This is a genomic window from Citrobacter braakii (genome assembly GCF_002075345.1).
GTDB classification, from domain to species: Bacteria; Pseudomonadota; Gammaproteobacteria; order Enterobacterales; family Enterobacteriaceae; genus Citrobacter; species Citrobacter braakii.
Genome location: NZ_NAEW01000018.1, coordinates 1 through 57671, shown reverse-complemented (window position 1 = coordinate 57671; position 57671 = coordinate 1). Strand labels below are relative to the sequence as shown.

Here is a 57671-nt window from a genome sequence, read left to right as displayed (position 1 = left end):
AGTAAAATCGTTTTTTTCGCCGTCGCTGACACAACCTAACGGCAGTAGCGTATTGTGGCATAAAAATAGACAATCCGGGAGTTTCTCATGACCTTTGAATGGTGGTTCGCCTACCTGTTGACCTCTATTATTTTGAGCTTGTCTCCAGGCTCTGGCGCAATCAACACCATGACCACCGCCATCAGTCACGGTTATCGCGGCGCCAGCGCGTCGATTGCTGGTTTGCAGACCGGACTTGGCATTCATATCGTTCTGGTTGGCGTAGGACTGGGAACGCTATTTTCACGTTCGGTTATCGCATTTGAGGTGCTGAAGTGGGCGGGGGCGGCCTATCTGATTTGGCTGGGTATTCAGCAATGGCGGGCAGCGGGCGCTATCGATCTGAACACCATGGCGAATACGCAATCGCGCAGCCGCCTGTTTAAACGCGCAGTCTTTGTTAATCTGACCAACCCCAAGAGCATTGTTTTCCTTGCCGCCCTGTTCCCGCAGTTTATCCTGCCGCAGGAACCGCAGTTAATGCAGTATGTGGTGCTTGGCGTCACGACCATCGTGGTCGATATCATTGTGATGATCGGTTACGCGACGCTGGCCACGCGCATTGCTGGCTGGATTAAAGGGCCAAAGCAAATGAAAGCGTTAAACAAAGTGTTTGGCTCGCTGTTTATGCTGATAGGCGCCTTGTTAGCCTCGGCACGGCATGCCTGATGAAGGTGCCGGAGGCGCTGCGCTTATCCGGCCCGGAAGAAACTTAACGCGAAATAATCAGGTGGATACCGAAGCCCGCAAACAGCGCACCGGCAAAACCATCAATCCACTTCGCCAGACGCTGATAGCCACGACGCATTTTCGGCAGTGCAAACAGGCTGGCGACTACGGTAAACCACGCCAACGTTTCCACGATGATCAGGGCAAAGATCCCCCAGCGTGCGCCCGTTCCCACGTTATCGCCAACGAACAATGAGAACACGGAGCCAAAATAGATAATGGCTTTAGGGTTCGCCAGGTTGGTCAGCAGCCCCTTCAAAAAGCTGCGTCCGCTCTGTGCCAGCTCAACTTGCGGAGTGGGAGTCGCAACATCCTGTTTTTTAAATGCACCACGTAGCATCTGATAACCCATCCAGCACAGATACAGCCCCCCGCCCACCATAATAATGGTGTGCAGCCAGGCCATTTTTTCGATAATCAGATGTAGGCCGAGCAGCGCTACGCCAGCCCAGACCATGACGCCACAGGTAATACCCAGCACGCCCATCATGGCTTCTTTGCGCGAACGGCTAACCGCTGTTTGAGAAACAAAGAAAAAGTCGGGACCAGGGCTCATCAGCGCAACGATATGCACCAACGCAACGGTGAAAAATAGCGTTAACATAAAAATGACTCGCGGGGGAAATAGTTCAGTGAGTCACCATCCTGGCACTTTTTTGCCTGGCTGACTACTCTTCGTCGTCACCATCAACGTGCGCGCGAATAAGCGCCATAAACTCTTTGCCAAAACGCTCAAGTTTACGCATACCCACGCCATTAACGCTCAGCATTTCGCTCGGTGAAACCGGCATCTGCTCAGCCATTTCAATCAGCGTGGCGTCGTTGAACACCACATACGGCGGGATATTCTCTTCATCAGCAATGGCTTTACGCAGCTTCCGCAATTTGGCGAACAGTTTGCGATCGTAATTGCCACCGAAGGATTTCTGCATCGCTCGCGGTTTCAGCGCCACAATTCGCGGTACCGCAAGCTGTAGCGCAACATCACCACGCAGTACCGGACGCGCGGCTTCGGTTAGCTGTAACGCGGAGTGATGAGCAATATTCTGCGTCACCAGCCCAAGATGAATAAGCTGGCGGATAACGCTTACCCAATGTTCGTGGCTTTGCTCACGACCAATGCCATAGACAGGCAGCTTGTCATGGGCCAGCTCGCGAATTCGCTGGTTATTCGCTCCGCGCAGAACCTCCACGACATAACCCATACCAAAGCGTTGATTAACACGGTAGATAGTCGACAGCGCTTTGCGCGCATCCATGAGTCCGTCGTACTGTTTTGGCGGGTCGAGACAGATGTCGCAGTTACCACACGGCTCCTGACGCCCCTCGCCAAAATAGTTCAACAGCACCAGACGACGACAGGTTTGCGCCTCGGCAAACGCCCCCATCGCATTGAGCTTATGCCGTTCGATATTCAGCAGTTGTCCGGCGGGTTTCTCTTCGAGGCAACGGCGCAGCCATGCCATATCAGCCGGATCGTAAAACAGCATTGCTTCCGCAGGCAGGCCGTCACGCCCGGCGCGGCCGGTTTCCTGGTAATAGGACTCGATGTTGCGCGGAATATCGAAATGCACCACGAAGCGTACGTTGGGTTTGTTGATTCCCATGCCAAACGCCACGGTCGCTACGACGATTTGCAGGTCATCACGCTGGAATTTCTCCTGCACTTCTGCACGTACAGCGTTTTCCAGCCCGGCATGATAAGCCCCGGCGCTAATGCCTCGGCTTTGCAGACGCGCGGCGGTGTCTTCTACTTTAGCGCGACTGTTACAGTAGATAATACCGGACTTACCGCGCTGCTCTTGCACGTAGCGCATCAGTTGATCGAGCGGCTTAAACTTCTCCATCAACATGTAGCGAATATTCGGGCGATCAAAGCTGCTGATCTGAATTAACGGGTCGTTGAGCCCCAGCAGACGCACAATATCCAGCCGGGTTGTCTCGTCCGCGGTCGCGGTCAGCGCGACAAACGGCAGAGTTGGGAAACGCTGACGCAACTGCCCCAGCGCGGCGTATTCCGGGCGGAAATCATGCCCCCACTGCGAAATACAGTGCGCTTCATCAACCGCCAGCAGCACCGGGTTCCAGTGCGCCAGATTTTCAAGGAAGTTATCCAGCATCAGGCGTTCGGGCGCAATGTACAGTAAGCGAATCTGCCCGCTACGACAGCCTGCCATCACCTCAAGCTGCTGCTCACGACTTTGGGTGGAGTTCAGACACGCGGCCGCCACGCCGTTGGCAAGCAGTTGATCGACCTGATCTTTCATCAGAGAAATCAGCGGAGAAACAACAACGGTGAGGCCGTTAAGCAATAATGCGGGAATTTGATAGCACAGGGATTTTCCGCCACCGGTCGGCATAACGACCAGGCAGTCGCGACCAGCGATCACGGTATCAATGATTTCTTCCTGACCAGGGCGAAACTGTTGGTAGCCAAAGGTTTCCTGCAAAACCTGTTTAGCGCCCATTTCCAGATTCAACACTTCCGCCTGCGCCACATTAACCCCATTAGCCTGAAATAAAAACAGGCGCTATTTTCAGCGCCTGAGAGAGAAACTGCAATGATTAAAATACTCTCAATACCTGTCAGAAGATATCGTTAAGCATTACACCCACGCCAACACGGGTCTGATTGAAGTTGTAGTCAATCAGTGATTCGCCGTAGCCGCTGTAGACCTGGGTATAAAGACGCACATGCTTGGTAATGGGATAACTGGCCCCCAGCTCTGCGCCGCCGTAGCCGGTATTCCAGTTGTACTGGCCTTTCACACTGATCACCGCGTCACCCAGGTGATAACCCATTTTCAACTGATAGTAGCCCATATATTTGGTGATATCAGGGTTATCGTCAGTGCTGCCGATAACGTACCACGGCTTAACTTCCACCAGCCAGTTACCGTTTTCAGCCATCAGCCGGGTGTAAAGGCGGTTCCAGCTACGTGAGGTGGGGTCGGATCGACCATTGGAGTCATGGTTATAGCCCATTTCGACATCGCGGAGCGTCCAACCGGCAAAGCGATAGTCGGTGGCGAAACCGAGGAACAATTGCGGTTCATAGTTGGTTTCGCGAAATGGCGCAGACTCTTCACTGTTCGAAAGCTGCCACCAGGACTTCTGGGTATAGGAACCGCCGAGTACCGAGTTCGGGCCTAATATTCCGCGCCAGAGCGGAAACGCCAGGCTTAGCTGAAACTTAACCTCATCTTTGCGCGCATTTTCGGACCAGCTATAGCTGCTGATCGCCTCTTTGTTCATGTCGCTGGTATTGGTGTAGATGAGATAGTTGGTCTCATAAGGATAAAGCGTGAAAGGGTTGTCATGCTCCTGCAGCATGTTGGCGATGATACTGCCGCGAACCGCCGGTGCATCATGAATCTCTTTCACTGTCGCTTCCTGCGCATACGCGGTCAACGGCAGCATGACTGCTGGTAGTAACCATCCCAGAATCGCCCGCATCGGTAATGTTCTCCTGAACCAAAATATTGATGAATTGTATAATTATCTGGCAAGTATTCTACATACTTAGCGAGTTCCTCGTTAGTTATCCCGTCCTAAAGTAGAAAACAACAAATAATAAGCATAATATCAACATTTCATTAACCATTGAGATGTAGGGATCGTATGTCTGCCGTACTTACTGCTGAGGAAGCGCTGAAGTTAGTGGGTGAAATGTTTGTCTATCATATGCCGTTTAACCGGGCGCTGGGTCTGGAGCTTGAACGCTATGAGAAAGAATTTGCTCAATTAGCCTTTAATAATCAACCGATGATGGTCGGCAACTGGGCGCAAAGCATTCTGCATGGCGGCGTGATCGCGTCGGCGCTGGACGTTGCCGCCGGGCTGGTGTGCGTTGGCAGTACGCTGACCCGCCATGAGACGATCAGCGAGGACGAACTGCGTCAGCGAATGTCGCGCATGGGAACAATCGATTTGCGCGTTGATTACCTGCGCCCGGGGAGAGGAAATCGCTTTACCGCTACCAGCAGCCTGCTGCGGGCGGGGAATAAAGTCGCCGTTGCGCGCGTGGAACTGCATAACGAAGAACAGCTTTATATTGCCAGCGCAACCGCTACTTATATGGTGGGGTAAGTGCCCAAAAAAAGGTAAACTGCTGTTACATTTCTGAAATGAGTTTTCCCGATGGATGCTAAACAAACGCGGCAGGGCGTGTTACTCGCTCTTGCTGCTTATTTTATTTGGGGTATCGCTCCTGCCTACTTCAAGCTGATTTACTATGTCCCGGCGGATGAGATCCTGACGCACCGCGTCATCTGGTCATTTTTCTTTATGGTGGTACTGATGAGCATCAGCCGCCAGTGGTCGGGCATCAAAACGCTGCTACAAACGCCAAAGAAGATCTTCCTGCTGGCGCTCTCTGCAGTGCTCATCGGTGGAAACTGGCTGCTGTTCATTTGGGCGGTCAATAATCATCATATGCTGGAAGCCAGCCTGGGCTATTTTATTAACCCGCTGGTGAATATTGTGCTGGGAATGCTTTTCCTCGGCGAGCGCTTTCGTCGCATGCAGTGGCTGGCGGTACTGTTAGCCGCCTGCGGCGTACTGGTACAGCTGTGGACCTTCGGATCGCTGCCAATCATCGCGTTGGGCCTGGCGTTCAGCTTTGCTTTCTATGGTCTGGTACGCAAGAAGATTGCCGTCGAAGCACAAATCGGCATGCTGATCGAAACCCTGTGGCTTTTACCTGTTGCGGCTATCTATCTGTTTGGCATCGCGGACAGCCCAACCAGCCATATGGGGCAAAACCCCATGTCGCTCAATCTGCTGCTGATTGCTGCGGGTGTCGTGACCACCATTCCGCTGCTGTGCTTTACCGGCGCGGCGACCCGCCTGCGTCTGTCCACGCTGGGTTTCTTCCAGTATATCGGACCCACGCTAATGTTCCTGCTGGCCGTCACTTTCTACGGTGAAGTTCCGGGAGCGGATAAAATGGTCACGTTTGCGTTTATCTGGGTGGCGCTGGCAGTTTTCGTGATGGATGCGATTTATACGCAACGACGGGTACGTCGGAGCTGAAGAAGTGCCGGATAAGGCGTAACCGCCATCCGGCACAGCCATTACAGCCAGTTCTTGCGCTTAAAGTACAGATACGGTGCCAGACCCGCGAGCATCATAAAGACAATCGCCCCTGGGTAACCGAAGCTCCAGTGCAGTTCCGGCATGAACTCAAAGTTCATCCCGTAGCTGGAAGCCACCAGCGTCGGCGGCAGGAACACCACAGAGACCACCGAGAAGATCTTGATGATGCGGTTCTGCTCGATATTGATAAAGCCCATCGCCGCCTGCATCAGGAAGTTAACCTTCTGGAACAGTGATTCGTTGTGCGGCAGCAGGGATTCGATATCGCGCAGAATCTCACGCGCCTGTTCCAGCTGACTCCCCGGCAAACGCGCTTTACGCACCAGGAAGTTCAGTGCGCGCTGGGTATCCATCAGACACAGGCGGACCTTCCAGCCAATATCTTCCAGTTCCGCCAGCGTCGAAAGCGCTTCGTCATATTCATCGCCCTGACGCCCTTCCATGATCACACGGCTGAGTTTTTCCAGGTCGCTGTAGATGTTTTCGATCTCATCCGCCAACTGTTCAATTTTAGTTTCAAACAGGTCGAGCAGCAGCTCGTAGGCATTGCCATCCACCATCGCCTGATTACGCGCACGCATGCGGTACAGGCGAAATGCCGGCAGCTCGCGCTCGCGCAGAGTAAACAGGCGACCTTCGCGAATGGTAAATGCGACGGTTGAGTTACCCGCGTGATCGTCGGCATCTTCATAGAAGAAGAAGGAGTGAATGTGCAGACCGTCTTCGTCTTCAAAAAAACGCGCAGATGCTTCGATGTCTTCCAGTTCAGGGCGCGTAGCCAGATTCTGGCCCAAGTCCTTTTGCACACGGTTTCGTTCTTCGTCATCCGGCTCGACTAAATCGACCCAAACCGAACTGGCCAGGTGCTCGATTTCGTCTGCCTCAAGGCGAGTTAAACGATTGTTTTCCAGTTGAAATGCGCTCAGCATGACCGGGACTCCCAATGCAAAAAATTATCGGACAGTTCGGAGGGCACACAGAAACAAATTGGGTTTCAGACCATTAAACAGCCTGACTCAGCGCGACAGGAAAAAACAGAAGGTCGCTGACAACCGCGAAGGCTATCAGCAAAAAGGGATAGCCTTAGGAGTTGATCCTGGATGACAGGATAATGAGCCAGTATCTACTGGGTGTGTCCAAGGCGAATGTCCTCTTAGCGTAATCGTGCGCGCATGTTACGCCAGCAAAATTTTGACGTCAACACGCAACAGATGGCGAAAAAGTAATAATTTCCCCTTATACAAAAAGGTTAGCAGAGGGGAATTATTTATCTATGATTTCAGAATATTAACCGACAGATAGCGGGATGGCGGCTTCGCCTTGTCCGGCCTGGAAATCAAAATGTTACCCGGTCTGTAGGCCGGATAAGACGCGCCAGCGTCGCCATCCGGCAAAACCAAACCGATCAAACCGTTTCCAGTCTGGCGTAGGCCGCCACCAGCCATTTGATCCCTTGCCCCTGGAACGCGACCTGCAAACGACTGTGCTCACCGCTTCCTTCCAGATTGACGATGGTGCCCTCACCAAACTTAGCGTGGCGCACGCGCTGGCCGAGCTTGTAGCCGGTATCATTTTCCGCCATTGGCGTGCCCATCCGCTGATGGCTCACCGGGCGGCTAACCGTGGCGCGCAGGCGAACCTCTTCAACGCACGCTTCCGGCAGTTCGCCGATAAAGCGCGACGGACGGTGGTAAACCTCTTTGCCGTACAGACGACGCGTTTCGGCGTAGGTCAGCGTCAGCTTTTGCATCGCGCGGGTCACGCCTACGTAAGCCAGGCGGCGCTCTTCTTCGAGGCGCCCACCTTCGTCCAGCGACATCTGGCTGGGGAACATGCCTTCTTCCATACCCACGATAAATACCTGGGGGAACTCCAGACCTTTCGCCGAGTGCAGCGTCATCAGTTGTACCGCATCCTGCCAGGTATCCGCCTGCCCTTCGCCTGCTTCCAGCGCGGCGTGAGACAGGAACGCCTGTAGCGGCATTAAGTCTTCGTCTTCTTCGTTGTAGCTGAACTGGCGCGTTGCCGTCACCAGTTCGTCTAAGTTTTCGATACGCGTCTGACCCTTCTCGCCTTTTTCCTGTTCGTACATCATGCGCAGGCCGGAGTCTTTAATCACCCGGTCAGTCTGCACGTGCAGCGGCATATCGGCGGTCTCCTGCGCCAGCGCATCGATCAGCTCCATAAAACGCTGTAAGGCGCTGGCGGCACGACCCGCGAGGGCTTTTTCCTGCAACAGCTCACGACAGGCCTGCCACAACGTAAGCTGGCGGTCACGGGAGGTCTGACGCACGACATCTAATGTACGATCGCCAATCCCGCGGGTTGGCGTATTCACCACACGTTCGAATGCAGCGTCGTCATTGCGGTTAGCGATCAGGCGCAGGTAGGAGAGCGCATCTTTGATTTCCTGGCGTTCGAAGAAGCGCATCCCACCATAGATACGGTACGGCATGCTGGCTTGTAACAACGCCTCTTCCAGCACGCGCGACTGGGCGTTGCTGCGATACAGAATGGCACACTGTTCCAGCGCACCGCCGTTGTCCTGCCAGGTTTTGATACGATTGACCACAAAACGCGCTTCATCGAGTTCGTTGAACGCGCAGTACAGTGAGATTGGTTCGCCGTCGACGCCATCGGTCCACAACTTTTTACCCAAACGCCCGTTGTTGTTTTCAATCAGGGCGTTGGCCGCACTGAGGATGTTGTTGGTCGAGCGGTAGTTCTGCTCCAGGCGAATAGTTTCTGCGCCCGGGAAATCCGTGAGGAAGCGCTGGATGTTTTCCACCTGCGCCCCGCGCCAGCCGTAGATCGACTGGTCATCATCGCCAACGATCATCACTTTGCCGGTATCGCCCGCCAACAGGCGGATCCAGGCGTACTGAATGTTGTTGGTATCCTGGAATTCGTCTACCAGGATATTGGTAAAGCGTTCGCGGTAGTGCTGCAGGATATGCGGCTTGTTGAGCCACAGTTCATGGGCGCGCAGCAACAGCTCGGCGAAATCCACCAGCCCCGCGCGATCACACGCTTCCTGATAGGCCTGATACACTTTCTGCCAGGTTTGCTCAACCGGGTTGCCATAGCTCTGCAGATGGTGCGGTCGCAGCCCTTCGTCTTTCTGGCTATTGATAAACCACATCGCCTGACGCGGCGGCCACTGCTTCTCATCAAGATTCATCGCCTTGATCAAACGCTTGAGCAAACGCAATTGGTCTTCGCTGTCGAGGATCTGGAAATCCTGCGGCAGGTTCGCATCCATATGGTGCGCGCGCAGCAGACGGTGCGCCAGACCGTGGAATGTACCCACCCACATACCGCCCTGGCTGGTTCCCATGATCTGGCCAATACGGTGGCGCATTTCCGCCGCCGCTTTGTTGGTAAAGGTCACCGCCATAATGGAGTATGGCGAGTTGTTCTCTACTGTCAGTAACCAGGCGATACGGTGCACCAGCACGCGAGTTTTACCACTCCCCGCGCCGGCCAAAACCAGCATGTTGCTGCGTGGCGCGGCCACCGCTTCACGCTGTTTATCATTAAGGCTGTCGAGCAGGTAAGAAACGTCCATTGGCACCGCCGCGTAAAAGTAGGTAAGGCGGATAAGCGTAGCGCCATCCGCCAAAAAGCTGGGTATATATACAGAGTTCTGCTGGTGATTATATCAGCGAGGTCAGAGATGCCAACTGTGAAATTTCGATATGCGGCAGCAAACGGCTGTCTGCGGTTTGCATCAGGTCGGCATTTTCCGGTTTGATCCAGCAGGCCTGCATACCGCAACGGATGGCCCCCGCCACGTCTGTCGTCAGGTCATCGCCCACATGCAGAATCTCAGCCACAGGCATTTTCAGTTTATCCGCCGCCAGCGCGTACATGTCGCTGAACGGTTTTGATCGCCCGTCGGGACCGGCGCGCAGCACAAACTCAAAGTAATCGCCCAGGCCGAACAGTTCTGGCTGTGCGTTACCGTTGGTGATCGCCACCAGCGGCCATTTGCGGGCCAGCGCCTTCAGCGTGTCATGCGTCGCCTGCGGGACGTCAATGCGGCTACGCCATTTGGCGAAATTCATCATCGCCGCATTTGCCCCCATTCTGGCTTCTGCTTCTGACAATCCCGCCTCCAGCATAGCGCGCTCTACGGCGCGGTGACGCCATTGGGTAACGTCGTGGTAGATTTCCGGCTCAGCGTCGCGAACGGCCTGACGTAAGCGCTGTAGGTCGCTATTTTGCAGCGAATTCAACGCCGGATGGTAATTCTGTACAAACGCGAGCGCTTCCTGCTCGGTGCGTGTGATAACGGGACGGTTATCGTAAAGGGTGTCATCAAGGTCAAAGGTGAGCGCAGAAATGCGCCCCAAAGGCCGGTAAAAACGCATTATTTCCCCCGTTTGGCGCGTGGATGCGCCGCATCGTACACTGAAGCCAGGTGTTGAAAATCAAGATGGGTATAGATTTGGGTAGTGGAGAGATTAGCATGCCCCAATAACTCCTGTACCCCGCGCAGATCGCCGCTCGACTCCAGCATATGCGTCGCAAAAGAGTGGCGCAATTTGTGGGGATGTACGTGGCTGTTCAGCCCCTGTTTGATCCCCCATTCCGCAAAGCGTTTTTGTACATTACGCGCAGAAATGCGTTTGCCCAGTTTTGACAGGAATAACGCATCGTCATCGCAGCCAAATAGCCCCCGCAGGTCCAGCCAGTGCTCAATCCACGCCACTGCATTGCGGCCAATTGGCAGGCGACGTTCTTTACTGCCCTTCCCCATCACCCATACTTCGCCGGTGTCGAGATCGAGATGTTTAATATCCAGCCCAACCAGTTCAGACAAACGCAGCCCTGCGCCGTACATCACTTCTAACATTGCCCGGTCGCGCACGGCGAGGGGATCGTTGAGGTCGATATCCAGCAGACGATTAACGTCGTCGACATCGATATTTTTAGGTAGATGACGCGGTGCTTTCGGCGCGGAAACACTTTTTGCGGGATTGGCTTTCAGCTCGCCCTGATTAACCAGCCAGTCAAAGAAACTGCGCAATGCGGAGAGACGCAGCGCCAGGCTCGCCGGCCCCAGCCCTTTACGACGGCTGCGCACGGCAAAACTGCGTACCATCGAAGCGTCACATTGTTGCCAGCTTTGCAGACCGGTCTCTCCGGCTAACGCAATGATGGCATCAAGCTGACGCTGATAATTCAGCAATGTGATCGGGCTAAGCTGGCGCTCAACGCCCAGATAGCGTAAAAAGCGCGCCACATCCTGAGAAAGGGGTGAGTCGGTCATACGCGTTCAATCCAGCGCTCCAGCAGCTCCGGCAACATCAGCGAGATTTCCTGCAGTAATTGCGTACCTTGCCCCTGCTGGTAATGATTAACGTCGCGACTGCTGAACAGCATCACGCCCAGGGATCCATCTTGCCCCAACATCGACATCGCCACCGAGCCTACCGCTTTCGCCTCGGGCATCATGACCAGAAGTTCCGGGCCATTGAGCGGTCCAAGATAGTGCAGTGACTGGCCCAGACGCTGAATACGCAGCGGTTCAAAAGCCTGACGGCTTAATGCCAGATGAGTGAATTTTGATGGCGCACCAAGTCGCCAGCGCTCCGGGAACAGACGAACCGTCGCCCCAGCCAGCCCTAACTCACGCGCCCAGCGATGAAATCGCATCAGCATGTCGTCAAGACTGCTGGCCGATACCAGCCGTGCTTGCAGATTTAACAGACGATAGAACAGGCTTTCATTGGCGTTGGCTTGTTCCATCAACAACGCCATATTCTCTTCCAGCACGTTAATATGATTACGTGCCCGCGCCATATGCCATTCCACTAAAGAGACCGTGCCCCGCACCGGGTGCGGAACACGCATCGCTTCAACTGCCTGGGCATTACGGATAAAAAACTCAGGATTACGTTGCAGGTAATCGACGACCGCCCGGTCGTCCAGCTCCATGAGCGTTTCCTGTAGTTCTTCCCCTGGTTGCTTCATAAGTGAATAAATCCGTCGTAGACATGTGCCGCCGGGCCAGTCATATACAGCGGATGACCCGGACCTTTCCAGGCGATATCAAGTCGACCGCCCGGTAATTCCACCCTCACTTCTTCTGCCAGCAGGCCCTGCTGGATACCAACCGCAACAGCGGCGCACGCACCGCTGCCGCAGGCCTGCGTTTCACCCGCGCCGCGTTCATAGACGCGCAGCCGGATGTGCTCGCGCTTTACCACCTGCATAAATCCGATATTGGCGCGTTCAGGAAAGCGTTCGTGACTTTCCAGAACCGGCCCCAACGTTTCTACCGTGGCCGTATCAACATCATCAACCTGAATTACGCAGTGCGGGTTCCCCATTGAAACCACGCCGCACAATACTGTCTGTTCAGACACGCGCATAATATAGGTCTTCTCTGCTTTGTTGGCGCGAAACGGAACCTGCGCGGGTTCAAAATTGGGTTCACCCATATTCACCCGTACCAGCTCGTCGTCGGTTACGGTTAATACCATACGACCATTAGCGGTACTGACGCGAATATCACGCTTATTGGTCAGCCCTTTCAGGCGAACAAAGCGGGCAAAACAGCGGGCGCCATTGCCACACTGTGACACTTCACTACCGTCGGCATTAAAAATACGGTAGTGGAAATCCAGCTCCGGATCATACGGAGGTTCAACCACCAGCAGTTGATCAAATCCAACGCCGAGATGCCTGTCGGACAAGCGGCGGATCAGCTCTGGTGAGAAAAAGACATTCTGCGTTACCGCGTCGACGACCATAAAATCGTTGCCAAGGCCATGCATTTTAGAGAATTGCATCATTCACTCCGTTCACGCGGGTACAGAAATATACATCTATTCCTGCCGTCAGTAATTCACCTGAGAAGGCCCGTCACTAATCCCACGATCGTTTTTCTCTGGCGTGGTGGATTGTGATTGCGGCTGAACGCTCTTGGTCGGAGGCGGCGCGGTTTTATCTGCTGGCGGGAAATAGAGCGGGCCTTTTAGCCCACAGCCCGTCAGGCTGAACAGAGTAAAAATGACAGCGAGTGGCTTTAACACGTTTTTCATTATCGATTGCCTGTAAAGTTCATGCTTTCTGTTTTCTATCATCGCAGGAGAAGGCGTAAAAGCAAGAGTTAGCCTGTAATCTGCAACGCGTTTTGTTTCAGGTTATACTGCCGTCATCACGAAAAACAGGATAAGAAAATGAACGACAGTGAATTTCATCGCCTTGCTGACACCCTGTGGATGACCATTGAAGAGCGTCTGGACGACTGGGACGGCGACAGCGATATCGATTGTGAGATCAACGGCGGCGTGCTGACCATCAGCTTCGAAAACGGCAGCAAAATTATTATTAACCGTCAGGAGCCGCTGCATCAGGTGTGGCTGGCGACCAAACAGGGCGGCTACCACTTTGACCTGAAAGACGACGAGTGGATCTGCGATCGTAGCGGCGAAACGTTCTGGGATCTGCTAGAACAGGCGGCGACACAGCAGGCGGGTGAAGAGGTGAGCTTCCGTTAAGTTTTATTGCCGGATACGCTTCGCTTATCCGGCATCATGCTCACGAGAAATACTGCTGCAACAGCGGAGTGTCGTTTTCCTGACTGACGGGCGGCACGGCGCTAATCGGCTGGGTACGGAACGGGATCACCTGCGCGCGCCCATCGGTTTTCACAATCTGATAGAACTGCGGCAGGTTAAAGTTGATGAAGCTGGAGCCGTAGGTAAAGCGATCGTGCGACGACGAGTAGAAACGGCTGACATCGCGTACCAGCTCCTCTTTGCTACCTTCGCAGTGGTGATACACCTCAGCCCGATTACTCTCATCCAGAATGTAGATATTAAAGCCCTGCTCATCACCCGTTTCTTCGAAAAAGAACTGAATGATCCCTTCGCTGGCAAAACCGTCAACCACTGACGGGAGTTTCACATGATTGGTCTCAACCTGAACGGAAAGCCCGTGCAGTTTGTTATGTGAAATCGCGCCATAAAATTCAATCGCGTTTTCCAGCTTCTGTACCGAGACGTTCAGGCGCTCGAAGAACAGACCCCACGTCTGACCGGAAACGCGCAGCGCTTTGAAGCGTCCGGTTTCCTGACGGGTGCTGGAGAGGCGCAACTCGATGCACTCAGACACCAGTTGCTGCACGCGGGTGCGAATTAAACCGCGCAGATGCTGGCTATAGCAGAAGACCTCGACGCTATCCGGCGGCGCGGCATCCTGGTGCATTTTGCCGAGAATCGTTTTTAACGCTTCAATCATCGCCTGCTCACCATTGAAGTGCAGCGTACGCACTTCATTCCACGAGTTGCGGTACAACAGGTCGACGCTACCCACCAGGCAATTTTGTTCTTCACCAAAGCTGAAGACGTCCAGCTTACGGAAATCAAAATGTACCACCTGATTGCGAAATGCTGCCGTCGGGTCATATTCAAGGTTAACGATAATCGCCAGGTGGCGAATCTCGCACGGGCTATAGAGCGCTTTCGGCGTTGGCGCTGGCAGTCGCAGCGGGAAGTGATGCGACACGTCGGCGACCATTTCTTGCAGCTTCGGCAAATCAACAATGCCGTTGCCCTTAATAAATAAATGCGTACGCGAGGTCAGCAGGCCGTTGAACCAGGCCCACGCCACCAGTTTATTGAGGTAGCGGTTATATTCCAGCGGCTGATGGCTGATGATCGAGTCCATGTTAGGCGCGCGGTTATAGAGATACCAACCCGAACGGTTGGCACGGCCCGGCGGCACATGGATAAAGGTCAGATTCGGTTCCGAGAGATCCGGAGATATCTGCGGGTTCACCAGCGTTACTTTACCTGGTAATGCTTCAAACGCGGCATACAGCTTACGGGTCAGCACGCCGATATCCTGCGGGCTGGCGCTCACGCTGAGGTTATTTCGGCGGGCAAAACGGATCAGGTTACGATAGCTCTGCATCATCGCATCGAGCAGTTCGTTATGCGCTTCGCGTACCTGGTCAATCTTCCAGTTAGCGCGGTTATCCAGCATGGTCAGACGGGCGTCATCCCAGCCCCACTCTTTCACTAACTGACTTAATACTTCACGACGCCAGCCCACGCAGGCGCGCTCGCGGCTCAGTTTCTCACACACTTTTAAGTAGAAACATCGACGCACTAAATCCAGACGAGTCGGGTCTTCGATCGCCGTGAGGTACTCGGTAACGCGCTCCAGCATCATGCAGTAAGGGTCGAGACCAAAAGAGACGATCTCACCATCGTGCAGGCGCTGTTTAATATCTTTCGCCAACAGGCGTGGATTGGGGTATTCCCAGGAATAAGCTTCCAGCAGCAGCGTTTTCAATACCGCTTTGTACGGGGAGTCGATACTCTTGTACAGCTGCCAGAGGCTGGCGCCAAAGTACTCTTCGGCGGAGAGCGAACTGAGTCCGCCGAGATCCAGCCATTCGTTTGGCGTTAACACCCCCTGTGCGTAAAGCGTCATGACGTAATCGTCGTAATGCTCTTCTTCGTCGCCCGGCACCATATTCCACAGAATACGTTTACCCGCGAGACGCACAGCGGTGCGATAGAATTCATCAAGCAACAGGATATGCTGCGTCGAGCCACAGTCTTCACCACCCAAACTGCCGCTTTCATTGTGGCGGAAACGGTTTTCATCAATCAGGAAGAAGCTGACTTCCACGCCCAGCGAGGCGGCCCAGCTTTCCAGCAGGCTACATTTACGCTGCAGCAGCTGGCGCTCTTCGCTATCCAGCCAGGATTGATGGCAGACCCAAATATCAAGGTCAGAGGAACAGCTTTGCCCTACCGAAGAGGTGCTGCCCATTGAGTAAACGCCGGTGATAGGCAGTTCGCCCTTGGGAGGATCCTGCGGTGACATACCGCGGTACAGTTCCAGTTCGTTCAGGTAGTGGCGTTGGGTTTCATCAGGCGTGTAAAGGCATATGCCTTTGGGAACGTTACCATCAAGGTAACCCGGCATCAGCGGATGGTGGTAGTGCAATAATGTCGGCAGCAGACTGTATACCTGCTGGAAGGCAGGTCCCATGGCAGCAAGCGCGCGATCCACACGCAGTTGATTTATGGCATCCAGTCTCTGTTTCAGAGTCTCAATATAGAGGTACAAGACGTATCGCCTGATGTTGCTATCCGTCATGTTGTCGATTGCTGCGGCACAAGCGCTCACAATAATCGTCATCAATTCGGATAAACCGTATGTCAAAAATAACCGTTACCTGTTTTTTCGCCCATATTTTTTTATGCTGTACAGCCGAAAAAATGGTCTAAAACGTGATCAATTTAACACCTTGCTCATTGACCGTAAAGAAAGATGCGCTACATACAAGTGTAGCACCGTTCGTTACGTGTAAATTCCTTCATACGGTCGGGAGGTTTCTCGTCATTATTCACTGCCAGTGATGATGCAGCGCCTTTTCCTCTCACTCACGTTTGAGCGTAACGCTGACATCCCTTTGATAAGGATGTTAGGATGGTCAATGATTGATAATGACGGTAACAAGCATGTTAGACAATGTTTTGAGAATTGCCACACGCCAAAGCCCCCTTGCGCTCTGGCAGGCACATTATGTCAAAGACGCCTTAATGGCAAACCACCCCGGTCTGATCGTGGAACTGGTTCCGATGGTAACCCGTGGCGATGTGATCCTTGATACCCCGCTGGCGAAAGTCGGGGGGAAAGGGTTGTTTGTTAAAGAGCTGGAAGTCGCGCTGCTGGAAAAACGCGCCGATATCGCCGTGCATTCCATGAAGGATGTGCCGGTTGAGTTCCCTGACGGTCTTGGACTGGTCACCATTTGCGAGCGAGAGGATCCGCGTGATGCTTTCGTCTCAAATAAGTACAACACGCTGGATGAACTCCCGGCAGGCAGTATCGTCGGGACATCCAGTTTGCGTCGCCAGTGCCAGTTGGCAAAGCGTCGCCCGGATCTCGTCATCCGTTCGCTGCGCGGCAACGTAGGTACGCGTCTGAGCAAACTGGATAACGGCGATTATGACGCCATTATTCTGGCGGTCGCCGGATTAAAACGTTTAGGTCTTGAGTCGCGAGTCCGCACCGCTCTGCCGCCGGAAGTCTCCCTACCCGCTGTCGGGCAAGGCGCGGTTGGCATAGAATGTCGACTGGATGATATGCGCACTCAGGCGCTGTTAGCGCCGCTCAACCATGAAGAGACTGCGCTGCGCGTCAAAGCCGAACGCGCCATGAATACCCGCCTGGAAGGGGGATGTCAGGTCCCTATCGGCAGTTATGCAGAACTCATTAACGGTGAGATTTGGCTGCGGGCGCTGGTCGGCGCGCCTGACGGTTCGCAGATGGTATGCGGAGAACGTCGCGGCGCCGCGCAGGAAGCTGAACAGATGGGCATCTCTCTGGCTGAAGAGCTGCTGGAGAACGGTGCGCGCACCATTCTGGCTGAAGTTTACAACGGAGAAGCCCCCGCATGAGTATTCTGGTCACCCGCCCGTCTCCCGCAGGGGAAGAGTTAGTGAGCCGTCTGCGCACACTGGGGCAGGTGGCCTGGAGCTTTCCGCTCATCGAGTTTTCGCCCGGTCGGGAACTGGCAACGCTTGCTTTCCGACTATCGGCGCTGACGGAAAACGATCTGGTCTTCGCCCTCTCGCAGCACGCCGTCACCTTTGCAGATGCCGAGCTTCAGCAACAAGGGAAAAGCTGGCCCTCCCTTCCGCGTTATTTTGCCATTGGTCGCACAACGGCGCTGGCGCTGCATACCGTTAGCGGTTTCAATATTCACTACCCTCTGGATCGGGAAATTAGCGAAGTCTTGCTACAATTACCTGAATTACAAAATATTGCGGGAAAACGCGCGCTGATATTACGCGGCAATGGTGGCCGTGAGCTGATAGGTGAAACCCTGACAGCACGCGGAGCTGATGTCGATTTTTGTGAATGTTATCAACGCAGTGCAAAATATTACGATGGTGCAGAAGAAGCGATGCGCTGGCAATCTCGTGGTGTGACCACGGTGGTTGTCACCAGCGGAGAGATGCTACAACAGCTCTGGTCGCTCATTCCGCAGTGGTATCGTGAGCACTGGTTACTACGCTGTCGGCTGCTGGTCGTCAGTGAGCGTCTGGCGCACCTCGCCCGGGAACTGGGCTGGCAAGATATTAAGGTCGCTGATAACGCCGACAACGATGCGCTACTACGCGCATTACAATAACTCTCATAATGGGATGCCATAATGACGGAACAAGAAAAATCCTCCGCCGTGGTTGAAGAGACCAGGGAGGCCGTGGAAACCACGTCACAGCCAGTCAATACTGAAAAAAAGAGTAAGAACAGCACGGCACTGATTCTGAGCGCTGTGGCGATTGCTATTGCGCTGGCTGCAGGCGTTGGGCTGTACGGTTGGGGGAAACAGCAGGCAACAACGCAGACAGCAACCAGCGATGCGCTGGCGAACCAGCTTACAGCGTTGCAAAAAGCGCAAGAAAGCCAAAAAGCTGAGCTGGAAGGCATTATTAAGCAGCAGGCAACGCAGTTGGATGAAGCCGCTCGCCAGCAGGCCGCGCTGGTCAAACAGCTTGACGAAGTCCAGCAAAAAGTCGCCACTATCTCCGGCAGCGATGCCGGGACATGGCTGCTGGCGCAGGCTGATTTTCTGGTGAAACTGGCCGGTCGCAAATTATGGAGCGATCAGGACGTTACTACCGCCGCGGCGCTGCTGAAAAGCGCTGACGCCAGTCTGGCGGATATGAATGACCCAAGCCTGATTACCGCCCGTCGCGCGATTACCGACGATATCGCGAGCCTCTCTGCGGTGACTCAGGTCGACTATGACGGCATTATCCTGAAAGTGAATCAGCTCTCTAACCAGATTGATAACCTGCGTCTGGCCGACAACGATACCGACGATTCGCCGATGGATTCCGACAGCAGCGAGCTTTCCAGCTCGATCAGCGAATGGCGCGTCAATCTTCAAAAAAGCTGGCAGAACTTTATGGACAGCTTTATCACCGTTCGCCGTCGTGATGAAACCGCCGTCCCGCTGCTGGCACCGAACCAGGACGTTTACTTACGTGAAAATATCCGTTCTCGCCTGTTAGTGGCCGCACAGGCCGTGCCGCGTCATCAGGAGGAAACATATCGCCAGGCGCTGGAAAACGTCTCCACCTGGGTGCGCGCCTACTACGACACCGACGATGCAGCCACCAAAGCTTTCCTTGAAGAGGTAGACCAACTGAGCCAACAAAGCATCAGCATGGACGTACCGGAAACGCTGCAGAGCCAGGCGCTTCTCGACAAGCTCATGCAGACCCGCGTACGTAATTTACTGGCACAGCCTGCCACAGCGCCGGTTGCAGCAACTCCTGCGCCTTCAGCTGAAACTCCGGCAACTGCGCCGCAAGGAGAATAATGATGCTAAAAGTATTATTGCTCTTTGTGCTGTTGATCGCCGGGATCGTTGTCGGTCCAATGATTGCCGGTCATCAGGGCTACGTACTGATCCAGACGGATAATTACAATATCGAAACCAGCGTGACGGGTCTGGTGATCATTCTGATCGTCGCAATGGTCGTCCTGTTTGCGATTGAATGGCTGCTGCGCCGAATTTTCCGCACTGGCGCGCATACCCGCGGATGGTTTGTCGGTCGGAAGCGTCGTCGCGCCCGTAAGCAGACCGAGCAGGCGCTGCTCAAGCTGGCAGAAGGCGATTATCAGCAGGTTGAAAAGCTGATGTCGAAAAACGCCGATCATGCAGAACAGCCGGTAGTGAATTACCTGCTGGCGGCAGAAGCTGCTCAACAGCGCGGTGACGAAGCTCGTGCCAACCAACACCTTGAGCGTGCTGCCGAACTGGCCGGAAATGATACGATCCCGGTAGAAATCACTCGCGTTCGCCTGCAGCTGGCACGTAATGAAAATCACGCCGCACGCCACAGCGTAGATAAACTGCTGGAAGTGACGCCACGTCATCCGGAAGTGCTGCGTCTGGCTGAACAGGCCTACATTCGTACCGGTGCATGGAGTTCGTTACTGGATATCATTCCATCCATGGCAAAAGCGCACGTGGGTGATGACGAGCACCGCGCGATGCTGGAACAGCAGGCATGGGTTGGTCTGATGGATCAGGTTCGCGCCGATCAGGGCAGCGAGGGTCTACGTGCATGGTGGAAAAACCAGAACCGTAAAACCCGTCACCAGGTTGCCCTGCAGGTGGCAATGGCTGAACATCTGATTGAGTGTGACGATCACGATACGGCACAGCAGGTCATCATTGATGGTCTTAAACGCCAGTATGACGACCGCCTGGTGCTGCCGATCCCGCGTCTGAAAACCAACAACCCGGAACAGATAGAGAAAGTGTTGCGCCAGCAGATTAAAGCCGTCGGCGATCGCCCATTACTGTGGAGCACGCTGGGCCAGTCGCTAATGAAGCACGGCGAATGGCAGGAAGCCACGTTCGCCTTCCGTGCCGCTCTCAAACAGCGTCCAGATGCCTATGACTACGCCTGGCTTGCTGACGCGCTGGACAGACTGCATCAGCCGGAAGAAGCCGCCACCATGCGTCGTGATGGCCTGATGTTGACGCTGCAGAACAACAATCCCCCGCAGTAATTCCCTCTTGCCCGGTGACGCTTCGCTTACCGGGCCTACCGTTATTTCATATACACCAAATCATTCGAGATGCTTCGAGGCGACTTGAAGGATGAGGTGTATATGCATAAAAAAACGCCCGCTCTTTTGGAGCAGGCGTTAAACAGGTCTGTATGACAACATAAATGGGTGCTTCACTCAACGTTATGTCCATGGTGTTTGATGAGGCCAGAGCGACATCTGTCTGTGGACGATAAGCACCGTAAACGGCTCTGCATCATTCCTGAGTTTATGAGGCCAGATGGCGAACATAAGAGATGGAATGAGCATCTACCCGTATATTATTGCACAAGGCATGCCACGATTGCACTGCAAAAACAATGGAACCGGACTTTTTAAGAAATCAGGAAATTCGGGGAAATAAAGGCTGAGAAGGGAAAATCAGAAAACAAAAAACCCCGCCGAAGCGGGGTTCAAAATTGGTCGGCGAGAGAGGATTCGAACCTCCGACCCACTGGTCCCAAACCAGTTGCGCTACCAAGCTGCGCTACTCGCCGTTTTACTGCTTTTTGAATTTTTAGTTCAATTCTTTAAGTCGTGGTGCGAGGGGGGGGACTCGAACCCCCACATCCTAAGGACACTAACACCTGAAGCTAGCGCGTCTACCAATTCCGCCACCTTCGCATTTCACAACTTTAAATTAATGGGGTGGCTAATGGGATTCGAACCCACGACAACTGGAATCACAATCCAGGGCTCTACCAACTGAGCTATAGCCACCACTGCAAATCTTTTACGCGGTATTAAAACCACCGCAGCTCCGGCACCTTACTAAATGGTGCGCCCGACAGGATTCGAACCTGAGACCTCTGCCTCCGGAGGGCAGCGCTCTATCCAGCTGAGCTACGGGCGCTTAGCGCCGTTGCGGGGCTGGATATTACGGAGGTCTCGGTCTGCTGTCTAGTGCTTTTTTAAAATAAATTATCGTTTGGTCATGGTTTGTGCGTTTTGTCGCTTATTCCTGCAATTTTTGGGCTGTGCCATGACGATTCAGGCCAAAAACCTTATAAATGAGCGTCACGGCCAGTAAGAAGATAATGCCAACAAACAGCGACATTCGGGTATCTTCATTAAAGTACATGCCGATTAATACGCAAATCAGGAACGCCATCGTCAAATAGTTCGCCCACGGGAAAAGAATCGAGCGGAAAGGATGACTGGCGATCGCCGCTTTATGCGCCTGACGGAAACGTATCTGGCTTATCAGGATCACAAACCACGGCACCATCCCCGGCAGCACGCTGGCGCTATAGACATAAACGAACACACGCTGCGGGTTGGGAATGATGTAGTTCAGGCACGAACCAACCAGCAGGATCGCGATAGAAATAGCCACGCCGGCAACCGGCACGCCCTGGCGAGAAACTTTTCCAACAGCGGCAGGTAGCTGGCGATTCTTTGCCAGCGCGTAAAGCATACGCCCACAGCTGTACATCCCACTGTTACAGCCCGACAGCGCCGCCGTCAGGACCACAAAGTTAATAATCCCTGCCGCGGCGGTAATACCAATCTTGGCAAAGGTGAGAACAAACGGGCTACCGTTACTGCCAATCTCATTCCACGGGAAAATAGTGACGATAACAAAAATCGCACCGACGTAGAAAATCAGAATACGCCACAGCACTTTCCCTACTGCACTACGCAGCGTGACCTGCGGATTCTTCGCTTCACCCGCAGTAATGCCGATCAGCTCCACGCCCTGGTAAGAAGCCACGACAATACACAATGCCGTCAGGAAGCCCTTCCAACCACCAGCAAAGAAGCCGCCGTGCTCGGTCAGGTTGCCAAAGCCGATCGCCTGACCGCCATTACCAAAACCGAAGAAAATCACCCCTAATCCAATGACGATCATCACAATGATGGTGGTCACTTTAATCATGGCAAACCAGAACTCAATTTCACCATACAGGCGAACCGCGGCGAGATTTGCCAACGCAACCAGTCCGACAGCTATCAGTGCGGGTATCCATTGTGCCATTTCCGGGAACCAGAACTGGACGTACACCCCGATGGCGGTAATCTCCGATATCCCCACCGCCATCCACATAAACCAGTATGACCAGGCAGTGAGATAACCAAAGAAGGGGCTCATATAACGATGGGCGTAAACAGCAAATGAACCGGCAACCGGCTCGAGGAATAACATCTCCCCCATAGAACGCATAATGAAAAAGACGAACAGCCCGGCGACGATGTATGCCAGCAGAACCGAAGGTCCCGCCCATTTCAGGGTACTGGCGGCCCCCATAAATAGCCCGACGCCAATAGTCCCCCCAAGGGCAATTAATTCGATGTGACGAGCCTCCAGCCCACGCTGTAGCTCAGGTTTGTTCTCGGCCATAAATCCTCTTGTTGTGTTTGCATACTGTCCGGTATTACCGGTTCTCGTTATGGGTACATCTTGTTATGCCATAACAGGCCATACGGCACCGACCGCTTAACGGTTGGCGTCAAAAACACCACGGCACTGCAATGATTGTTGCGAATGGTTTCCTAAAATCGCTTAAATGGCAATTAAAGCATTCAAAAAATAAATAGATTGTGCGAGAAAGCAGCGATTATGTTGTGAATAAGTAGCGTAATTAGCAGATCACGCTACTTATCAAAGGAGGGAGGGCGTCAGAGGTTGCCGGTATAGTGCCAGCGGAGATAGCGTAATAAGCGAAGTTGACGAGTGATACGGCTTGGCTGCGACAATAAGCGATACAGCCACTCCAGCCCCAGACTCTGCCAGATTCGCGGCGCACGCTTAACGTGACCGGTAAAGACGTCGTAGGTACCACCGACGCCCATATACAGCGCTTCAGGGTGAATCTTCCGGCAGTCACGCATAAAGATCTCTTGTTTCGGCGAGCCCATCGCCACCGTCACAATCTGCGCACCGCTGGCGTGGATACGTTCAAACAATGCCTGACGCTGGTCCGGGGTAAAATAACCGTCCTGACTGCCTACAATGTTCACGCGCCACTGGGCACGCAGTTTGGTTTCCGTTTGCGCCAGAACTTCAGGCTTGCCACCAATCAGGAAAACAGGCGTTCCTTCCTGCCCGGCTCGCGCCATAAGCGCTTCCCAAAGATCAGCCCCAGCCACGCGTGAAACCTGCGCCTGCGGGAATTTTTTGCGCACTGAGCGCACCACGCTAATCCCATCCGCATATTTGAACTCAGCGGCGTTGATCAGATCCCGCACTTCAGGGTTATCTTCTGCCGTCAGCATCTTCTCGGCGTTGATTGCCACCAGCGTTCCAGGCCTGAGATGCCCCTCGGCAAACAGGTAATTTAGCGCATGCTGCATATCGCGCCAGCCAATCAATTGTAGCCCGCGCAGCGAGTAGAGTGGCGCAGTTGTGTTATCTGTCATTACGATCCTTCAATCTGTGTCCGGGGCAGCGATTTAATTCGTTTATGGATGAGTCCCGCACTATCGAATAGCCAAAACAGCAGTTTTGCCACCAGCAGACACACGCCGAAAATCACGAGGAAAAAGACCACTCGCGAGACAAACGAATCCAGCCCTTCACGTGCCAACACGATCATATTGAAAATAGCGCCAAAACAGAAACTGTGCAGAATCGCCGCCTTGTAGCGATTGGTTTCGCGGTTGCCTAACTCATACAGCCAGTCAAACCATTTGATGATGAGTCCAACGACAATCGCGCCTAACGGGATAAACAGCGCCCCGCCCATCACCACCAGTGAACCAATTAACGTCGGCGAAATCGCCAGACCTGAGTGGTTGTTCAACACTTCCCAGGTAAAGTAGTTCGCTGAGTTGAGGACAATACTCGGCCGCCCAGGCCACAGCCAGGAGGGGATAAAGACGTAGAAGTCACGGACAATCGGCGCCAGCCCCTGAAACTCAATATTGTGGTAATTTTGCAGCAACAGCGCCAGATTCTCCCAAGGCGAGAAGGTATCCCGCGTGAGGTACAGGAAGGTATAGAACGCCTCGTCGCCGCTAACGTTCATCCCATAGCGCTTCAGCGCCAGCCAGAACATCCCGACGATACCCAGCACGCCCGCGGCGGCCAGCATCCACAGCGAAATCCAGCCGCGAATGATGCCGATAAACAAGAAGATGGCAAACGCAATGATGATATTGGCGCGCGTCCCGCCAACAATCATATAGGTCAGCAAACCAAACGCGACGGTACTCACCAGGAAGAATAACCACGCTTTGCTATCCTGACGCAGGAAATAGACCACCAGCATTGCCGGAATGAAGAAGTAGAAGAAACGCTTCAGAGCGACGCCAGAGACTTCACTGGAAAAAATTTGGCTGTAGGATTGCAGCCTGAACAGCAGGAATCCGTTGTGCATAAAGAAGACGCCCACGCTCACCAATGCAATCGCCATCAGGATAACCCAGGTCAAATGCGCTTCAACGCGATTGATGGTAAATAGCGGCCTGCGTGGCTTATCCTCGACTCGCTTGCGAAGGCGTGTTTTATACGTCACGTAGTAGACGGCATAGAAACAGGCGGCTGACAGCAAGGCCTGCAGCAGGATCTCCGGCGGAGCAACTGCCACATCAAAACGGAACACCAGTATGCTGGTCAACGGGAACCCGAAGAAGAACGTCAGCAAAAACAGCAGTGAGAAGAAAACATTGAAGTTAAAACGCACGCGGCGGAATTCAAACCAGGTCAGCGTGGCGATAAACAAGGTGGAGAGCAGCCATACCACCAGCAGACCGCTAAATTGCATCAGGCTCATACGGTTTCTCCTGAAGCAATACGCAACGCGTTGTGCCACGGCTGCAGATAATTCGGGCTAAAGAAGGTGATTGAATTTTTATCTACCGATGCCAGCTGGCGCTGCGCTTCGCGTACGACGCCTTCATTGAGCTCATCAGTGGTAAATAACACCGGGAGATTCTGTTCCACCATATCCTGCCAGAAGGGATTTTCACGGTTGAGCACGCACGGGATACCGGCCTGAATCAGTAAACACAGGGTACCGATCCCCTGCTGACGGGCAAAAATAAAGTAACCCAAATCACACTGACGTAATAATGTCAGATAGGCATCAAATTCCAGCTGTTCACTTAAAATTTGCAGATTCTCAGCGCTAAACAATGCCAGGCCGGCCTGACGAACCTCGTCGATATAAGCCGCATTATTGGCGGGGTACCCCATCGGCACAATCACATTCACCGTGTCGCCGAACTGCTGATGGACGGCGCGTAGCGCGGCAATATGCTCATTGCTGCGATCGCCAGAGTTGCCAACCAGCACCGTCATCTTGCCGCTGCGCTGACACGCATTGCTCATATTATTGAGCGAGGGATCCATCCGCGTTGGGAAATAGAGCAACTCGCCACGCACGCGCGGATGCTGTTCGGCGAAATAGCTCAAATCACCCCGCGTGGCAAATACGCAGCCCACACGATTCTGCGCCATACGGCGAATGGGGTAAAACAGGCGAAATTTCAGTCCACTGGAGACTTCATATAAATCCGCGCCCCAGATATGCCAGTAAAACTGCTCCGGTTTAATTCCCCCGCTCAGCAGCGCTAACCACAGGCTGGTGTTGAACTGACCGTGGAAGAAAAAACGCTGTTGGCGATCCGCTTTTGCTTTCGCGATAACCGCTTCAGCCAGCGCCTTTTTCCCACCATAGAAGCTTAGCGATAACGCCGGGCAGTTCTCACTGAATCCGGCATCCTGACCTGCAACCATAAACGTGCGCGCGTGCTCGCTCGTCGCGGCCAGCGAGTCGTTGAAAAACCGCAGCACGGTTTGGTTATGGTGAGGGATATCCGATCCCAGAACGTGAATCAGTACAGTCATACCCGCCTACGCCAGAGTAAAAACACGCCACAACAAAGAGAGAAATAGACAATGTACGTTGCCATGTAAGCCTGTGCCGCGCCCAGCGCACCATGTGCAGGGATCAGCCAATGTGCAAACGCCGTCAATAACATGAACTGGCTAATTTCTGCCAAGATATAAAACCGCAGCGACGCTTTCGCGATCACCAGATAACCGAAAACATAGGCGCCGACTTTCAGCACATCACCGACCAGTTGCCAGGCGAACAGGTCGCGCATGGCGGTGAATTTAGCGGAGAAAAGCAGCCAGATAGCAAAATCGCGCAGTAGCCAGACGGTAAAGCTTGCGGCAGCAACCGCCGGCAGCACGAATTTCAACGACTTGATCACTTCGCGTGTAATGTCGCGCTTTTCAGTCAAACGCGACAACGTCGGCAGCAAGTAAACGCTGAATGAGGCGGTGATAAATTGCAGATAAGCATCGGAGATACTGCTCACCCCCTGCCAGATCCCCACATCATCCCAGCTGTACTGCGCCGCCAACAGGTTTCGCATCATCACGTATGCCACTGGCAGCGTTACGGAGGTAATCAGCGCCATCAGCGTAAACTTGCTTAACTGCCCTGCCAGACCGTTATCCCACGAGGGTTTCAGGTAATGCAGGGGGATAGTCCCACGCTTAATCAGCATTATAGCGGCAGGGATAGCGACCAGCGCAGGTACCAGCGCCAGGCCCAGCAAGGCGCCCTCATACCCTCCCAGGCGATAACAGCCATAATAAGCCGCTACGCCCACCAGGCTCCCCACAATCAACGACAGCGCGTTACCCGCCGCATCGCGGAAGCCCTTCATCAGCGCCAGCAGCAGGTTCGCCCAGGCTATGCCCATCTGCACCAGCGCAACCAGTCGAACCAGCCCCTGATAATGAGTATGACCAAATAATCCCTGACTGATAGGTGCGGCCGCCAGCAAAAAAATCACCGCCATCAGCGTAGAGAATCCCAGCACCATCGCGGAAGAGGTACCGACCACCTTACGGAGCCGGGCCGGATCGTCATGATGCTGCGCAACGTATTTCGTGACGCCATTGAAAATGCCGGCCCCCGCCAACACGCCAAGCACGGTGACCATCTGGCGGAAGTTACCCGCCTGCCCCACGCCTGCCGGGCCAAACGACACCGCCAGCAACTTCACAACCAGCAAACCTGCGCCAATTTTTACCAGCGTACTGGCCGCCGTCCATAAGGACGCTTTTGCAAGCGACATATCAGGCGAAGTAGTTGAGTAAGGTCGTAATGACTGTTCGCTGGTTCACCGGCGACAGATTGTAGAACAGCGGTAAACGCAGCAGGCGTTCGCTCTCTTTGGTGGTGTAACGATCAACACCGGCAAACATGCCGAATTTATCGCCAGCCGGGCAATCATGCAGCGGGATATAGTGGAACACCGCCATAATTTCAGCTTCTTTCAGGAAGTTAATCAACGCCGTGCGATCGTCGATATCGCGCAGTTTGATGTAAAACATATGGGCATTCTGTACGCAACCCTCCGGTATCGAAGGCAGCTCAATACGCCCGGCACGCGCCAGCGGTTCCAGGGCATCGTAATACTTTTGCCACAGCGCCAGACGCTGCTGGTTAATACGATCAGCCGCTTCCAATTGCGCCCACAGATAAGCCGCCTGCAGATCGGACATCAAATAGCTGGAACCGATATCACGCCAGGTATACTTATCTACCTGGCCGCGGAAAAACTGACTACGGTTAGTCCCTTTTTCACGGATGATCTCTGCGCGCTCGACTAATTTTTTATCATTAATCAGCGTCGCTCCACCTTCCCCGCCTGCGGTATAGTTTTTGGTCTCATGGAAGCTAAAGCAGCCGATGTGACCAATCGTACCCAGCGCACGCCCCTTGTAGGTCGACATGACGCCCTGGGCGGCATCTTCCACCACATACAGGTTATGTTTAGTGGCCAGCCCCATGATGGTATCCATTTCGCAGGCCACGCCCGCGTAATGTACCGGCACAATAGCGCGGGTTTTATCGGTGATCGCCGCTTCAATCAGCGTTTCGTCAATGTTCATGGTATCCGGGCGAATATCAACAAAGACGATTTTCGCGCCGCGCAACACGAAGGCATTGGCCGTCGAGACAAACGTGTAGCTCGGCATAATGACTTCATCGCCAGGCTGGATGTCCAGCAGCAATGCCGCCATCTCAAGCGATGCGGTGCAGGAAGGCGTCAGCAGCACTTTCTCACTGCCAAAATGCTGCTCCAGCCACTGCTGACAGCGACGGGTAAAGCCACCGTCACCACACAGTTTGCCGCTATTCATCGCAGACTGCATGTAATCGAGTTCAGTTCCCACCACCGGCGGTGCATTAAATGGAATCATCGTGTCACCTGTATAACCAATACGCGGTGCTTTCCACATTCGCACCACTGTGTATATAACGTTTAAGCGCGGCGGTGTTGCCCATTTGGGTCGCCACGCGCAATGTTGTTTTCCCGCGGGCCTGTGCCCAACAAAGCGCGGCCTGCATCAGTTCTGCACCCGCACCACGCCCGGCCAGCAGGCCAATTCTCGCCTCGGTCGCATTCAGTTCACGCAGCGAGACATAGCCACGAATCTCACCAGTCGGTTTACGAAAAACGAGGCACTGATGATCAAACGTCCCCAGCACCGCGTTTTCAATCCACTGTGCGTAGAAACGCGCGCTGGCATCTTCGGCATACCACGGGGCGCGAAAACGACTTTGCGCAAATGCCTGTCCTGCCAGATGGCGTAATACAGGGATATCCGTAGGTTGCGCGACCTGCGCACCGGGGTCGCCGCTGGCACACGTCACCGGTAGTACAAAATCGACTTCACCTTCTACCAGTGAGAACCCCAAATGCTGCAGAGCATCTAATTCATGGCTATTTGCGGCAAGTATTTTTGCTTGTACACGCGACCAGGGCAGCAACGCATCCGCAGTTAGAACCGGCGCGCGTTGGTCAAAACGGACAATGGCGCTATTCACGCCAAAGAACGTATTTTCCCAGCTAAGCGGCTCAATACTGGCGCGGACGAGCACGGAGCAGCTCCAGCAGGTATTGACCATAACCCGTTTTGGCCAGTGAACTGGCGGCACGCTTCACGCCTTCGTCATCCAGCCAGCCGTTACGCCAGGCGATTTCTTCCAGACAGGCTATTTTAAAGCCCTGGCGTTTCTCCACCGTCTGCACAAAAGTGCTCGCTTCAATCAAACTGTCATGCGTACCGGTATCCAGCCAGGCAAAGCCACGCCCAAGCAATTCAACCGTCAGATGTCCGTCATCAAGATACATCTGGTTGATAGACGTAATCTCCAGCTCCCCACGCTCAGAAGGTTTCACGCGTTTCGCGTATTCCACCACTTTGCTGTCATAAAAATAGAGCCCTGTCACCGCCCAATTAGATTTCGGCGCTTTCGGCTTCTCTTCCAGAGAGACTGCGCGAAAATTGTCATCAAACTCAACAACACCAAAACGTTCAGGGTCCATGACCTGATAGCCAAACACCGTCGCGCCTTGCGTTCTGGCGGCCACATGACGCAGTTTTGGACTGAATCCTTGACCAAAGAAGATGTTGTCCCCTAACACCAGGCACGATGGTTCACCGTTAAGAAACGTTTCACCGATAATAAAAGCCTGCGCTAATCCATCCGGGCTCGGTTGCTCAGCATAGTGCAGTTCAATGCCAAACTCAGATCCATCGCCCAGCAAACGCTGGAAATAGCCTTTATCTTCCGGAGTGGTGATAATCAGGATTTCGCGAATTCCCGCCAGCATCAGTACCGATAGCGGGTAGTAAATCATCGGCTTATCGTAAATGGGCAATAGTTGCTTCGATACGCCCCGCGTAATGGGGTACAGGCGAGTACCTGAGCCACCCGCCAGAATGATACCTTTCATGCGTTGCCTCCTCCGCAAAACCAGGCTGTTAGCCCTTCAGACCTAAACGTTCGCCCTGGTAACTGCCGTCCTGCACGGGTTTCCACCATGCCTGATTATCCAGATACCACTGCACGGTTTTGCGCATTCCACTTTCAAACGTTTCCTGCGGCATCCACCCGAGTTCACGCGCAATTTTTGAAGCGTCAATGGCGTAACGTAAATCATGGCCTGGGCGATCGTCCACAAAAGCGATCAAGTCGCGGTACTGCGCGATGCCCTGCGGTTTATGCGGAGCCAGCTCTTCCAACAGGCTGCAAACCGTTTCGACAACATCCAGGTTTTTACGCTCGTTATGGCCACCAATATTATAGGTTTCCCCAACCGCGCCCGTCGTCGCCACGCAATAGAGCGCCCTGGCGTGATCTTCTACATACAACCAGTCACGGATCTGTTGACCATTGCCATATACCGGCAACGGTTTGCCCGCCAGTGCGTTGAGGATCATCAGCGGAATCAGTTTTTCCGGGAAATGGTACGGACCATAGTTATTGGAACAGTTGGTAATCAGCGTTGGCAGACCGTAGGTACGCAGCCAGGCGCGAACCAGATGATCGCTGCTGGCTTTCGACGCGGAATAAGGGCTGCTCGGCGCATACGGCGTGGTTTCGGTGAAGAAATCATCTGTGGAATGGAGATCGCCATACACCTCGTCAGTCGAGATATGGTGGAAACGAAACGCCAATTTTTCCTCACTGGCTAATGTACTCCAGTAAGCGCGCGCTGCTTCCAACAGCGTGTAGGTTCCCACAATGTTGGTTTCGATAAAGGCGGCCGGACCATCAATTGAACGATCGACATGGCTTTCTGCAGCCAGATGCATCACGCAGTCCGGCTGATATTGTTGAAACACCCTGTCGAGCGATGCCCGATCGCAAATATCCACTTTCTCAAAGGCAAAACGGGAATTCTGCGCAACCGGCTCCAGCGACATCAGGTTTCCGGCGTAGGTCAGCTTATCGACCACAACCACCGCATCCTCGGTATCATGAATGATATGTCGCACAACCGCCGAGCCGATAAATCCCGCTCCACCGGTAACCAGAATTCGTTTCATTAGCGCCAGACCCCTTTGGTATCAACGATGTACTGCTGTTGAACCGCATCACCTTTGATGCCTTTAAATTCATTATGGTCAACCAACATGACCAACACATCAGCACGTGCCAGAGCATCGTCCAGCGTCGCCAGTTGGCAAATACCATCCAGTTTTTTCGGCAGTTGATGGATGTTCGGTTCCACCACCAGCATTTCGCCTTTGTGCCATTGCGCAATATTCTGCGCAATTCCCATCGCCGGGCTTTCACGCAAATCGTCAATATTGGGTTTGAATGCCAGACCAAAACAGGCAATTTTCACTTCGCTAGCCCGTTTGTTGGTATCCGCCAGACAGTCGGCTACGGCAGCCTTTACCCGATCGACCACCCAATGCGGTTTACCATCGTTTACCTCACGCGCGGTGCGGATCAATTTCGCCTGCTGCGGGTTCTGCGCCACGATAAACCACGGATCGACCGCGATACAGTGTCCACCTACGCCAGGGCCGGGCTGCAAAATATTCACGCGTGGATGGCGGTTTGCCAGGCGAATCAGTTCCCAGACGTTGATCCCCTGATCGGCGCAAATCAGCGACAGTTCATTGGCGAAGGCGATATTGACATCGCGAAAGCTATTTTCCGTCAGCTTACACATTTCTGCGGTGCGGGCGTTGGTCACCACACATTCGCCTTCGAGAAAGATGTTGTACAGCTCGCTGGCGCGCGCGGAACAGACGGAGGTCATTCCTCCAATCACCCGATCGTTTTTAATCAGTTCGACCATTACCTGACCCGGCAGTACGCGCTCTGGGCAATAAGCAATGTTAACGTCCGCCTGTTCACCGACCTGCTGCGGGAAAGTCAGGTCAGCCCGCATTTCTGCAAGCCATGCGGCCATCTGTTCAGTTGCCCCGACAGGTGAAGTGGATTCCAGAATCACCAATGCGCCTTTTTTCAAAACTGGCGCAATAGATTTCGCCGCGGCTTCTACGTAGACCATATCGGGTTCATGATCTCCCTTAAAGGGGGTAGGCACCGCAATCAGATACGCATCAGCATCTACGGGTGTCGCGCTCGCACGTAAAAAACCATTTTCGACCGCCGTTTTCACCACCGCACCCAGATCGGGCTCAACGATGTGAATTTCGCCGCGATTAATGGTATCCACCGCATGTTGATTTATATCTACGCCAATTACGTGTTTTTGACGGGAAGCAAAGGCAGCCGCCGTTGGCAGTCCGATATAACCCAACCCAATGACAGAAATGGTCGTAAAACTCATAGCGATATCCGATTATTTTTTAATGCATCTAAAATGCGGTCACATGCCAGCCCGTCTCCATACGGATTATGGGCGCGGCTCATGATCTGATATTCATTGTCGTCATGCAGCAAACGCGTGACTTCTTCAACAATCCGCTGTGGGTCTGTACCTACCAGACGTACAGTCCCTGCGGTAATAGCTTCCGGGCGCTCCGTTGTTTCACGCATCACCAGCACAGGTTTCCCCAGAGACGGCGCTTCTTCCTGAATCCCGCCGGAATCAGTAAGGATCAGCCAGGCGTGATTCATCAGCCATACGAATGGCAGGTAGTCCTGCGGTTCAATCAACACCACATTTTCAACGTGACCCAGGATGCGATTGACCGGCTCACTGACGTTAGGGTTCAGGTGTACCGGATAGACAATCCGCACATTTTGGTTAGACGCGGCTATTTCCGCCAGGGCATGACAGATTTGCTCAAAACCGAGACCGAAGCTTTCCCGACGATGACCGGTCACCAGGATCATCTTTTTATCAGCATCCAGGAAAGGATAACGTTCGGCCAGATCCGCACGCAGCGTCTCATTTCCCAGTACGCGATCCCGAACCCAGATCAACGCGTCAATAACCGTATTACCCGTGACGAAAATACGATCATCAGGGATAGCTTCTCGTAACAGATTTTGGCGCGAGTTTTCTGTTGGGGCAAAATGATACATTGCCAGACGCCCGGTCAGCGTACGATTAGCCTCTTCCGGCCATGGTGAATAGAGATCGCCTGTACGTAAACCAGCCTCTACATGCCCCACCGGGATGCGCTGATAGAACGCGGCCAGACTGGTAGCAATCGTGGTTGTGGTATCACCATGAACCAACACCACATCGGGTTTGAATTCAGCCAAAATAGGCTTTAACCCTTCCAGGATGCGGCAGGTTATTTCTGTTAGTCCCTGACCTGGCTGCATAATATTGAGATCGTAGTCAGGTACAATGGAAAAAAGATTCAACACCTGATCGAGCATCTCCCGATGCTGCGCCGTAACGCAAACTTTCGCCTCAAAATCAGGATCTTTTTCCAGCGCATGAACCAGAGGAGCCATCTTAATGGCCTCCGGTCGCGTACCAAATACAGTCAGTACTTTCACATCGATTCTCTTCGGATTGGCAGTGAGAGCCCAGCCCCTCACTGCAACGGCATTGCTAAATCGTACGGCGACGGGTTAACGCGACACCAGCACCGATCAGAGCCCCAACGATACCCCACATAATCATCAGGAAGGCGCGACGAGGGCTGTCACGTTTTACCGGCTCTTCCGGCGTTCTCAAATAACGATAGGTCTGAAAACGCGGATCTAAAGTTGGTCCAACGTTCAGGGTGTTCAGCATGGCCCTGTTCTGGAAATAGTCCAGCTCGAAATCCGGACCAATTGACTGCAGATTCTCAAGTCGCGCCTGCAACATTGGACGTCCGAGTAAGAACAATTCTGAATCCGGCAATTCATCAGCTGGAACATCTGTGGAAGTACGCGAAATATTATGCTGCTCAGCAATTTTAAGCGCTTGTTCAATGCTGTGGACGCGGCGAGAGAAAATGGATTTTGCCACTTCTTCCTGACGTTTGACCTGCGCTTTCATCTGCACAGTGCGTGCGGCCCATGCACCTTTTAACTCATCATTCAGATGACGTGCCGCGCGTTGGCTGGCAAACGCGACGTACTGGCGCAGCAAATTGTTGGCATCAGGAGCCGTCTCGGCAATCAGCTTCACGCTGTCATTGGTATTACGCAGCGTATCGCCAGGCAAAAACTGAATGTTATTGATCAGTTCATCCAGCATCGCCGCATCGGCTTTGCTATTACCGACCATACGCTGCTTATAGTAATCAGTCTGCTGCCAGAATTCTCGGCGTGTATCCCAGGAGGCAAGCTGCATAATGAATTCTTTATAGGCCTCATCCATTACTGACGGTTGGTCCGTGGACGCGAGACTGGCCTTAATATCCAGGTTGCGTAAAAACTGTTGTTGAGAGTAAAAGCCACCCAACATATTGACCGTTGGCCTGTCAGTAATCGCCGTGGCACTCCACTCCTGACGCGCAAAAAACGTATATGCGAGGGCCGCTATCGCGAAGGCGAGAGCCATACCGACGATCCACACCTTCCCTGACCACAAGGTACGAAACAACCCACGGATATCCAGTTCATTTTCAGCGCTCACGGCATCTTCCCCCGGTAATGGTTGTCTCATCGTACCCTCAATTTATTTGGTTAAGTCTGGTTTACTTTCACGGTTTCTACGCAACTTGCGCTTCAAACGTTTGATAAATCTCGCTACCTTCCAGGCCCGTTTAATACAGATGTCGTACAAGACAAACGCCAGTAAAAAAAACACCAACATCACCCACTCCGGGACAATGCGAGAATATTCAGCCAGCACGCCAATAGATGCCAGAATAGCTGCAGCCAGGGTAATCAGGACAAAAGCCTGTCGGGAGGTAAATCCGGCGCGCATGATTAAATGGTGAATATGTTGGCGATCCGGGGAGAAAGGGCTCATGCCCTTGCGTAAGCGACGATACATAATTGCCACCATATCCATTAACGGAATGGCAATAATCCACAAAGCGGTGACCGGGCTGATAGGATGCGTTGGCCCCTGGGTAGTCTCCAGCAGGATCCAAATCACCGTGAAGCCAATCAGCGTACTGCCCGCATCCCCCATAAAAACTTTATAGCGGCGTCCGAGAATACCCAGATTCAGCAGGATGTAAGGCAGAATGGCGGCGATCATGGCAAAACACCAGATGGCCAGGCTTGTTTGCCCATCGAACCACAGGATAAGCCCCATAGCGGCGAATGACACGCTAGATAATCCACCCAACAGACCATCAATCCCATCCACCATATTGAAGGCGTTTATTGCCGCCCAGACGGCAAACAGGGTAAGGAAATATCCAAAAGGACCGAGTACCATCTCCCAAGGGCCGAAAATATAGCCAAGGCTTAGCAGATAGAGTTTACCCACCGTCATCATAATGATGCCGATAAGGGCTTGGATGGTTGCGCGGATTTTTACACTGATATCAAAACGATCGTCCAGGGCACCGATAAACACCAGTACACCAGCACAACCCAGGTAGAGAGCAGCATGCGGGATATAGTAATCGGCGATAAGAAACGTAAAGCAAATGCCTGCGTAAACCGAAATCCCTCCAACCAGCGGAATCAGTCCCTGATGACGTTTGCGGAAGTTGGGTTTATCCACCAATCCAATCTTTTTCGCGACCTTGCGGGCAAAGAAAAGAAACAGCGTTGTGAATAAAAAAATACTGATGAGATCAGTACTTGCTGTCAATAAATTCACTATACATGCTCTCAGAGAATATCAATACACGAAGTATAACCATCCAGCCAATTATTCAGAAGAGAAACCCGACTCAATATCAGCTCCATATCAGGTGGTTCTATATGATTAGCAACCACAAAATACGAATTTCAACCCTTCTTCGCCATGCGGTATGTCATACCGTATTATCGTTATTGTGTCGTTAAGATTACAGCCACAAAAGCAAAACGCCACGTAAAAACGTGGCGTTTTCGGATGAGACCTGAATTACGAACGCTTCATCATATCGAAGAAGTCGTCGTTAGTCTTGGTCATCGCCAGCTTGTTAATGAGGAATTCCATGGCATCAATTTCACCCATCGGATGGATGATTTTGCGCAGGATCCACATTTTCTGCAGCTCTTCCTGAGTGGTGAGCAGCTCTTCTTTACGGGTACCGGAACGGTTGTAGTCGATAGCCGGGAAGACGCGTTTTTCAGCAATCTTACGAGAGAGATGCAGTTCCATGTTGCCGGTACCTTTAAACTCTTCGTAGATAACTTCATCCATTTTAGAGCCGGTATCGATCAGCGCAGTCGCGATGATGGTCAGGCTACCGCCCTCTTCCACGTTACGCGCCGCACCGAAGAAACGCTTCGGACGATGCAAGGCATTGGCATCAACACCACCGGTCAGAACTTTACCGGAAGCCGGAACCACGGTGTTGTAAGCACGCGCCAGACGGGTAATGGAATCGAGCAGAATGATAACGTCTTTCTTGTGTTCAACCAGACGTTTCGCCTTCTCGATAACCATTTCCGCAACCTGAACGTGGCGGGAGGCTGGTTCGTCAAAGGTAGACGCAACCACTTCACCTTTCACCAGACGCTGCATCTCGGTAACTTCTTCCGGACGTTCGTCAATCAGCAGCACCATCAGCACGCAGTCCGGATGGTTGTAAGCAATGCTCTGCGCGATGTTCTGCAGCAGCATGGTTTTACCTGCTTTCGGCGGAGCAACAATCAGACCACGTTGGCCACGACCGATCGGTGATGCCAAATCCAGTACACGCGCCGTTAAGTCTTCAGTAGAACCGTTACCACGTTCCATACGCAGACGAGAGTTTGCGTGCAGCGGAGTTAAGTTCTCAAAGAGGATTTTGTTACGGGCATTTTCTGGTTTGTCGTAGTTAACTTCGTTAACTTTCAACAGCGCAAAGTAGCGTTCACCTTCTTTCGGCGGGCGAATCTTACCAGAGATGGTATCACCAGTGCGGAGGTTGAAACGGCGGATTTGGCTGGGAGAAACGTAGATGTCATCAGGACCGGCGAGGTAGGAGCTGTCTGCAGAGCGGAGGAAACCAAATCCATCCTGCAATATCTCCAGCACACCGTCACCAAAGATATCTTCGCCACTCTTTGCGTGCTGCTTCAGGATGGCAAAAATAATGTCCTGCTTGCGCATACGAGCCAGGTTTTCAAGGCCCATATTTTCGCCGAGAGTGATCAGCTCAGAAACCGGCGTATTCTTTAATTCGGTAAGATTCATAATGGTGTGAGTTCTTAAACTTGGGGTAAATCTCGAACTTAATGTTGTGAATGGTATGGCAGGGTCATCCATGCCTGTTTACGGCCATCAACTCATGTCTGTTCGCTGTCTGGTCACAGGAAAGTACGCAGAACTGAAACGACAAGACGGATTGAGTGACAAGCCAGGAATCTGTCCACTTCTCGCGCGAGAAACAACGGGAAGTATTGGATATAACTAGATTCAAACTTAATAAGGTATGTTTAATACGAAGTCAACACTAACTTAGCACGACTCAAGTCGGGCGTCCAGTCATCCGAATCATTTCGAAGTATGGTCGCCCGATCATGAGACTTCCTTACGCTAAATTAGCGTCGAGGAATTCTTTCAACTGACCTTTGGATAGTGCGCCGACTTTAGTCGCCGCAACTTCGCCGTTTTTAAACAGCAGCAGGGTCGGGATGCCACGGATACCATACTTCGGCGCGGTGCCTGGGTTTTGGTCAATGTTCAGTTTAGCAACCGTCAATTTGCCCTGATATTCGTCAGCGATTTCATCCAGAATTGGAGCGATCATTTTGCACGGACCGCACCACTCTGCCCAGAAATCAACGAGGATAGCTCCGTCCGCTTTGAGTACATCCGTGTCAAAACTGTCGTCAGTCAGGTGAATAATTTTATCGCTCATATTAACTCCACAGGAATAAGCCTGGTGCGTTGGTGTACTCTTAATCAACGACGTGTTGATGTAGCATTAACCAACTAAAGGTTGACTTTATTTCACCGGATACGCTTTCGTAAAGCAATAGTAAGCTGATATTCTACCACACTATGAGCAAAACACATTTAACAGAACAGAAGTTTTCCGACTTCGCCCTGCACCCAAAGGTGATAGAAGCCCTTGAAAATAAAGGCTTTCATAACTGCACGCCCATTCAGGCCCTCGCGCTGCCGCTAACGCTGGCAGGTCGTGATGTTGCAGGGCAGGCGCAAACCGGTACCGGAAAAACGATGGCGTTCCTGACGTCAACGTTTCATTATCTTCTCTCTCATCCCGCGATTGCCGATCGCAAGGTGAACCAACCGCGTGCGTTAATTATGGCGCCAACGCGTGAGTTAGCCGTGCAGATCCATGCTGACGCCGAGCCGCTGGCACAGACCACCGGTTTGAAATTAGGCCTGGCTTATGGCGGCGACGGTTACGACAAACAGCTGAAAGTGCTGGAAAGCGGCGTCGATATTCTTATCGGCACGACCGGTCGTCTCATCGACTATGCAAAACAGAACCACATTAACCTGGGCGCGATTCAGGTCGTGGTGCTGGATGAAGCCGATCGTATGTACGATCTGGGCTTTATCAAAGATATCCGTTGGCTGTTCCGTCGTATGCCGCCAACCACCCAACGTCTGAACATGCTGTTTTCTGCAACCCTCTCTTACCGCGTTCGCGAACTGGCGTTCGAACAGATGAATAACGCCGAGTACGTTGAAGTCGAACCGGAACAGAAGACAGGTCACCGTATTAAAGAAGAGCTCTTCTATCCTTCCAACGAAGAGAAAATGCGTTTACTGCAAACGCTGATTGAAGAAGAGTGGCCAGATCGCGCCATCGTCTTTGCTAACACCAAGCATCGTTGTGAAGATATCTGGGGTAGCCTTGCCGCTGACGGTCATCGCGTCGGTCTGTTGACCGGTGACGTGGCGCAGAAAAAACGTCTGCGTATCCTTGATGAGTTCACCCGTGGCGATCTCGACATTCTCGTTGCGACGGATGTCGCCGCGCGTGGTCTGCATATCCCAGCCGTAACGCACGTATTTAACTATGACCTGCCGGATGACTGTGAAGATTACGTTCACCGTATCGGTCGTACCGGTCGCGCCGGAGCAAGCGGTCACTCTATCAGCCTGGCCTGTGAAGAATACGCGCTGAATTTACCAGCAATCGAGACCTATATCGGTCACTCGATCCCGGTCAGCAAGTACAACCCGGATGCGCTGATGACCGATCTGCCGAAGCCGTTACGCTTAACGCGTCCGCGCACAGGCAATGGCCCACGCCGTACCGGTGGTGCTCCGCGTAATCGTCGTCGTTCAGGTTAACGTTAGATATGCTCACAACCACTTCGCTGTACGCCGCAATTGATTTAGGCTCGAATAGTTTTCATATGCTGGTTGTACGCGAGGTGGCGGGAAGCATTCAGACGCTCACGCGTATTAAACGCAAGGTGCGTCTGGCCGCTGGCCTCAACAGCGACAACGTTCTTTCCGCTGAAGCTATGGAGCGCGGCTGGCAATGCCTGCGCCTGTTTGCTGAACGTCTGCAGGATATCCCTCAGCCGCAAATCCGCGTGGTCGCCACGGCAACATTACGCATCGCGGTAAACGCCGATGAGTTTATCGCCAAAGCGCAAGAGATCCTCGGCTGTCCTGTCCAGGTCATCAGCGGCGAAGAAGAAGCGCGGCTGATTTATCAAGGTGTTGCCCACACCACCGGCGGTGCCGATCAGCGTCTTGTCGTTGATATTGGCGGTGCCAGCACTGAACTGGTTACCGGCTCCGGCGCGCAAACCACCTCTCTGTTCAGCCTGTCAATGGGCTGCGTCACCTGGCTCGAAAGGTATTTCACCAATCGTAATCTGGCACAGGAAAACTTTGACGAAGCAGAGAAAGCGGCTCGCGAAGTTCTGCGCCCGGTCGCCGACAAACTGCGTTTTCATGGCTGGAAAGTTTGCGTTGGTGCCTCTGGCACCGTCCAGGCGTTACAGGAAATCATGATGGCGCAAGGCATGGATGAGCGCATTACGTTGGCCAAGCTTCAGCAGCTTAAACAACGCGCCATTCATTGTGGTCGTCTGGAAGAGCTGGAAATAGAAGGGTTAACGCTGGAACGCGCACTGGTTTTTCCCAGCGGACTGGCCATTCTGATCGCCATTTTCACCGAACTGAATATTCAATGCATGACTCTGGCCGGCGGCGCACTACGCGAAGGTCTGGTCTACGGCATGCTGCACTTGCCGGTTGATCAGGACATTCGCAGCCGTACGCTGCGTAATATTCAGCGTCGATTTATGGTCGACACCGATCAGGCGAATCGCGTCACGCAATTGGCTGTACATTTACTCGAACAGGTGAAAGATGAGTGGCATCTTGAAGCCATTAGTCGTGAACTGCTGCAAAGTGCCTGTCAGTTGCATGAAATAGGACTGAGCGTAGAGTATAAGCAGGCGCCACTGCATGCCGCCTGGCTGGTACGTAATCTCGATCTCCCGGGCTTTACTCCCGCGCAGAAGAAACTGTTAGCCACGCTGTTGCTCAACCAAACTAATCCGGTCGATCTCTCTTCACTCCACCAGCAAAACGCTGTGCCACCACGCATCGCGGAGCACCTTTGCCGTTTGCTACGCCTGGCGATCATCTTCGCCGCTCGCCGTCGCGACGATTTAGTGCCACATATCACCCTGCAAGCTCAGGATGAGAATCTGACGTTAACGCTACCGGAAGGCTGGCTGGAACATCATCCATTAGGTACAGAGTTAATCGATCAGGAAATACAGTGGCAAAGCTATGTCCACTGGCCGCTGGAAGTGCATTAGATGCTGGCTGCCGGATAGCGCTTACGCTTATCCGGCCTACAAAATACCTATTTCTCTTTGGCTTTCGCCATCATTGCCCGAATGTTAGCAATGCTGGCCTGCCCTTTTTGCATCCGCTCCTCGGCACTCACCACTTTACGCTCCTGTTCCCAGATAACGTCATCTTGTGGTAGTTCCAACAGGAAACGGCTCGGTTCAGGTCGTACCAGTTCACCGTACTGACGGCGCTCTTTACACAGCGTGAAGATAAGTTCTTTCTGCGCACGGGTAATCCCGACGTAAGCCAGACGACGCTCTTCGTCGATGTTATCTTCATCGATGCTGCTCTGGTGCGGCAAAAATCCTTCTTCCATTCCCACCATAAATACGTACGGGAACTCCAGTCCTTTTGAAGCATGCAGCGTCATCAACTGCACCTGATCCAACTCCTCTTCGCTCTCTCCGCGCTCCATCATGTCGCGCAGGGTAAAGCGGGTAACGACCTGAGTCAGGGTCATTGGCTCTTCCAGCTCACTACCTTCCAGCATCTCCGTCATCCAGCTGAACAGCGTGTTGACGTTTTTCATGCGCATTTCGGCCGCTTTCGGGCTCGGCGAGGTTTCATACAGCCAGGATTCGTAATCAATGCCGTGGATCAGATCGCGCACGGCGGCAACCGGCTCGCGCTCCGCCAGACGTTGAATTTCACCCAGCCAGTGCGTAAAGCGGGTCAGAGAATCATATCCACGCCCGGTTAGCGTCTGGCTAAGTCCCATATCAAAGCTGGCGGTAAACAGGCTTTTATTACGCGTCATCGCCCATTCCCCCAACTTTTGCAGCGTGGCCGGACCGATTTCACGCTTTGGCGTATTTACGATGCGCAAAAATGCACTGTCATCATCCGGGTTGCTGAGCACGCGCAGATAGGCCAGCAGACCTTTAATCTCCGGACGTGAGAAGAACGACGTCCCGCCGGAAATTTTGTACGGGATGCGGTTTTGCATCAGAAACTTTTCGAACACTCGCGACTGATGATTACCGCGATACAGAATGGCGTAGTCTTTATACTGCGTCTTGTTCACAAAGTGATGGGCAATCAGTTCCCCGGTCACGCGTTCTGCTTCGTGCTCTTCATTATTCGCACTCAACACCTTCAGCTCAGCGCCGTAGCCCAGCTCAGAAAAGAGCCGTTTTTCAAAGACGTGTGGGTTGTTAGCAATAAGGATGTTCGCCGCCTTCAGGATACGCCCTGATGAACGATAGTTTTGCTCCAGCTTCACCACCTGCAGCGCCGGAAAATCTTTGCTTAACAGTACCAGGTTCTGCGGACGTGCACCGCGCCAGGAGTAGATCGACTGATCGTCATCACCCACGACGGTAAAGCGCGCGCGTTTCCCCACCAGCAACTTCACCAACTCGTACTGGCTGGTGTTGGTATCCTGATATTCATCCACCAGCAGGTAGCGGATTCGGTTTTGCCAACGCTCACGTACTTCTTCATTGCGCTGCAACAGCAGCGTGGGGAGCAGGATCAGATCGTCAAAATCGAGGACGTTACACGCCTTCATATGCGCGTCATACAGACCATAGCAGTGGGCAAAAATACGATCGCGTTCACCCTTTGCACTGGCTGCCGCCTGCACTGGGGTCATCAGATCGTTTTTCCAGTTGGAGATCGTTGAAATCAACTGTTGAAGGATAAGTTTATCGTCTTCAATTAGCCCTTCGGTCAATTCCTTAAGCAGGACCACCTGGTCAGTATCATCAAACAACGAGAAGTTCGACTTCATCCCTAGCGCGGCGTATTCACGCTTAATGACATCCAGTCCCAGAGTGTGGAAAGTAGAGATCATCAACCCGCGCGCTTCTTTACGACCCAACGTTTGCGCCACACGCTCTTTCATCTCGCGCGCAGCCTTATTGGTAAAGGTTACTGCCGCAATATGTCGTGCCTGATAGCCACATTCACGGATCAGATGTGCGATTTTGTTTGTGATAACACGCGTCTTACCGGAACCCGCTCCCGCCAGCACCAGGCAAGGTCCGGTGACGAATTCGACGGCTTGTTGTTGTCCGGGGTTCAAACGCATAGAGGATTGCTCAATCTGTAAACACGGGGATGTGGATTGTAGCAGAAAGTGACGCCAGGGGGATCGGTCATAGCCCATCGTCGAAGACCATGGATTACATGCTACTATTGCGCCCTGATTTATCACTCAACTCAGAGCGCAAACCATGGCAAAAACAGCATCAGCAGTGCATATCCTTGTTAAAGAAGAGAAACAGGCTCTCGATCTTTTGGAACAAATCAAAAATGGCGCCGATTTTGGTAAACTGGCGAAGAAACACTCTATCTGCCCGTCGGGCAAACGCGGCGGCGATTTAGGCGAATTCCGTCAGGGCCAGATGGTTCCGGCGTTTGATAAAGTGGTGTTCTCCTGCCCGGTGCTGGAGCCAACCGGCCCACTGCACACTCAGTTCGGTTATCACATCATTAAAGTGCTGTACCGTAACTAATAGAAAGCCCGGTGTGTTCAACCACCGGGCTTTTTTTGCCGAATGGCAGCCTCTTAGCCAGCTACAGCAATACGTTTCATATCAGTCATATAGCCACGCAGTTTCTGGCCCACTTTCTCGATAGCATGGCTGCGAATAGCATCGTTTACGTCGCGCAGCTGCGCGTTGTCTACCGCACCTTCGGCAATCGCTTTGCCCAGATCTCCGGTTTGCAGGGTGGTCATGAACTCTTTCAGCAGCGGTACGCACGCGTAAGAGAACAGGTAGTTACCGTATTCTGCGGTATCGGAAATGACTACGTTCATTTCGTACAGACGCTTACGGGCGATGGTGTTCGCGATCAGCGGCAGCTCGTGCAGTGATTCGTAGTAAGCAGACTCTTCGATGATGCCGGAATCCACCATGGTTTCAAACGCCAGCTCAACGCCAGCTTTCACCATCGCGATCATCAGCACGCCTTTATCGAAGTACTCCTGCTCGCCAATTTTACCTTCAAACTGCGGCGCGGTTTCGAACGCGGTTTTGCCGGTCTCTTCACGCCAGGTCAGCAGTTTCTTATCGTCGTTGGCCCAGTCAGCCATCATGCCTGAAGAGAATTCGCCGGAGATGATGTCATCCATGTGTTTCTGGAACAGCGGCGCCATGATCTCTTTCAGCTGTTCGGACAGCGCATAAGCACGCAGTTTCGCTGGGTTAGACAGACGATCCATCATCAGGGTGATACCGCCCTGCTTCAGCGCTTCGGTGATGGTTTCCCAGCCGAACTGAATCAGTTTTTCGGCGTAAGCCGGGTCAGTACCTTCTTCCACCAGCTTGTCGAAGCACAGCAGAGAGCCTGCCTGCAGCATACCGCACAGAATTGTCTGCTCGCCCATCAGGTCAGATTTCACTTCCGCAACGAAGGACGATTCCAGCACGCCTGCACGGTGACCGCCAGTGGCCGCAGCCCATGCTTTGGCAATCGCCATGCCTTCGCCTTTCGGATCGTTTTCCGGGTGAACGGCGATCAGGGTTGGAACACCAAAACCACGTTTGTACTCTTCACGCACTTCGGTACCCGGACACTTCGGCGCAACCATCACCACAGTGATATCTTTACGGATCTGCTCGCCCACTTCGACGATGTTGAAACCGTGGGAGTAGCCCAGCGCCGCGCCATCTTTCATCAGCGGCTGTACGGAACGTACAACGTCGGAGTGCTGTTTGTCCGGGGTCAGGTTAACCACCAGATCTGCCTGCGGGATCAGCTCTTCGTAGGTACCTACTTTGAAGCCATTTTCGGTCGCTTTGCGCCAGGAAGCGCGCTTCTCAGCAATCGCTTCTTTACGCAGGGCGTAGGAGATATCCAGACCGGAGTCGCGCATGTTCAGGCCTTGGTTAAGCCCCTGAGCACCGCACCCGACGATGACCACTTTTTTACCCTGAAGGTAGCTTGCGCCATCGGCGAATTCGTCGCGACCCATAAAGCGACATTTGCCCAGCTGCGCCAGCTGCTGACGCAGGTTCAGTGTATTAAAGTAGTTAGCCATGGTGATACCTCGTGATGTTGTACTGTCTTATTGTTCGGTTCGCGTTTCAGCGAGAATGAACCCACATTACAACAGGAAATTTATTGCGGAAATTGATATATTCACAACATCACATTGCAATATCTGCAACGTAGAAAATCGGAGGCTCGTCCGTGGATTTACGCGATCTGAAAATGTTCCTGCATCTGGCGGAAAGCCGCCACTTTGGCCGCAGTGCGCGGGCGATGCACGTCAGCCCCTCCACACTCTCACGCCAGATCCAACGGCTGGAAGAAGATCTCGGCCAGGCGCTGTTTGTGCGCGATAACCGTACGGTCACGCTGACCGAAGCAGGCGAAGAGCTGCGAGTGTTTGCCCAGCAGACGCTGTTGCAGTATCAACAATTGCGCCACACCCTCGATCAGCAGGGACCGTCGTTGTCGGGCGAGCTGCATATCTTCTGCTCGGTTACCGCCGCCTACAGCCACCTGCCGCCAATTCTCGACCGCTTTCGCGCCGAGCACCCCTCGGTTGAAATTAAGCTCACCACTGGCGATGCCGCTGATGCGATGGACAAAGTGGTCACCGGAGAGGCCGATCTGGCAATAGCGGGTAAGCCAGAGACGCTGCCTGGTGCTGTGGCATTCTCGATGCTGGAGAATTTAACGGTAGTGTTGATCGCACCAGCATTGCCTTGCCCGGTGCGCAACCAGGTTTCGGTCGATAAACCAGACTGGTCGACGGTGCCGTTTATCATGGCCGACCAGGGGCCGGTACGCCGCCGCATCGAGTTGTGGTTCCGCCGTCACAAAATCAGCAACCCATCGATTTACGCCACGGTCGGGGGGCACGAAGCGATGGTCTCGATGGTGGCGCTGGGCTGCGGTGTGGCGCTGCTGCCGGAAGTGGTGCTGGAAAACAGCCCAGAGCCGGTACGTAATCGCGTGATGATTTTAGAACGCAGCGACGAAAAAACACCGTTCGAGCTTGGCGTCTGCGCGCCGAAAAAACGGCTGCATGAGCCGCTCATAGACGCGTTCTGGAAGATTGTTCTGGAGCGCAAATCCGCCGAGTAGCACCAGCGTCAGGCCTAAAATCAGTGGTAGATTCAGTATTGGCGCTCCTTTTCTGTATAATGTCCCGTGCCATAATAGATGTGGGGGGCTTGTTAACCATCACGTTTAGCAAGCCAGAACAGACGGTGTCATTGCGCACTTGACAGCGAAAATACAAACTTAATTAGCCATCATTATGATAATCAAACCAAAAATTCGTGGATTCATCTGTACAACGACCCATCCGACTGGCTGCAAAGTCAATGTGGAAAAACAGATCGATTATGTGAAGAAAAACGGGAAAATCGCTAACGGCCCTTCCCGCGTGCTGGTCATCGGTGCTTCTACCGGTTACGGCCTTGCTTCCAGAATTTCCGCGGCATTTGGCAGCGGAGCCGCCACTATCGGCGTATTTTTCGAAAAACCAGGCACGGAAACCAAGCCAGGTTCCGCGGGCTGGTATAACTCTGCAGCCTTCGATGAGGCCGCAAAACGCGAAGGTCTGTATTCCAAAAGCATCAACGGCGACGCGTTCTCCGACGAGTGTCGCGACGAAGTTATCAAACTGATCAAAGAAGACCTGGGTCAGATTGACCTGGTGGTTTACTCACTGGCATCTCCGGTACGTAAAATGCCGAAAACCGGTGAAATCGTCCGTTCTGCGCTGAAGCCAATCGGTGAGGTTTATACCTCTAAAGCGATCGATACCAACAAAGATCAGATCATAACCGCCAGCATTGAGCCGGCAACCGAAGAAGAAGTTCAGAACACCGTCACCGTTATGGGCGGCGAAGACTGGGAACTGTGGATGGGCGCGCTGAGCGAAGCAGGCGTGCTGGCTGACGGCGTGAAAACCGTTGCCTACTCCTACATCGGTACTGACCTGACCTGGCCAATCTACTGGCACGGCGCGCTGGGCAAAGCAAAAGAAGATCTCGACCGCGCGGCAGGCGCGCTGCGTAATCAACTGGCTCCGCTGAACGGTTCCGCTAACGTTGCTGTACTGAAATCCGTTATCACGCAGGCCTCTTCTGCGATTCCGGTGATGCCGCTGTACATCTCCATGGTCTTCAAGCTGATGAAAGAACAGGGCATTCATGAAGGCTGCATCGAGCAGATCAACCGTCTGATGACCACCAGCCTGTACGGCGATAAAGTGGCGCTTGATGACAACCAGCGTATCCGTATGGATGACTGGGAACTGCGTGAAGACATTCAGCAGGCATGCCGCGATCTGTGGCCGCTGATCACCACCGAAAACCTGGCGCAAAAAACGGACTATGCAGGATATAAGCAGGAATTCCTGAATCTGTTCGGTTTTGGTCTCGACGAAGTGGATTACGATGCGGATGTAAACACCGAAGTCGAATTCGAAGTCATCACGCTGTAATCTGCTGATACAGTTGCAAAAAGGGTTCATGTCTTTACATGAACCCTTTTTTAATGGCTGCCGCTAACCCGCCAGGAAGAACCTGAACGCCGGGTTATGCGTTTCATCATGACAGTCATAACCCAGTTCGTTCAGTCGCGTTTCGAAATCAGGCTCATGCTCACCCAACTCAAACGCCGCCAGTACGCGACCATAATCGGTTCCGTGACTACGATAGTGGAACAACGAAATATTCCAGTGCGTCCCCAGGGTATGCAGGAATTTGAGCAACGCCCCCGGAGATTCCGGGAATTCGAAGCTGTACAGCCGCTCCTGCAAGGGTTTCGACGGGCGCCCACCGACCATGTAGCGCACGTGCAGCTTCGCCATTTCGTCGTCGGACAAATCCACCACGCTGTAGCCACCCTCGTTAAGCAACTGGAGGATTTCCTTACGCTCTTCCAGCCCACGGCTCAGACGGACGCCAACAAAAATACAGGCGTCTTTCGCATCAGCAAATCGGTAGTTAAACTCGGTAACCGAGCGTCCTCCCAACAGCTGGCAAAACTTCAGGAAGCTGCCCTTTTCTTCCGGAATAGTTACTGCCAGCAACGCTTCGCGCTGTTCGCCCAGCTCGCAACGTTCGGAAACATAACGTAGGCCATGGAAGTTAACGTTAGCGCCGGAAAGGATATGCGCCAGACGTTCGCCGCGAATGTTGTGCTGGGTAATGTACTTTTTCATCCCCGCCAGCGCCAGCGCACCGGATGGTTCCGCCACCGCGCGCACATCCTCGAACAGATCTTTCATTGCCGCGCAAATAGCGTCGCTATCGACAGTGATGATGTCGTCGAGATACTCCTGGCACAAACGGAAGGTTTCGTCGCCGATACGTTTCACCGCCACGCCTTCAGCAAAGAGGCCAACACGCGGAAGATCGACCGGTTGACCGGCATCCAGCGCCGCTTTCAGGCAGGCTGAGTCTTCAGCTTCAACGGCAATCACTTTGATCTGCGGCATCAGCTGTTTGATCAGCACCGCCACGCCTGCCGCTAATCCGCCACCGCCCACCGGCACGAATACACGATCAAGGTGGGCATCCTGCTGCAATAACTCCAGTGCCAGCGTGCCCTGCCCGGCAATCACCATCGGATGGTCGAACGGAGGAACCCAGGTAAAACCCTGCTGCTGCGACAGCTCAATCGCTTTGGCTTTGGCTTCATCAAAATTCGCGCCGTGTAGCAGTACTTCACCACCGAAACCGCGAACGGCATCGACTTTGATATCGGCGGTAGCCGTAGGCATGACAATCAGCGCCTTCACGCCTAATCGCGCAGAAGAGAAAGCTACACCCTGAGCATGATTACCCGCCGATGCGGTGATTACGCCATGCGCTTTTTGCTCTTCGGTCAGACCGGCCATCATGGCATAGGCACCGCGCAGCTTGAAGCTGTGAACGGGTTGACGGTCTTCGCGCTTCACCAGAATCACGTTATCGAGGCGCGAAGAGAGTTTTTCCATTTTTTGTAGCGGTGTGACCTGCGCCGCTTCGTATACCGGCGCACGCAGCACTGCTCTGAGGTACTCGGCGCCTTCTGGAGCGCCGGAGAGGGGTTGAGAATCCGCCATGGTCATTATCCCCCTAGTTTCGACTTATCGCGCACCGCACCTTTGTCGGCGCTGGTTGCCAGGCTGGCGTAAGCGCGCAGCGCAAAGGAGACCTGACGCTGACGATCTTTTGGCGTCCAGGCTTTGTCACCACGAGCTTCTTGCGCTTCACGGCGCGCAGCGATTTCCGCATCGCTCAGTTGCAGTTGAATGCCACGATTCGGGATATCGATAGCAATCATGTCGCCATCTTCGATAATTGCGATATTACCGCCGCTGGCCGCTTCAGGAGAAACGTGACCAATGGAAAGCCCCGAAGTACCGCCAGAGAAACGACCGTCGGTAATCAGCGCGCAGGCCTTACCGAGACCCATCGATTTCAGGAAGGTGGTTGGGTAGAGCATTTCCTGCATGCCTGGCCCGCCCTTCGGCCCTTCGTAGCGAATCACCACCACGTCGCCGGCAACCACTTTACCGCCGAGGATAGCTTCAACCGCATCGTCCTGGCTTTCATACACTTTTGCCGGGCCGGTGAATTTCAGGATGCTGTCATCCACACCAGCAGTTTTTACGATACAGCCGTTTTCCGCGAAGTTACCGTACAAGACTGCCAGGCCGCCGTCTTTGCTGTAAGCATGTTCCAACGAGCGAATGCAACCTTCTGCGCGGTCATCATCCAGGGTGTCCCAACGACAATCCTGTGAGAACGCCTGGGTGGTACGGATGCCAGCCGGACCTGCGCGGAACATTTTTTTCACCGCGTCGTCTTTGGTCAGCATAACGTCATAACTATCGAGCGTTTGCGGCAGAGTCAGCCCCAGCACGTTTTTCACGTCGCGGTTCAGAAGCCCGGCGCGATCCAGCTCGCCTAAAATGCCCAGTACGCCGCCCGCTCGATGCACGTCTTCCATATGGTATTTCTGCGTACTCGGCGCAACTTTACACAGTTGCGGGACTTTGCGGGACAACTTATCAATATCACTCATGGTGAAGTCGATTTCCGCTTCCTGCGCGGCCGCCAGCAGGTGCAGAACGGTGTTGGTGGAGCCGCCCATCGCGATATCCAGCGTCATGGCGTTCTCAAACGCCGCCTTGCTGGCAATGTTGCGCGGCAGGGCTGAAGCGTCATCCTGCTCGTAGTAGCGTTTGGTCAGCTCAACGATGCGTTTACCTGCGTTGAGGAACAGCTCTTTACGGTCGGCATGAGTCGCCAACAGCGAACCGTTACCCGGCTGCGACAGACCCAGCGCTTCGGTCAGACAGTTCATCGAGTTGGCGGTGAACATCCCGGAGCACGAGCCGCAGGTCGGACAGGCCGAACGTTCAACCTGCTCGCTCTGCGAGTCGGAGACTTTCGGGTCTGCGCCCTGAATCATCGCATCAACCAGATCAAGCTTGATGATTTGGTCAGAGAGCTTGGTTTTCCCGGCTTCCATTGGGCCGCCGGAAACAAAGATCACCGGAATATTCAGCCGCAGAGAGGCCATTAACATCCCGGGGGTGATTTTATCGCAGTTAGAGATACAGACCATCGCATCGGCGCAGTGGGCGTTAACCATATATTCCACTGAATCGGCGATCAGCTCACGCGACGGCAGTGAATAAAGCATGCCGCCATGACCCATGGCGATACCATCATCCACGGCAATGGTGTTGAACTCTTTCGCCACGCCGCCTGAGGCTTCGATTTGTTCGGCAACCAGCTTACCGAGATCGCGCAGGTGGACGTGGCCCGGCACAAACTGGGTAAAGGAGTTCACCACAGCGATAATCGGTTTACCGAAGTCATCATCGGTCATCCCGGTGGCGCGCCACAGTGCGCGGGCACCCGCCATATTGCGGCCGTGGGTGGTGGTGGCAGAACGATACTTAGGCATGCTTGATTAACTCCCGTCTGTCTTTCCCCTGCATATTTCACGCCGCAGGTGCGTTGGCTGCCTCGCTCCCCCCAGTCACCTACTAAAGTAAGCTCCTGGGGACTCGCTGCGTTGCCGTCTTCCTGCAACGTGAACTATTTTGGGGAAATATTAATTTTGTTATTGGTTTACTGAATCCAACCAGCCGTATTTATCTTCCGTTTCACCGGTGAAGAGGCCAAAGAAGGCCTGCTGGATGCGTTTGGTGACCGGACCGCAGCGGCCTTCGCCCACCTGAATACCATCGACGCTGCGTACTGGGGTGATTTCGGCCGCGGTACCGGACATGAACACTTCGTCGGCCAGGTACAGCGATTCACGAGACAGCACCTGCTCACGCACTTCGATATCGAGATCTTTCGCCAGCTTAATGATCGCGTCACGGGTGATACCCGGCAGCGCGGAAGAGGTAAATGGCGGGGTAAACAGAATGCCGTCTTTTACTTCAAACAGGTTTTCGCCCGCGCCTTCGGAGATGTAGCCATTCACATCCAGCGCAATGCCTTCCTGGTAGCCATGACGACGCGCTTCACTACCCACCAGCAGCGAAGACAGATAGTTACCACCTGCTTTAGCAGCGGTAGGAATCGTGTTCGGCGCAACGCGGTTCCAGGAAGAAACCATCGCGTCGATCCCCTGCTCCAGCGCTTCAGCACCGAGGTAAGCCCCCCATGGGAACGCGGCGATTATCACATCAGTGGTGTATCCCGCAGGCGGGTTAACGCCCATCCCTACGTCGCCAACAAACACCAGCGGACGGATATAGGCGCTGGTCAGGTTGTTTTTACGAATCACCTCACGGCAAGCTTCCATCAGCTCATCAACGCTCTGAGAAACGGGAAAACGATAGATCTTGGCTGAATCACGCAGACGCTGCATATGTTCGCGATGACGGAACACTACCGGCCCTTTGTGAGAATCGTAGCAACGGATCCCTTCAAATACAGAAGTACCGTAGTGCAGCGCGTGGGACATCACGTGGACCTTCGCGTCTTCCCAACGAATCATCTCGCCATTAGACCAAATGTAATCAGCTTTTTTCGTCGTCATTTTTCTTCCTTTTGCGCTCAGGCGCGGATTTGTTGTGATGTGGTTGTGCTCTGGCAGATAGCAACATGTGCAACATCTACCAGTTTACTTAACTGACTAAACAGTAAGTCGACCGACCGGGGGCTGGCAACGGTCAATTCGATATTTATATTCTGCGCATCGCTGGCGGCTTCCATATTCATGGAGCACACCTGAAAACCACGATGACGTACCACGCGTAAAACACGTTCTAACGTTTCCGGGTTGAAACGAGCCTCAACGGCGACCTGATGTTGCATCATGATAATTTCTCCAGCATTTCTGAGTTACTGGCGCCGGGTGGCACCAGAGGCCAGACATTCTCAAGTTCGTCGATTGAGACATGAAGCAAGTATGGCCCCTCGCTGTTCAGCATGGTGTCGAGTGCCGCTTCAACCTGGTCTTTACGGGTGATGTGTTGACCAGGAATGCCGAAGGCTCTGGCCAACATGAGGAAATCGGGGTTATCGGTAAGGGTGGTTTCGCTATAACGTTCCTGGAAAAACAGCTGCTGCCATTGTCGCACCATGCCTAACCGCTGGTTGTCGAGTAAAACTATCTTCAGCGGCAACTGCTTGCGTTTTACGGTGCCCAATTCCTGTACATTCATCATGAAGGAACCGTCACCGGAGATACAGATTACAGTATCATTCGGGCGAGCAACCTGCGCGCCAACCGCTGCTGGCAGGCCAAAGCCCATCGTCCCCAGACCGCTCGACGTGATGAAATTTTCAGGGCGAGTGTAGGTCATATGCTGTGCCGACCACATCTGATGCTGGCCAACATCCGTTGTCACTACGCTATCCGCAGGTTTGCGATCGGATAACTGCTTTAACAAAAGTGGCGCATAGATAGCTTCCCCCGGATGGTCGTAGCGCCAGGTATGTTCTGCGCGCAGTTCAGCGCTGTGCTGACGCCATTCGTCAATCTTCATCAATTGCTGTAATGCTGGCAGCAGAGAATTTAAATCCCCCTGCAGCGCCACGTGTGCCTGGCGCAGTTTGTTCATTTCCGCTGGGTCGATATCCATGTGGATTACGCTGGCGTTCGGTGCGAAGGTATTCAGCTTGCCAGTCACCCGGTCATCAAAACGTGCGCCAACCGCAATCAGTAAATCGCACTCTTGCACCGCGAAATTCGCGGCTTTAGTACCGTGCATTCCCAACATGCCCAAATAGTACGGGTAGTCAGCATCTACTGCGCCCAGACCTTTCAGCGTGCAGGCGACCGGCATTTGGGTTATCGCGATAAATTCACGCAGGGCCGGGACCGCCTGCGCCATACCTACGCCACCACCTACGTACAGGATGGGCTTTTGCGCCTGCGCCAGCATTTTACGTGCCTGCTCAACGTCAGCGTGCGGAAACGTCTCTACGTTTTCGACGGTCGTAAAATATGGCTCCAGCGTACCGCTGGCTAATTGGATGTCTTTCGGGATATCAACCAGAACCGGACCCGGACGACCGGAATTCGCCACGGCGAAAGCCTCAGCCATGATACGCGGCAGCTCTTCGAGTGACTGTACCAGGAAGCTGTGTTTGGTGCAGGACAGAGACATCCCCAGCACGTCCACTTCCTGGAACGCATCTGTTCCGATGAAAGGTGATGCCACCTGACCGGTGATCGCCACCACTGGAACAGAATCTAACAGCGCATCGGCAAGGCCCGTGATCAGGTTGGTTGCGCCAGGGCCGGAGGTAGCGATACAAACGCCGGTTTTACCGGTCGCACGGGCATAGCCAATCGCCGCCATTGCCGCACCCTGCTCGTGTCGGCACAACAGGTGCTCTACGCCGCCGTCATACAACGCATCGTAAACCGGCATAATTGCGCCACCAGGATAACCAAAGACGGTTTGAACCCCTTGTGCACGCAACGCATGTACCACCCACTGTGCCCCATTCATAGTTACATCCCCGCCGTAAATCTTGAGAAACAGAATTTTATGCTACCGTTCACTTTCTGCTCCTCGTGTATGTTTTTAAGGTCAAAAAAAACCCCCGGACCTTTCGGTGCGGGGGTCTTAGTTCGTTAAGGCTTGTTTTCTAAGCCTTTCCTCGTCCAAGTGCAGCCCCGCACGGTGGGATAATAATCACCACCACGCTAATCACGACCAGGCTAATCACTCGTAGAAGGGCTGTCATTTTTGTATTTTCTTGCATCTTGTTCGAAGGAATACCTAAAGAGTTACCATAGAATTTGCAAATGACACAAGATATTTTTTTATTCGTTTTTCTGACGTCGTTAACGGTTTAGATAAATACCGTTGTTTTTTATACAAAAAAATCAAAAATGAAAATATTTCACGCTTCAGGCGATCCTCGGTAACCCGATCCCCAATACAAACACCATTCAAAAGCATTTGCGGGCGTCATTCCAGGCTTAATGCAAGCAATTATACGTTGCGCAAAAATACGGGAATCAGCATCTAAAAACCGTAATTATATGAAATCTTGCCGCGATGTATTACGACATAATACTTTTATCAGGAGGAATTATGTCACTATCGATTGTTCACACACGCGCCGCGCTAGGCGTGAATGCGCCAGCCATTACCATCGAGGTACATATCAGCAACGGCCTGCCTGGTTTAACCATGGTGGGGCTGCCCGAAACGACGGTGAAAGAGGCTCGCGATCGGGTACGCAGTGCGATTATTAATAGCGGTTATGAATTCCCAGCAAAGAAGATAACTATAAACCTCGCTCCGGCCGATCTCCCGAAAGAAGGGGGGCGATATGATTTACCTATCGCTGTTGCGCTTCTGGCCGCTTCTGAGCAGCTTACACCCCACAATCTCGACACCTACGAGCTGGTAGGTGAATTAGCGCTTACAGGCGCGCTACGCGGCGTTCCCGGCGCGATATCAAGCGCAACCGAGGCCATTCGTGCAGGCAGGCGAATTATTGTCGCAAAAGAGAATGCCGCTGAAGTTGGACTGATACACGGCGAAGGGTGCCTGATCGCCGATCACCTGCAGACCGTATGCGCATTTCTCGAAGGTAAGCATGATTTAGACAGGCCATCATCCGCAGATTTTACGCCTAACGCATTAGCTGATGATCTGAGCGATGTTATCGGCCAGGAACAGGGTAAACGCGGGCTGGAGCTTACCGCAGCAGGCGGCCACAATCTCTTGCTCATCGGCCCGCCGGGTACGGGAAAGACTATGCTAGCCAGTCGACTCAGAGGGCTGCTCCCTCCACTTAGCAACGATGAAGCGCTGGAAAGTGCCGCGATACTCAGTCTGATCCATTCCGACACGATACAAAAACAGTGGAAGCAACGCCCTTTTCGCTCGCCACATCACAGTGCTTCATTAACCGCCATGGTCGGTGGAGGCTCTATTCCTGCGCCAGGAGAGATCTCTTTAGCGCACAACGGCATACTGTTTCTGGATGAACTACCCGAGTTTGAGCGGCGCACGCTGGATGCACTGCGCGAACCCATCGAGTCCGGGCAGATCCATCTATCTCGCACCAGAGCAAAAATAACCTATCCCGCACGCTTTCAACTCATAGCTGCGATGAATCCAAGCCCGACGGGCCATTATCAGGGGAACCATAACCGCTGTACCCCAGAACAGACGCTGCGCTACCTAAATCGATTGTCAGGTCCATTTCTTGACCGCTTCGACCTCTCCCTCGAAATTCCCTTACCGCCGCCCGGTATACTCAGCCAGAGCGCGATGAAAGGGGAAAATAGCGCAACGGTGAAGCAACGTGTTATGGCAGCGCGAGAGCGTCAGTATCAGCGGCAAAATAAGTTAAACGCACATCTGGACAGTCAGGATATCCATAAATACTGCCTACTGCGTAGCGACGATGCACAGTGGCTTGAAGAAACGCTCGCGCATCTCGGATTGTCTATCCGCGCCTGGCTACGCCTGATTAAGGTCGCTCGAACGATTGCGGATATTGAACAATGTGATCACATCTCTCGCCAGCATTTACAGGAGGCCGTTGGGTACCGAGCGATAGACAGGTTACTCATTCATCTGCAGAAACTACTGACATAAAAAAAGGGCTTTCGCCCTTTTTTATTAATCATCAGATTCGGTGTAGTCTTCTGCGCCTTCCACCTGAGGTTTCCCACCCGATAAGGTGTGGAAGCGTTTTGGACGCTTAATACGCGTCATATATTTAGACCACACACGTTCAGCTTCGGTAACCGGCTCACGTTCACCACGGCATACCGCAACAAACAGTTTTTCTTCTTCAGTTACCGGCTCACGCTTGCCCAGATCCAGCTCGTTGAAAGCATAACCGTGACGCTCAAGCAGTTGTGCTTCTTTAATGGTGAAATCACCATGACGGGAGAATCCGCGGGGATAATATTTATTATCGAAATATCGATTAGTCGTCGTAAAGCTTTCCGCCATCCTGCACGCTCCTAATTCTTTGGCCGAGCTATTTATGGCGCGGAGTATTAGTTACGCTTGACAGAGCGTCAAACAAAAGATTTAAATCATAACGACAAATAATTTTATGGAGCGAGTTGTGGATACGGAATTGTTAAAAACTTTCCTGGAAGTTAGCCGGACACGCCACTTTGGCAGGGCTGCTGAAGCGCTCTACCTGACCCAATCAGCGGTTAGTTTCCGGATCAGACAACTGGAAAATCAATTGGGTGTAAACCTGTTCACCCGACACAGAAACAATATCCGTTTAACCGCTGCAGGTGAAAAATTATTGCCTTACGCCGAAACGTTGATGAATACGTGGCAGGCAGCACGTAAGGAAGTCGCGAATACCTCGCGGCATAACGAGTTTTCTATCGGTGCCAGCGCATCTCTCTGGGAGTGCATGCTTAATGACTGGTTGAGGCGTTTGTATCAATCTCAGGAGCCACAATCCAGCCTGCAGTTTGAAGCGAGGATCGCTCAGCGCCAGTCGTTAGTAAAACAGCTTCATGAACGACAGCTTGATCTACTGATTACTACCGAAACACCCAAAATGGACGAATTTAGCAGCCAACTGTTGGGATATTTCACGCTGGCGCTCTATTGCAGCTCTCCTTCGCAAACCAAAGATGAGCTGAATTATTTACGCCTGGAATGGGGACCCGATTTTCAACAACACGAAGCGGGACTAATAGCGGGAGATGAAGTGCCGGTACTCACCACCAGTTCGGCAGAATTGGCCAGGCAGCAACTTTCAGTGATTAAGGGCTTTAGCTGGCTTCCCGTCAACTGGGCCAAAACCAAAAGCGATCTCCATACTGTTACCGACAGTACAACGCTTTCACGTCCTTTATATGCAGTTTGGCTGCAAAACAGCGATAAAAATGGACTAATTTGCGATCTGCTGAGAACAGATATTCTGGAAAATTAAAGAAAATATAGGCAAGGATGCCGGGAGTAAAACAGCAGGAAGGCACAATTCAAATTGCAGGTAAAAAAAAATCCTTAGCAAAAATGCTAAGGATTATTTCTGGCAGGGGCGGAGAGACTCGAACTCGCGACACCCGGTTTTGGAGACCGGTGCTCTACCAACTGAGCTACGCCCCTAAATTTTCTTATCATTAAGCCTGCTTGGTAGCAGGCTTAATTTTCTAATAAGTGGCGGAACGGACGGGACTCGAACCCGCGACCCCCTGCGTGACAGGCAGGTATTCTAACCAACTGAACTACCGCTCCACCGAATTTCTTTGTCACTACCCGGATTATTCATCCCGGTTTA

52 protein-coding genes and 6 tRNA genes are annotated in these 57671 nt (G+C 53.1%); 15 read left to right on the top strand and 43 right to left on the bottom strand.

What is annotated here, in order from left to right; genetic code table 11:
• Window positions 1–87: 87 nt before the first annotated feature.
• Entirely contained in the window at window positions 88–708 is a 621-nt protein-coding gene (rhtB, locus tag BZK42_RS23380) for a homoserine/homoserine lactone efflux protein (RefSeq protein WP_003828938.1), read from the top strand.
• Window positions 709–751: 43 nt separating this feature from the next.
• On the opposite strand, the gene rhtC is transcribed toward rhtB, so the two are convergent.
• From rhtC to pldA, 3 genes are all read right to left on the bottom strand, one after another.
• On the bottom strand, window positions 752–1372 hold the full coding sequence (rhtC, locus tag BZK42_RS23375) for a threonine export protein RhtC (RefSeq protein WP_016155134.1): 621 nt from the start codon (window positions 1370–1372) through the stop codon (window positions 752–754).
• Between the two features lie 64 nt (window positions 1373–1436).
• Window positions 1437–3266, bottom strand: a complete 1830-nt coding sequence (gene recQ, locus BZK42_RS23370) for an ATP-dependent DNA helicase RecQ (RefSeq protein ID WP_080860397.1) — start codon at window positions 3264–3266, stop codon at window positions 1437–1439.
• Window positions 3267–3354: 88 nt separating this feature from the next.
• The gene (gene pldA / locus BZK42_RS23365) at window positions 3355–4224 is read right to left on the bottom strand and encodes a phospholipase A (RefSeq protein ID WP_016157849.1); all 870 of its coding nucleotides are present in this window, start codon (window positions 4222–4224) and stop codon (window positions 3355–3357) included.
• 165 nt (window positions 4225–4389) lie between these two features.
• On the opposite strand from pldA, the gene yigI reads away from it, so the two are divergent.
• Window positions 4390–4857, top strand: coding sequence for an acyl-CoA thioesterase YigI (yigI, locus tag BZK42_RS23360; protein ID WP_003017917.1), 468 nt, complete (start codon window positions 4390–4392; stop codon window positions 4855–4857).
• Between the two features lie 51 nt (window positions 4858–4908).
• Window positions 4909–5802, top strand: coding sequence for an EamA family transporter RarD (gene rarD / locus BZK42_RS23355; RefSeq protein ID WP_080860395.1), 894 nt, complete (start codon window positions 4909–4911; stop codon window positions 5800–5802).
• A 41-nt stretch (window positions 5803–5843) separates the two neighbouring features.
• Here rarD and corA read toward each other — a convergent pair whose 3' ends face one another.
• The 8 genes from corA to lptM form a co-directional block, all read right to left on the bottom strand.
• A complete protein-coding gene (corA, locus tag BZK42_RS23350) occupies window positions 5844–6794 on the bottom strand; it encodes a magnesium/cobalt transporter CorA (protein WP_003017920.1) in 951 nt (316 codons plus the stop codon).
• Between the two features lie 154 nt (window positions 6795–6948).
• On the bottom strand, window positions 6949–7005 hold the full coding sequence (gene ysgD / locus BZK42_RS29350; RefSeq protein WP_212723238.1) for a YsgD/CorL family protein: 57 nt from the start codon (window positions 7003–7005) through the stop codon (window positions 6949–6951).
• Between the two features lie 265 nt (window positions 7006–7270).
• The gene (uvrD, locus tag BZK42_RS23345; RefSeq protein WP_003828957.1) at window positions 7271–9433 is read right to left on the bottom strand and encodes a DNA helicase II; all 2163 of its coding nucleotides are present in this window, start codon (window positions 9431–9433) and stop codon (window positions 7271–7273) included.
• 88 nt (window positions 9434–9521) lie between these two features.
• Window positions 9522–10238: a 5-amino-6-(5-phospho-D-ribitylamino)uracil phosphatase YigB gene (yigB, locus tag BZK42_RS23340; protein WP_016155129.1), complete on the bottom strand. Its 717-nt coding sequence runs from the start codon at window positions 10236–10238 to the stop codon at window positions 9522–9524.
• Window positions 10238–11140, bottom strand: coding sequence for a tyrosine recombinase XerC (xerC, locus tag BZK42_RS23335; RefSeq protein ID WP_049040600.1), 903 nt, complete (start codon window positions 11138–11140; stop codon window positions 10238–10240). Before xerC ends, yigB begins: the two co-directional genes overlap by 1 nt.
• A complete protein-coding gene (locus BZK42_RS23330) occupies window positions 11137–11844 on the bottom strand; it encodes a DUF484 domain-containing protein (protein ID WP_080860392.1) in 708 nt (235 codons plus the stop codon). Before BZK42_RS23330 ends, xerC begins: the two co-directional genes overlap by 4 nt.
• Window positions 11841–12665, bottom strand: a complete 825-nt coding sequence (gene dapF / locus BZK42_RS23325; RefSeq protein ID WP_080860390.1) for a diaminopimelate epimerase — start codon at window positions 12663–12665, stop codon at window positions 11841–11843. The genes BZK42_RS23330 and dapF overlap by 4 nt, the downstream gene beginning before the upstream one ends.
• A 48-nt stretch (window positions 12666–12713) precedes the next feature.
• Entirely contained in the window at window positions 12714–12917 is a 204-nt protein-coding gene (gene lptM / locus BZK42_RS23320; RefSeq protein WP_003017937.1) for an LPS translocon maturation chaperone LptM, read from the bottom strand.
• 138 nt (window positions 12918–13055) lie between these two features.
• Between lptM and cyaY the strand changes: the two genes are divergently transcribed.
• Complete coding sequence (cyaY, locus tag BZK42_RS23315; protein WP_080860388.1) at window positions 13056–13376, top strand: iron donor protein CyaY; 321 nt, start codon at window positions 13056–13058, stop codon at window positions 13374–13376.
• 40 nt (window positions 13377–13416) lie between these two features.
• On the opposite strand, the gene cyaA is transcribed toward cyaY, so the two are convergent.
• Window positions 13417–15963 (bottom strand): class I adenylate cyclase, encoded by a 2547-nt coding sequence (cyaA, locus tag BZK42_RS23310; RefSeq protein WP_019078435.1) that lies wholly within the window; start codon window positions 15961–15963, stop codon window positions 13417–13419.
• Window positions 15964–16358: 395 nt separating this feature from the next.
• On the opposite strand from cyaA, the gene hemC reads away from it, so the two are divergent.
• Genes hemC through hemY form a run of 4 tightly spaced genes read left to right on the top strand, consistent with a single transcriptional unit; the run spans window position 16359 to window position 20436 of the window.
• Window positions 16359–17300: a hydroxymethylbilane synthase gene (hemC, locus tag BZK42_RS23300; protein WP_016157846.1), complete on the top strand. Its 942-nt coding sequence runs from the start codon at window positions 16359–16361 to the stop codon at window positions 17298–17300.
• Window positions 17297–18037, top strand: a complete 741-nt coding sequence (hemD, locus tag BZK42_RS23295) for a uroporphyrinogen-III synthase (RefSeq protein WP_047416496.1) — start codon at window positions 17297–17299, stop codon at window positions 18035–18037. Before hemC ends, hemD begins: the two co-directional genes overlap by 4 nt.
• 21 nt (window positions 18038–18058) lie before the next feature.
• Entirely contained in the window at window positions 18059–19234 is a 1176-nt protein-coding gene (hemX, locus tag BZK42_RS23290; protein WP_080860387.1) for a uroporphyrinogen-III C-methyltransferase, read from the top strand.
• A gap of 2 nt (window positions 19235–19236) precedes the next feature.
• Complete coding sequence (hemY, locus tag BZK42_RS23285; RefSeq protein WP_016155120.1) at window positions 19237–20436, top strand: protoheme IX biogenesis protein HemY; 1200 nt, start codon at window positions 19237–19239, stop codon at window positions 20434–20436.
• A gap of 459 nt (window positions 20437–20895) precedes the next feature.
• On the opposite strand, the gene BZK42_RS23280 is transcribed toward hemY, so the two are convergent.
• The 20 genes from BZK42_RS23280 to trxA all read right to left on the bottom strand — a co-directional run bounded on the left by BZK42_RS23280 (window position 20896) and on the right by trxA (window position 38065).
• A tRNA-Pro gene (locus BZK42_RS23280) sits at window positions 20896–20972 on the bottom strand.
• A gap of 41 nt (window positions 20973–21013) precedes the next feature.
• Window positions 21014–21099, bottom strand: a tRNA-Leu gene (locus tag BZK42_RS23275).
• 20 nt (window positions 21100–21119) lie between these two features.
• Window positions 21120–21195 (bottom strand) — tRNA-His (locus BZK42_RS23270).
• 56 nt (window positions 21196–21251) lie between these two features.
• Window positions 21252–21328 (bottom strand) — tRNA-Arg (locus BZK42_RS23265).
• Window positions 21329–21430: 102 nt separating this feature from the next.
• Window positions 21431–22816: a bifunctional threonine/serine APC transporter ThrP gene (gene thrP, locus BZK42_RS23260; protein ID WP_016155119.1), complete on the bottom strand. Its 1386-nt coding sequence runs from the start codon at window positions 22814–22816 to the stop codon at window positions 21431–21433.
• Window positions 22817–23094: 278 nt separating this feature from the next.
• Entirely contained in the window at window positions 23095–23835 is a 741-nt protein-coding gene (gene wecG, locus BZK42_RS23255; RefSeq protein ID WP_080860385.1) for a lipopolysaccharide N-acetylmannosaminouronosyltransferase, read from the bottom strand.
• The gene (wzyE, locus tag BZK42_RS23250; RefSeq protein WP_016155117.1) at window positions 23835–25190 is read right to left on the bottom strand and encodes an ECA oligosaccharide polymerase; all 1356 of its coding nucleotides are present in this window, start codon (window positions 25188–25190) and stop codon (window positions 23835–23837) included. The genes wecG and wzyE overlap by 1 nt, the downstream gene beginning before the upstream one ends.
• Complete coding sequence (locus BZK42_RS23245) at window positions 25187–26266, bottom strand: TDP-N-acetylfucosamine:lipid II N-acetylfucosaminyltransferase (protein ID WP_065554885.1); 1080 nt, start codon at window positions 26264–26266, stop codon at window positions 25187–25189. The genes wzyE and BZK42_RS23245 overlap by 4 nt, the downstream gene beginning before the upstream one ends.
• Entirely contained in the window at window positions 26263–27513 is a 1251-nt protein-coding gene (gene wzxE, locus BZK42_RS23240) for a lipid III flippase WzxE (RefSeq protein ID WP_047358753.1), read from the bottom strand. Before wzxE ends, BZK42_RS23245 begins: the two co-directional genes overlap by 4 nt.
• A gap of 1 nt (window position 27514) precedes the next feature.
• Window positions 27515–28645: a dTDP-4-amino-4,6-dideoxygalactose transaminase gene (rffA, locus tag BZK42_RS23235; protein WP_046274884.1), complete on the bottom strand. Its 1131-nt coding sequence runs from the start codon at window positions 28643–28645 to the stop codon at window positions 27515–27517.
• Window positions 28646–28649: 4 nt separating this feature from the next.
• The gene (gene rffC, locus BZK42_RS23230) at window positions 28650–29327 is read right to left on the bottom strand and encodes a dTDP-4-amino-4,6-dideoxy-D-galactose acyltransferase (protein WP_016157840.1); all 678 of its coding nucleotides are present in this window, start codon (window positions 29325–29327) and stop codon (window positions 28650–28652) included.
• Complete coding sequence (gene rfbA / locus BZK42_RS23225) at window positions 29305–30186, bottom strand: glucose-1-phosphate thymidylyltransferase RfbA (protein WP_016155112.1); 882 nt, start codon at window positions 30184–30186, stop codon at window positions 29305–29307. Before rfbA ends, rffC begins: the two co-directional genes overlap by 23 nt.
• A gap of 28 nt (window positions 30187–30214) precedes the next feature.
• Window positions 30215–31282: a dTDP-glucose 4,6-dehydratase gene (gene rffG / locus BZK42_RS23220; protein ID WP_047358755.1), complete on the bottom strand. Its 1068-nt coding sequence runs from the start codon at window positions 31280–31282 to the stop codon at window positions 30215–30217.
• Entirely contained in the window at window positions 31282–32544 is a 1263-nt protein-coding gene (gene wecC, locus BZK42_RS23215; protein WP_046274881.1) for a UDP-N-acetyl-D-mannosamine dehydrogenase, read from the bottom strand. The genes rffG and wecC overlap by 1 nt, the downstream gene beginning before the upstream one ends.
• Window positions 32541–33671, bottom strand: a complete 1131-nt coding sequence (wecB, locus tag BZK42_RS23210; protein WP_080860383.1) for a non-hydrolyzing UDP-N-acetylglucosamine 2-epimerase — start codon at window positions 33669–33671, stop codon at window positions 32541–32543. The genes wecC and wecB overlap by 4 nt, the downstream gene beginning before the upstream one ends.
• Before the next feature lie 55 nt (window positions 33672–33726).
• Window positions 33727–34773 (bottom strand): ECA polysaccharide chain length modulation protein, encoded by a 1047-nt coding sequence (gene wzzE, locus BZK42_RS23205; RefSeq protein WP_080860381.1) that lies wholly within the window; start codon window positions 34771–34773, stop codon window positions 33727–33729.
• A gap of 12 nt (window positions 34774–34785) precedes the next feature.
• Window positions 34786–35889, bottom strand: coding sequence for a UDP-N-acetylglucosamine--undecaprenyl-phosphate N-acetylglucosaminephosphotransferase (gene wecA / locus BZK42_RS23200; protein ID WP_046274878.1), 1104 nt, complete (start codon window positions 35887–35889; stop codon window positions 34786–34788).
• A gap of 249 nt (window positions 35890–36138) precedes the next feature.
• On the bottom strand, window positions 36139–37398 hold the full coding sequence (gene rho, locus BZK42_RS23195; RefSeq protein ID WP_002437993.1) for a transcription termination factor Rho: 1260 nt from the start codon (window positions 37396–37398) through the stop codon (window positions 36139–36141).
• An 87-nt stretch (window positions 37399–37485) separates the two neighbouring features.
• On the bottom strand, window positions 37486–37605 hold the full coding sequence (locus BZK42_RS23190) for a rho operon leader peptide (protein ID WP_049259789.1): 120 nt from the start codon (window positions 37603–37605) through the stop codon (window positions 37486–37488).
• A gap of 130 nt (window positions 37606–37735) precedes the next feature.
• Complete coding sequence (trxA, locus tag BZK42_RS23185) at window positions 37736–38065, bottom strand: thioredoxin TrxA (RefSeq protein WP_001280776.1); 330 nt, start codon at window positions 38063–38065, stop codon at window positions 37736–37738.
• A gap of 143 nt (window positions 38066–38208) precedes the next feature.
• Between trxA and rhlB the strand changes: the two genes are divergently transcribed.
• Entirely contained in the window at window positions 38209–39477 is a 1269-nt protein-coding gene (gene rhlB, locus BZK42_RS23180; protein ID WP_003829013.1) for an ATP-dependent RNA helicase RhlB, read from the top strand.
• Window positions 39478–39485: 8 nt separating this feature from the next.
• Complete coding sequence (gppA, locus tag BZK42_RS23175) at window positions 39486–40970, top strand: guanosine-5'-triphosphate,3'-diphosphate diphosphatase (protein WP_016157837.1); 1485 nt, start codon at window positions 39486–39488, stop codon at window positions 40968–40970.
• 47 nt (window positions 40971–41017) lie between these two features.
• Here gppA and rep read toward each other — a convergent pair whose 3' ends face one another.
• Complete coding sequence (gene rep / locus BZK42_RS23170) at window positions 41018–43039, bottom strand: DNA helicase Rep (RefSeq protein WP_080860379.1); 2022 nt, start codon at window positions 43037–43039, stop codon at window positions 41018–41020.
• Between the two features lie 145 nt (window positions 43040–43184).
• On the opposite strand from rep, the gene ppiC reads away from it, so the two are divergent.
• Window positions 43185–43466, top strand: a complete 282-nt coding sequence (gene ppiC, locus BZK42_RS23165) for a peptidylprolyl isomerase PpiC (RefSeq protein ID WP_080860378.1) — start codon at window positions 43185–43187, stop codon at window positions 43464–43466.
• A 53-nt stretch (window positions 43467–43519) separates the two neighbouring features.
• Here the strand turns inward: ppiC and ilvC are convergent, their stop codons facing one another.
• Window positions 43520–44995 carry a ketol-acid reductoisomerase gene (ilvC, locus tag BZK42_RS23160; protein ID WP_003844614.1) on the bottom strand — a complete coding sequence of 492 codons (1476 nt, stop codon included), beginning with the start codon at window positions 44993–44995 and terminating at the stop codon, window positions 43520–43522.
• 152 nt (window positions 44996–45147) lie between these two features.
• Here ilvC and ilvY point away from each other — a divergent pair, with 152 nt between their 5' ends.
• Window positions 45148–46050: an HTH-type transcriptional activator IlvY gene (gene ilvY, locus BZK42_RS23155; protein ID WP_016155102.1), complete on the top strand. Its 903-nt coding sequence runs from the start codon at window positions 45148–45150 to the stop codon at window positions 46048–46050.
• Between the two features lie 175 nt (window positions 46051–46225).
• Window positions 46226–47419, top strand: coding sequence for an enoyl-ACP reductase FabV (fabV, locus tag BZK42_RS23150; RefSeq protein WP_016155101.1), 1194 nt, complete (start codon window positions 46226–46228; stop codon window positions 47417–47419).
• A gap of 63 nt (window positions 47420–47482) precedes the next feature.
• Here fabV and ilvA read toward each other — a convergent pair whose 3' ends face one another.
• From ilvA to ilvL, 6 genes are all read right to left on the bottom strand, one after another.
• Window positions 47483–49027: a threonine ammonia-lyase, biosynthetic gene (gene ilvA, locus BZK42_RS23145; RefSeq protein WP_080860414.1), complete on the bottom strand. Its 1545-nt coding sequence runs from the start codon at window positions 49025–49027 to the stop codon at window positions 47483–47485.
• Between the two features lie 5 nt (window positions 49028–49032).
• On the bottom strand, window positions 49033–50883 hold the full coding sequence (ilvD, locus tag BZK42_RS23140) for a dihydroxy-acid dehydratase (RefSeq protein WP_016157832.1): 1851 nt from the start codon (window positions 50881–50883) through the stop codon (window positions 49033–49035).
• Window positions 50884–51042: 159 nt separating this feature from the next.
• Window positions 51043–51972: a branched-chain amino acid transaminase gene (locus BZK42_RS23135; protein WP_003829030.1), complete on the bottom strand. Its 930-nt coding sequence runs from the start codon at window positions 51970–51972 to the stop codon at window positions 51043–51045.
• A gap of 17 nt (window positions 51973–51989) precedes the next feature.
• Window positions 51990–52253, bottom strand: coding sequence for an acetolactate synthase 2 small subunit (ilvM, locus tag BZK42_RS23130; protein ID WP_003018017.1), 264 nt, complete (start codon window positions 52251–52253; stop codon window positions 51990–51992).
• Complete coding sequence (ilvG, locus tag BZK42_RS23125; protein ID WP_016157831.1) at window positions 52250–53896, bottom strand: acetolactate synthase 2 catalytic subunit; 1647 nt, start codon at window positions 53894–53896, stop codon at window positions 52250–52252. The genes ilvM and ilvG overlap by 4 nt, the downstream gene beginning before the upstream one ends.
• A 139-nt stretch (window positions 53897–54035) precedes the next feature.
• Window positions 54036–54134, bottom strand: coding sequence for an ilv operon leader peptide (gene ilvL, locus BZK42_RS23120; RefSeq protein WP_001311244.1), 99 nt, complete (start codon window positions 54132–54134; stop codon window positions 54036–54038).
• Window positions 54135–54487: 353 nt separating this feature from the next.
• Here ilvL and BZK42_RS23115 point away from each other — a divergent pair, with 353 nt between their 5' ends.
• Window positions 54488–56008, top strand: a complete 1521-nt coding sequence (locus tag BZK42_RS23115) for a YifB family Mg chelatase-like AAA ATPase (RefSeq protein ID WP_046274875.1) — start codon at window positions 54488–54490, stop codon at window positions 56006–56008.
• 24 nt (window positions 56009–56032) lie between these two features.
• Here BZK42_RS23115 and maoP read toward each other — a convergent pair whose 3' ends face one another.
• Window positions 56033–56371, bottom strand: coding sequence for a macrodomain Ori organization protein MaoP (gene maoP, locus BZK42_RS23110; protein WP_003018025.1), 339 nt, complete (start codon window positions 56369–56371; stop codon window positions 56033–56035).
• 106 nt (window positions 56372–56477) lie between these two features.
• On the opposite strand from maoP, the gene hdfR reads away from it, so the two are divergent.
• A complete protein-coding gene (hdfR, locus tag BZK42_RS23105) occupies window positions 56478–57323 on the top strand; it encodes an HTH-type transcriptional regulator HdfR (protein ID WP_095715764.1) in 846 nt (281 codons plus the stop codon).
• 100 nt (window positions 57324–57423) lie between these two features.
• Here hdfR and BZK42_RS23100 read toward each other — a convergent pair.
• A tRNA-Trp gene (locus tag BZK42_RS23100) sits at window positions 57424–57499 on the bottom strand.
• Between the two features lie 52 nt (window positions 57500–57551).
• A tRNA-Asp gene (locus BZK42_RS23095) sits at window positions 57552–57628 on the bottom strand.
• Window positions 57629–57671 lie beyond the last annotated feature (43 nt).

Bases quoted from the DNA above. Each gene is read 5' to 3' on its own strand.
- wzyE (WP_016155117.1), bottom strand. From the start codon at position 25,190: ATGAGCCTGATGCAATTTAGCGGTCTGCTGGTGGTATGGCTGCTCTCC.
- ilvC (WP_003844614.1), bottom strand. From the start codon at position 44,995: ATGGCTAACTACTTTAATACACTGAACCTGCGTCAGCAGCTGGCGCAG.
- trxA (WP_001280776.1), bottom strand. From the start codon at position 38,065: ATGAGCGATAAAATTATTCACCTGACTGACGACAGTTTTGACACGGAT.
- hemX (WP_080860387.1), top strand. From the start codon at position 18,059: ATGACGGAACAAGAAAAATCCTCCGCCGTGGTTGAAGAGACCAGGGAG.
- gppA (WP_016157837.1), top strand. From the start codon at position 39,486: ATGCTCACAACCACTTCGCTGTACGCCGCAATTGATTTAGGCTCGAAT.
- dapF (WP_080860390.1), bottom strand. From the start codon at position 12,665: ATGCAATTCTCTAAAATGCATGGCCTTGGCAACGATTTTATGGTCGTC.
- pldA (WP_016157849.1), bottom strand. From the start codon at position 4,224: ATGCGGGCGATTCTGGGATGGTTACTACCAGCAGTCATGCTGCCGTTG.
- uvrD (WP_003828957.1), bottom strand. From the start codon at position 9,433: ATGGACGTTTCTTACCTGCTCGACAGCCTTAATGATAAACAGCGTGAA.
- ilvD (WP_016157832.1), bottom strand. From the start codon at position 50,883: ATGCCTAAGTATCGTTCTGCCACCACCACCCACGGCCGCAATATGGCG.
- ilvM (WP_003018017.1), bottom strand. From the start codon at position 52,253: ATGATGCAACATCAGGTCGCCGTTGAGGCTCGTTTCAACCCGGAAACG.
- rffA (WP_046274884.1), bottom strand. From the start codon at position 28,645: ATGATTCCATTTAATGCACCGCCGGTGGTGGGAACTGAACTCGATTAC.
- corA (WP_003017920.1), bottom strand. From the start codon at position 6,794: ATGCTGAGCGCATTTCAACTGGAAAACAATCGTTTAACTCGCCTTGAG.
- rffG (WP_047358755.1), bottom strand. From the start codon at position 31,282: ATGAAACGAATTCTGGTTACCGGTGGAGCGGGATTTATCGGCTCGGCG.
- rarD (WP_080860395.1), top strand. From the start codon at position 4,909: ATGGATGCTAAACAAACGCGGCAGGGCGTGTTACTCGCTCTTGCTGCT.
- BZK42_RS23330 (WP_080860392.1), bottom strand. From the start codon at position 11,844: ATGAAGCAACCAGGGGAAGAACTACAGGAAACGCTCATGGAGCTGGAC.
- hdfR (WP_095715764.1), top strand. From the start codon at position 56,478: ATGGAGCGAGTTGTGGATACGGAATTGTTAAAAACTTTCCTGGAAGTT.
- wecG (WP_080860385.1), bottom strand. From the start codon at position 23,835: ATGACAGATAACACAACTGCGCCACTCTACTCGCTGCGCGGGCTACAA.
- rep (WP_080860379.1), bottom strand. From the start codon at position 43,039: ATGCGTTTGAACCCCGGACAACAACAAGCCGTCGAATTCGTCACCGGA.
- ilvA (WP_080860414.1), bottom strand. From the start codon at position 49,027: ATGGCGGATTCTCAACCCCTCTCCGGCGCTCCAGAAGGCGCCGAGTAC.
- BZK42_RS23135 (WP_003829030.1), bottom strand. From the start codon at position 51,972: ATGACGACGAAAAAAGCTGATTACATTTGGTCTAATGGCGAGATGATT.
- lptM (WP_003017937.1), bottom strand. From the start codon at position 12,917: ATGAAAAACGTGTTAAAGCCACTCGCTGTCATTTTTACTCTGTTCAGC.
- hemY (WP_016155120.1), top strand. From the start codon at position 19,237: ATGCTAAAAGTATTATTGCTCTTTGTGCTGTTGATCGCCGGGATCGTT.
- wzxE (WP_047358753.1), bottom strand. From the start codon at position 27,513: ATGTCGCTTGCAAAAGCGTCCTTATGGACGGCGGCCAGTACGCTGGTA.
- xerC (WP_049040600.1), bottom strand. From the start codon at position 11,140: ATGACCGACTCACCCCTTTCTCAGGATGTGGCGCGCTTTTTACGCTAT.
- fabV (WP_016155101.1), top strand. From the start codon at position 46,226: ATGATAATCAAACCAAAAATTCGTGGATTCATCTGTACAACGACCCAT.
- yigB (WP_016155129.1), bottom strand. From the start codon at position 10,238: ATGCGTTTTTACCGGCCTTTGGGGCGCATTTCTGCGCTCACCTTTGAC.
- cyaY (WP_080860388.1), top strand. From the start codon at position 13,056: ATGAACGACAGTGAATTTCATCGCCTTGCTGACACCCTGTGGATGACC.
- maoP (WP_003018025.1), bottom strand. From the start codon at position 56,371: ATGGCGGAAAGCTTTACGACGACTAATCGATATTTCGATAATAAATAT.
- ppiC (WP_080860378.1), top strand. From the start codon at position 43,185: ATGGCAAAAACAGCATCAGCAGTGCATATCCTTGTTAAAGAAGAGAAA.
- thrP (WP_016155119.1), bottom strand. From the start codon at position 22,816: ATGGCCGAGAACAAACCTGAGCTACAGCGTGGGCTGGAGGCTCGTCAC.
- hemD (WP_047416496.1), top strand. From the start codon at position 17,297: ATGAGTATTCTGGTCACCCGCCCGTCTCCCGCAGGGGAAGAGTTAGTG.
- rhtB (WP_003828938.1), top strand. From the start codon at position 88: ATGACCTTTGAATGGTGGTTCGCCTACCTGTTGACCTCTATTATTTTG.
- wecC (WP_046274881.1), bottom strand. From the start codon at position 32,544: ATGAGTTTTACGACCATTTCTGTCATTGGGTTGGGTTATATCGGACTG.
- rhtC (WP_016155134.1), bottom strand. From the start codon at position 1,372: ATGTTAACGCTATTTTTCACCGTTGCGTTGGTGCATATCGTTGCGCTG.
- rho (WP_002437993.1), bottom strand. From the start codon at position 37,398: ATGAATCTTACCGAATTAAAGAATACGCCGGTTTCTGAGCTGATCACT.
- yigI (WP_003017917.1), top strand. From the start codon at position 4,390: ATGTCTGCCGTACTTACTGCTGAGGAAGCGCTGAAGTTAGTGGGTGAA.
- rfbA (WP_016155112.1), bottom strand. From the start codon at position 30,186: ATGAAAGGTATCATTCTGGCGGGTGGCTCAGGTACTCGCCTGTACCCC.
- ilvL (WP_001311244.1), bottom strand. From the start codon at position 54,134: ATGACAGCCCTTCTACGAGTGATTAGCCTGGTCGTGATTAGCGTGGTG.
- BZK42_RS23245 (WP_065554885.1), bottom strand. From the start codon at position 26,266: ATGACTGTACTGATTCACGTTCTGGGATCGGATATCCCTCACCATAAC.
- BZK42_RS23115 (WP_046274875.1), top strand. From the start codon at position 54,488: ATGTCACTATCGATTGTTCACACACGCGCCGCGCTAGGCGTGAATGCG.
- hemC (WP_016157846.1), top strand. From the start codon at position 16,359: ATGTTAGACAATGTTTTGAGAATTGCCACACGCCAAAGCCCCCTTGCG.
- ilvG (WP_016157831.1), bottom strand. From the start codon at position 53,896: ATGAATGGGGCACAGTGGGTGGTACATGCGTTGCGTGCACAAGGGGTT.
- wzzE (WP_080860381.1), bottom strand. From the start codon at position 34,773: ATGAGACAACCATTACCGGGGGAAGATGCCGTGAGCGCTGAAAATGAA.
- rhlB (WP_003829013.1), top strand. From the start codon at position 38,209: ATGAGCAAAACACATTTAACAGAACAGAAGTTTTCCGACTTCGCCCTG.